The following is a 57,671-nucleotide window of genomic DNA, read 5'->3' as shown; positions in this document are numbered from 1 at the left end:
AGTTCTGCCAGATCCACATTATCAAGCAGTTTATCCCCATTCATACATTCTTTCAGACGGTTCATCTGGTCCAGTTTCTTTTCAATGCGGGCAAATCCCTCTACCATGGTTCCTATAAGTCTTTCGAGTATCTCATTATCTATATATGACATAAATCCAATATTATTAAGTGAATAAATCGATACTCCAGTTGTGCGCACTCAAGAGTATATACTCATAATAGTGAGAATAACATGCCAAACAGATAAAGAGAATAAAAACATTTTGTATACACCTGTTAATCAGATATATAAATTAGCATCTTGATTTTCTGCTGTAAACCGAAAGTGTAAACCATTTAAAGCATGGCTATTACCAAGTTTACATTTCTATAACGACTACTTATAATACTTTAGAACTAATCTTATAAAAGAGGTTTACTAATAGCTTTATATACCCCTCCTATTCATTTAGCTTTAATATACTTTACAAAATAGGCTTTATATTTCATGCATCAAACTATGAAATATAAAGCCTGACTTTTTACTGAAAACAGTTTAAGAATGGATTAGTAGTTAAATTTTCATCCTATTTCAATATATTTACCAGAATCAAATCCATTCTCTAAATGCTCGTTTTGAAAAATATATCCCATCTGATTGGACAGTAATTTAGTACCACCAATCTCTGAGTCAATATTTGTATGTGAATGTCCATATATCCATGCATCAATCCGGTTATCACAGATCAAGTTTCCATATTCACTTGCAAAGGCACTATTCAGTACAGAACCTTTATGATAAGGTGCTACAACCTGAAGGGTAGGCAAATGATGTGTTACAACAATAATATGCCTTGCCTTACTTTCCATGATACTTTTCCGGATAAAACTGATACAAACTTCGTGCATCTCATTATACTCTTCTGTCTGGAGCAATTTCCCATTATATTTTATCTGTCGGAAATCGTTCATGCCTTTCCACACGAAATACTCATCGCTCGGATTGATTCGCGACCATAGCGTACTTAAAACAAAATCGGTATCGTCTATACTTACGACCTGATTTTGATAATATCCCACGTTTTTACGTAGCATCCATTTCCATTGTAAGCCACGCTCCATTACATCCGAATAATTGTAATACTCATGGTTACCGGGAACAATCAAGACTTGCCTATAGTTCTCAGATGCCCATTTCCAAAACTTTGCCCGTGGGGCAATCTTATCCTTCAGATAGAATATATCACCGGCTAATACCAGAACCTCACCAGTTACTGGTATCTCATTTTGTTTCAGAAACATGCTATTCTCCGAAAATTCCAGGTGCAGATCACTCATGTATTGTATTCTCATTATACGTTGTTTTTGATTGTTCAACCTGATTATTAATGATACGAATGTAAGATTTAAGACGATAAAAAAGAGTGTATAATACCAGTTTTTCCACTGCGAAGAATTCATGGTTCATTACAAATCTCGCATTCTCTATTACCCCAAATACTGGCGTCTATCCACCAGCAACATCGTTATTCCGAGTCGAACATTTTTCTAAATTCTACTGAATAATCAGAAGCCCTGTCATAATCATACATCACTGCAGCATTCTCCTCATTCTTGTCTTCAGCATTCTTCGACCAATTGTAAGAACCTGTTATTACAACCTGATTATCAATAATACAATACTTATTGTGCATTATTCCCCCTCGTGAACCACGAACGGCCTTAAATGGTATTCCATCTATGTTAACTCCAAACTTTGAATTCGTATGATCATCATAGAAAATAACCTTCACATCAATCCCTTGCTTATGCTTTTCAACTAATTTGTCTGCTATACTTTGATTCGTAAACCATGCCATACATACATGAATTGACACCCGAGCCTTATCAAGATCCTTGATTATTTTATCCGCTATATCATTGAAATAAGCATCATTTCTTACAGGTTTCTTATCTGCAAGAATCCCCCGTGAAAAAAATCTATTCAAAGCTTCGACCATTTCTTTTTCACAATCTTCAGCTTCTACCATCGATTTTGGATAAACAGTCAGTGTATTTCCAGGATGATCCTTACTAGCACTTGGAGTTATATTAACTGTTTTTATAACATTCAATCTTTCAACAACCTCCTTTGCATCCTTAGCAATAGAATCATCTAAAAAGTACACCTTTACATATTGTTTACCAAATGTTTCTCGGATTTCAGTACTAAAATTCATTCTTTTATGCATATCAGTTCCTATTATAATTGTTCCATTATTATTCTCAACATATAGTGATTTATCACCGTTTTGAATAATTGTACGATTTTTACTATTTTTCTCATCAAATATTGCCCCCGGTTCAATCACCTTTTTTTGTATTTCTTTTTTACGGTTTGCTAAATATGTTTCATAATCCTTTTCAGCATTTTTTGCATATTCAAATAATACAGGATACTTAGTAAGTGGTGTAGATCTTTCCCATAACCCACGAATTATAACTTCATGCTCCGCTATAAAATCTAGTTCCTTTTGCTCCGTTGATAGTTTCGAGTATCTCAACCCATTGTGATTATCAAGATACATCTTCAGGTACTTACAGTAATAGTCTCTGATGAAAATATCTCTTTCTTTCAATTCAACATAATCATCTTGGGTTCGGTCATATCGAAGATTTATAAGATAAACAGCAGCAACCCCCCATGCTATCTTTGGACACTCTTTTTCTCTTTCCGTATCACTCTTTCTTGCAAAATTTCCATCTGTTGCAATTACAGAAAAGCCTCCACAAGGGAATTGACAATTTCCTCTTTTGGGAGATAACCTAATATAGGGATATTCTGCATTAACAACTAAGATAAACTGATCATAATCATCCCCAACAATATTAAGAAAATACTTGCTATAAACCAGCCTTTCTGATGGCCATCCATTATCTTTATAGAAATCCTCTTCCTTAAACAGTTGCTCCATATCGACTCAGTTTATATTTATTGTTCCTATATTTTTCTCCACATATACGGACTTCTCTCCGTTCTGAGTTATTTGACGGATTACAGTTGGCTGGTTTTCTCCCATAGAAACAATCCTCTCATCAAGTTCTGCGGTTTTTCTAGCCGTTACTCTCTGGATCTCCTCCATTAACAACGCAGCGTCATTATCTAACAAATCCTTAAAGCTACCAGTATTAATGTGAACTAAATAATCCCAAAATTCATCTAAAGCTTTAATGATAGCATTAATTTTCGAGAGTTCATTTATGACATAATCTGAGCAACCAAATTCTGTTTGCATTTGAACAGAGGCATTTACTTTCTGTTTCAACCAAAAATCTTTTATCTCTTTAAGGCCATTTCGATTTCTAGGTATAGGTTGCAGATCTACAACTGGAAAAACTCTATTCTTCACGTCTTCATTCTTAAATATTTCAGTCATCTCAAACATACAATCAATAGACTTCAGATAAGTAGCTGTAATGAACATAATGACCTTGTCCGCACTTCCTATCTCTTTCTCATATGCAACAATGTCATCTCTGTATTTAATATCCTGCACATCTATCGAATAATAAATACCGTTCTTTTCTAAACCTCTTTTAATGGCTTCCATTGCCCCATTATAATTCTCATCATGTTTATAAGAAATATATACCTTTTTCAATCGATTCTCCATAATCTTGTTATTATTATATCCTTTTAATGATTTGTTTATTACGTATTCAACCATTGGTTTCTCTCTGTTCTTATGTGTACATATTACGACAATCGTATCATCAATACAATTCAGAGCCGCATTTAATTTATCCAAATCTTCCAATTCTATGCTTGACAAATCAATTCTTCCTAACATATGTATTACGGCTTTTCCGCTTGTACTAAAGTGTTTCAATATTTGAATTGCCAAGCTATAGATGATAACATCTTTTCTTTGTTCATCGGCAGTCATTAACTGATCCCTCAAAGCCGTGATGTCTCCGTTCTGACATTGATGACACAATCCTACTAGGAACAATTCAAAGACATTTCCTTTAGAGGTCTGTATAAGATTTCCACTTATATACTTGAACGAGTTATTACTCCTAATATGTGTTTTAATCTCCTCGTCTGTTAAATCCGTATCTAATAGATACAACCCAGACTTCACCCCAGGATCCATCAACATTATGTTCAGTTGCTGCAGCTGAAAATCCTTATTCATTATCCAACTTATTGATAAAATTGGTTATTAAATACTTGTTGCTAGGATTCTGCATGATAGAATCTATCAAGTCCATTGCATGTTCCAACGTGTCTTGATATCTGCTATCATTGAAAGACTTTATTCCATTATACGATTGAATTAGCACATCCACGACATGATTCACTATGAAGTAGTCGTCAGGCAATTCATGGATTAGAATCTTCTCTAGCCATTTCAACGTCTGCAAAGGATCTTTAATGGCATATCCTGCTAAAAATTCTATAAAGACACTTACCTTGTGTTTACTTAAAGGAGACGTAACATAAGCATCTGCAACCCTTTTCTGGAGATTATCATTCCATTTGTCTGCATGATGAAATAAATTATCACATGCCTCTCCCATTTCTGATGAATCAAATTGCGGTTCCATAAAATGGAGAATATAGTAAATGGCTTCCTCGTTTATTCGTTGGCCAAGAGTACCCAAGAAGTGTAATAAAGAAATACGAGCCTCTTGGTTATTTTCACACATTTTGTCAAGAAACACCTTGATGCGCTCGTCTTTATCGTTGTGTGCCCAAGCTAGCCATAGTATAATGACTTGCTCACGATAACATTCAGTGCAATCTGCCGCATGGCTGAAAAATTCCAACAATTCATCAATGGCATAATTGACAAAATACACTAGTGGATTATAATTATGAACAGGCATAGCCATTAACCTAGGATTAAAGTCATGCATCAGTTTTTTGAATAGCTCAACATTCCTGTTTCTATCAAGAATATTTAGTGTTGCCATATTCAAAAGCACTGCAGCTCTTGTATAAACAGAAGCAGTTTCTGCAATGCTTTCTATGGTTCGGAATATATCTTCTTTATATTTGTTCTCTTTGGCACACTCCACCAGCATGTAACCAGCATTACCTCTCGCTTGGTTAATACCCACATTATAAACATCTTTCATATCTTGATGAATATCCTCATCTGGCTCCTTGGCATTGAGCAATACATTGCAAAACAATTTGAAGACAGGCTCAGGTACAAGGCTCATTTTAGATACATCATTTAAGGCAAATAAAAGCGAATGTATACAGAAACCTCTAAAAGTTGAATTGACGTCATAATGTACTATATCAAGGATTCGCTCCATAACATGTACAGCATCATCTAAGCGTCCTGCATCCAACAACCCTTGCATTCCTGCTTGGGGATAATCCAAAAGTACGCGATTGTCATCTAGTGCTGTATTAATCAAATCAATAAACTTGTTTGGTTCTTTCGCCACTACATTTCTAAATAGATGGCATTGCCCAGTCAAAGATGGTCTGTCCCAATCTATTATAGAGTTATCCGTATATGTTAGCATCGCTTTGTGCCATGTGTCAGGGTTCATCTTCATCCCTTGGTCTTCTCTCAATGATGTCCAGCCTGTATGAGTTGTCATTTGGGAAGGCATATCATTTTTTAATCTGGCTTCATTGAATTTCCTATCAATCCTTTGTCGCTCTTGATATGCTTGCCAGGACAATCTTCTGAGTTCTTCTTTATGTATAGCATGCAACGCTTTTCCCTTATGCAAATCAATATCAAGCAATGGATGACCGTATAAAAGTCTATTTTTAGCATAATCCTTAAACAAGACGTGTTCTCCCTTGTCATCTATAGAAAGGATTCTTCTTATTATTGTTAACTTTTGCTCATCATTCCATAACGGGAATGCAGCTTTTAATGCTTCCATAGTCTGATACTCCACCCAACTCGGAGCATTGCAAAGAACAGAGCGATTGATTATTAGATTAAAGATGTTATCCTTAAACTTCTCAGGAAACTTTGTATAGACATATAAAGCAATGAAAACGAATCCTTCGTGCTCACTCTGAGCAAACTCCGTCAAGTATAGTTCAACTCTTTCGTCATCAACTTCTTTCAAGAAATTATCTATAAGAATGTTTGCAGCATCTTCTATAAAATTTGAAACAAAATGTCCACCCGTCACTCTTTGAAAACTGTAGAATTCTGTAGAATTGCTTATTTCAGCACCATCTAAGCAAAATTTCGAATTATCATAAACAAGTTTCAGTATGTCCACTAATAGCTGAACTCCATGATTATGATGATCCCTAAGCAACTTCTCATACAGGAGCTTAACATCATGCCCTACTTCTATCCTATAAACAAGCTTTGACTCCTTCTCCAGCAATTGCAATCTGACATTTTCCTTCAACTCCTGACAAACAAATTCAGGATTATCCTTCATTATATTCTCCAGAAGACGTGTATGTTCAAGCGGCAGTCTACTCTTAACCAGCTTATTATAAAGTACTATCAATTTCTTTGTATCGCAATTCAAATCATAATGTTGAAGCAAATTACTAAAATACTCACAGTCCTCTTTGTTACTAAAATCAAATGTCGCCTCTAACTTGTCAAGAACAATCTCTGCACAAAGCAAAAGCGTCCTTTTGCTCATCAGCATGGTTTTCTCTTTATAATTTTTACTTAAACACTTCCACCCACCTTTACTTTCCATGATTTCCCAAATAGCCTTAAACCAATTAGGGGTATGCACAGACTCATATAACACGTCCATATAAATATTATCTTGAAAGACCTTTCTAGAGATAAAATTTATTTCATCATTCAAAGGTGTTTCAAAAAATGCCATATTGCTCAAGGCCAATGATTTCAAATGATACCGATATGTATCTTTTCCATCGTCATTTTGCGCATAAAGTAGTTGGTCAATAATATGAATATACTCCTTAGGACTCTGTTCTCGAAGAAAAGTTAATATGCTCTTAACTGCAGCCCTAGAAAATAACCCTTGGTGCTGCCTTTTAAGTACTTCCAATAAATTGTATCCTTTTTCAGTAAATCTGCGTGCATATACATAATCAAACAACGTTTGATGAAAAAATTGAATCTGATTGCTCTTTGTCTTTAATAACAGCTCATGAGAGAACAGATATTGCAACTCAAAGCTGAAGTCTGTTTCAAACTCCCTAAGGTGTACAGACAACTCTTGACGTTTATACATAGTTGTGACCAGAGCATCCATTAAGGCTAAAAGACGTTCTTTATCAACCGTACGCATGCTATCATCAAGTATGTATTTTCGCCATAATTGATGATAAAGTACGTCCGTTGACAATGGGTATGTCAGTTGTTCTCCTGACTTTATCTTTAAAAATAAGTATAAATGTAACGGATTACCCAAAAATCGTAGAAGATTGTCATTTAAATGTTCCTTACATTCATTCTTATCAAGAATATCTAGAACTTGTTCTTTAGTAAAATCTTTAAGTTCCCATTTGTTCTTTATACGTAAACTATCAAGTAATGGATCGTATTCTAAATCATATGGTCTACAAGAAATAACCACCCTAACATTTGAAATCAATTGTACCTGCCTTATCAATTTTAAAAGAGAACGCAATGGTGTACGATTAGAAGACAGTGATAACGACAATGCATCAATCTGATCTATCAGCAGTATGACCCGTTTATATTGATGGGTCATTTCCTCCATAACAATTTCTATAGGTTTTGCAAGATGCATATTCTTACCAAGTTCATCTGTATCTGCAAACTCAACCTGATCAGATTTAATGCCTAATACTAGATAATCCTTATTTCCCTTCAATTCTTCAAGCAAGTCATGCATAACTATAGACTTCCCAACACCAGCCTTACCATAAAGTAATGCCAATCTACAAGGATGTTCTGTAGATATCCTCCTTTCAATCCAATCTTTTATCTGATCAACCTCTTCTCTATGGATAGAAGGTTGTATAGTAGGCGCGTAGTCCTGCAACTCGTATGACCCTTTAACAAATGCAACAGAAGGCTCTTCTACATAGAGATTGCCTACATAAATTTGTCCGCTATTTTTCTCTATATAAATTGGTGTTTGACCATTTTGATTAATAGTTCTATCTTCCATAACAACTTATCTTTACCGCTTAATGTTTCACATAACATCCTCTGCTTCATATAAGATTATCCAATTCTTACCATCCCTGCCAACTGCACGAAATAATCATTTGACCAAATGTCAAGTTCTTTTGGATTGCGGAGGAAAGGTAATACATCTTCTTTCACTTGTTTTATATCAGCTGTAGAGAGACGCTCAATGAGTTTTTCTTTGAATAACTCTAGAGTAATATTCTCATTGTTAAACTGCTTGCACCGTTCTGCCAAATGAGTAAAATCTAACGGAACATTATGACGTACATACCATTCAAAATCGTACCAATCACGACCTTTGACTCTATTCTTCCACACACGATAGACCAGTGCGTGCATCTTACCTGCAAACAAGTCTGGAAGTGTAAAACAGCGGGTCATAAATGAATGTGGCTGAAGCAAAAGCTTTTGTTCCGTTTTGAAGTTCAACGGTGGACAAGTATCTACTTCAATCTTTATCTTTATTGACTTCTCTGTTTGGAAAGTCACATCATATACATCGGTATTATCTTTAAGAAATGCCGATTCGACCTTTCCAAAATTCTTCTTATCTTTTTTCTTTATTTCAACCTCACGGCCTACCATTGCAAAGGCATCAATGATAGCAGGAAAATATTTCGTAAAATCGAACTTGTCATCTTGCGCAAGCAGTGAGAAATCCATATCCTCACTGAAACGCTGCAAGCCATGAAAGATTCTCAGGCAAGTTCCGCCATAAAACGCAGCCGACTCAAAGAAGCCCCCAGCATACAGGCCTGCAAGTATCATTTGTTGGTTAACTTCAAATATAGCGTTTCGCTTATGTTGCTCCGTTGTTAAATCATAACGGGAGAGCATATTGTCGAATATTTCATTTTTCATCGTCTTAAAAATTTTAAAAGTGTCGAAATTGAATCAGCCTTTTTGCCTACATTAATATAATCTTCAAATATGGTTGCGTCCATATTATAGAACTCATCCATATCCATACGAATATCCTGCTCAAGATATATCTCTACATCCTTCATATAACGAAGAATGACTTTTGAGGAATTGGCGATCAAATCACACAAAGCCTTTTCCGGTGATGCAATAAGAAATGCATAGTCACCTTTATTTATACTCCTTACTCCTATCGGAAATGCCTTTCTTGAAATATATTTGTAGTCATAATTGCCGACTGGAGTTTGAAAGCTTCGGGGATGTTTTACTGTCATTGATTGATGAACATATACAGCCTCTGGGATAAGTCCATAATATCGTAGTGCAGTAGACATTGAAATATACGAAGGTATATAGAGATGATTGGCGATCAACTCACTCGATAGAGTCTTTCCTGAATATTCGGGGTTGATCACATAAAGTCCTCGCTTCAGTCTGATGATAACACCTTGTTTTTCGAGCCAGGTTACTTTCTTATTAGCAGACTTCAGTTCCGGATATAACGATTCAATGATTGAAGTCGTTACTGGAATGGTTCCTATTTCACTTAATTGTCTATCCATACTGCAAATATAGCAATAATTTGAACAATAAAAGAAATGAGAATTCTTTTTCTATTCAAAATATTACTGCTGAGACAATCTTAAAAAATAGCGACAGCTGTCACATAATGATTACCGGAAAGGTAGATTATTCTCTAAAATTTCTCATCATTCACCGATTGTAAAGACCTCATAGCACTTAAAATAGATTCTATTTTCATAGATAAGATAAGATACTAAAGACTCACAAACTTGTTCATCAATACAAACATCAAGTCCTGCTTCATCTTTAAGTCTAAAAGAATAAAAAGCATCCTTTTCTTCTTTTTCCGAACTGTGAAGTAAACGAAGCCCTCATTGTCCCCAATACAAGCTTATAAAACTTTCCACATTTAGTAGAAAGCCCATGGGCTAAACCATTTTTTGAGTTTGCAAGTATTTCATTGCCCCATTTATCTTTCCCAAGGAACGCTATATTTTTCTGGTTTTTCTCATAAAAGTACATGATTATAGATTAGGAACCGCACCGAATTTACCGAACTTATATGCCTTTTGGAGAGAACTGATCCTATTCAATCCTTTGAAATCTATTAGAGGATACAATATACTTGAACCATCCAGATTCTTTTCTGTAAACCAGACATTATCCTTTCTAAGCAAATATTCCTCTCCTAACAGTCCGTCATAATGCGTAGTAATCAACAACTGGGCTTGTTCTGATTCTTTCAGAAAACGTTCAATAATATGTTCTATCAATTTCGGATGAAGAGAAAATTCGATATCGTCAACAGCAAGAAAAGCATCATTTTCAAGAATCTTTTGTACTTGAGCAGCCAGGCCAAACGTACGGATAGTACCGTCCGATTCAAACAGTTCTGGGAATTCATAATAATCATTGTTACCATCATCAGATGAAACCTTATGCTGATACATAGTATAATTAATCGAACCCTTATGTGTTTCCTGTTCTTTGGAAGTAATATTTGAAATATTGAAATCAGCTTCTTGTAGATACCTCAAAATATAATCTTTTGCAGACTCATTCTTGATTGATTTTTCGGCATAACGACTTAAAGATGATGTAGGCACAACAGCCGGCATAACCTGATTGGTTAGATATTGAAGAACTGCCTCTAATTCTACAATATGTGTATTTACCTGCATATAAGCAGCAAAAACCGACATATTATGTAAACACTTCAAAGTTATTTCCTCTTTGACAGCTTGCGACATCTTGATTTTCTGCCCAAACCTAATAACAGATACGTTATTCTCAGTATTTCTCTCAAATAAAGTAGCAGGCTGTTGACTTGGATAATAGATTAGACTTTCCTTTGCTACGTGCCATCTGTCTAAAGCTACAGAATAGACATAACGAACTGCTTTTTCCTCATTCTTCAAGTAGAACGAAATCGAATATTCAGATAACTGCCTCGAACTTGTTTTATTCAGGAGAAACGGGACTATTTGAATTTGTTCTGCCTTATTAAGTGGGGTATAAGTAATGAATGACTTGATAAAATCACAAACTTTAATAATATTACTCTTACCCGAAGCATTTGCTCCATAAATGACAGTCACTTTCAATAGTCTCACATCACCCCCCAATTCTACAACATGATATGATTCCATATCCTTACTTCTATCAGCTTCAAAACTTAATATAGCCTCGTCTCTAAATGAGAACATGTTCTTAAATCTAATTTCTGCTATCATACAATCTGTTTTCCCACAAATCTATAACTAAATATCTATATTCACAAATTAGATTTGAATATTTGCATCATTTATGAAAAAACTAGAAACTAAACTCTTTTTATCGAATTTATTGTACACGTAGTTAATATAATCATTGAATCAAAACATCAGTCCATCCATTAATATAAAAAATCGATACAAACTAACATCAGTCTTCGTATTATCTCACTTCACAAAGATTTAAATATAACCACAAAATACTTATTCTATTTGCATGATATTGTACGCCATTGATAAAAATGCCATATCACTAAAAAAAGGGTAAAAAATACCTCGTTCTTGTAACTTATTTGCCGGAAAACTTTGAAATTCAACAAAATACAATTATCTTTGTCTTACAAAAAAGAATGTGACAATATATAACTCATTGATATTCAATGAGTTATAATGATTAAAAATGACAAAAAATTAGACTTCTGTACCTTTTAGAGCTCCAAATATTTGATAATCAAAAACTTGCAATTACTGCATCGGCAAGTAAAGCTAATCATATATACCCAGTTATCCCCAAAACGAAAACGATGAGAGATTTTCCTTTATAGATAGCTTAGGATGTTCAGTTCTCCTATCTCCCATTTCAAAACAAAGGCTGTCCATTATCTAATATGTGACAGCCTTTCTATGAAAGTTTTCTTCAGATAAATATCATACTTTTTTCATAAACTCCTTCGGTGTTTTTCCAAAATACTCCTTATACCTGCCTCTGAAGTTTTTCAGATTTCGCATACCCACCATTTCAGCAACCATAGTCACAGAAAATTTTCCGCTTTCCAAAAGTTCCCGTGCCTTCTCCATCCTGATTCTCGAAATCAAATATTTGGGTGCTTCTCCCGTCAACAACTTCCACTTATTATAAAAGGTTGTCCGGCTCATGCACATCCTGGAGGCAATATCATCTACTGTCAAATCCTCTTTATCCATATTCTCCATAATGTAAAGCTTCACTTCATTCAAAAATGCCAGATTGGCATCCTGCTGAGCCCGCTCCATAGGTTTCGTTAAAAAATCTTCTCCAAAAACTTTCTGAAGAAATGTCTTCCGAAGAAAACGGCTATTATTTATCAATATGGATATTTCCACTTTAAGGTCCTCCAGATTAAAGGGCTTACATACAAAGAGATCAGCCTGAGAAGAACAACGCTTTTCCCGCCGTTTCACATCAATGTGCGCCCCCATCAATATCACCGGAATAAAGGAGGTGTCCCTCGACGTCTTCAGTTTAGAAGAAAGTTCCTCACCGCTCATACCTTTCAACATGATATCACAAATCACCAAATCCGGATACTCTTCACATATTACCTCCAATGCTTCCTGACCGTCATCAAAGCTCCTCACTACAAAACATTCCGATAAACGTTTCTCAAGATAATCCTTGAATCCCTTGTCATTATCCGCAAGTATCACTAAAGGTCTATCCATATTTTTTTTCTTCGAGAAACCATGGAAAGCTATTTCCGACTCATTCACCTGAAAAGTGTCCGGAATATTTAAGGATGTATCCCCCCCCGAAACCGCACACGAACATCTTATGGGAAATCGAAGCAGAGCCTCCTTTTCCAAAGTCAGTATTTTCCCGTCACATATATTCATCAACTTGTCAAAAAACACACCGCCCATGCCATACTGCTTGCCATGCAGAGGTCGCAGAATAGGAAGCCGCGACGAGTACCATCTGCAACATTTCAGAAATCGCTTGTTGCCTGTATCCTTAATCCTGATTGCCCAGTAATCTCCCTTCAACGAAACCTGCATCGAGAGATGCGTTTCCGGCAGAGAACACTCGATGGCACTCAATACAAACCGGTCGATAACCGGAGATATCTTTCCCGGATCAAACCAAGCGCTTGCATAGTCAAAATCCGGAACCAAATCCAGCTTCATCTGTAACCCGGCCACATGAGACTGTAAAAAAGACACTTTCTTCCTCATAAATGCGCCGATTTCATGTTCTGCAACTACCAGGCTACCAGAATTGCCAAATAGTCGTTTCAACTCCATCAACGCTATCAAGTGCTGCTCCAGCCCGCCTATATGATGAAGTGCAACAGCCAGTTCCTTCTTTATGTCTTCCGGACAGTCTCCTTCGTAAACTGCCCCTAACGGTGTCTTAATCAAAGAAATGGGATTACGTATGTTTTGAAAGGTATCAATGAAATACTGATTTCCCTCTTTCAGTAAATCTCTTTCTTCACTGATACAGAGTAAATGGAACAAAAGCCAACATAATATACAGATTCCACTAGCCACTATTGGCAGAACAGACCAGGGAACCTTATGATATACGCCGATGGATAGCAGGAAAACGCATAATGACACTACTATTATTATTATCGATAAATGTTTCATACTATTATAAGTTTAAGTAATAATGATTCATACTAATATATACCCGAGTTTTCAGTCAATAGCAGGATAATCCCAAGTATGTCATCAGGAGGCGGTCTAATGGGGGAACGGTAGGTTCCTTGAGTCATCGAATTCACCTTACCAACCCTCGTTTGCTAGAAGAGCCTGCATTTCGTCCACCTGTATTTCATACCCAGCAACTCTCTAAACCATTCATTTCCCATGCCCAACGTATCTTTAAATATCAATACAACATTCCGCTTATCCAAGATAGCTCCAATCAATTATTCTCAAACAAAATAATAGTATAACAAACGGAAAGGCTAAAAAGATGATACCACTTCACACATATTCTTATCATACTCACATATCTTGCGCATGAAACAGAAAGACATTATCTTTGCAGCATGAAACAAGAACTGAAAGAAAACGGAGGATTACCGGCACATATACTCTGGACACTTGCTATCGTAGCTGGCGTGTCCGTAGCCAACTTGTATTACAATCAACCCCTGCTTAATATCATGCGGCATGAATTGGAAGTTTCTGAATTCAAAACGAACCTCATTGCCATGATTACACAAATCGGATATGCGCTGGGATTATTGTTCATCGTCCCATTAGGAGACCTCTATCGACGCAAGAATATCATCCTAACGAATTTCTTCCTACTCATATTTTCCCTTCTAGCCATTGCCATGGCACCGAACATCTACATCATCTGGGCAGCATCACTCATTACCGGCATCTGCTCCATGATACCCCAAATATTTGTACCGATTGCCTCGCAATTCTCACGCCCCGAAAACAAGGGACGGAATGTAGGTGTCGTCATCTCAGGATTACTGACTGGAATACTTGCATCACGTGTTGTCAGCGGATTTGTGGGTGAAGTGCTTGGCTGGCGTGAAATGTACTTCATCGCCGCTGGAATGATGTTACTATGCGCTATCGTTGTATTAAAGGTACTACCGGACATACAACCGACTTTCCAAGGCAAATATTCCGGGCTGATGAAGTCTCTTTTCTCATTAGTAAGAGAATACCCCTCTCTACGAATCTACTCGATACGTGCAGGACTGGCCTTTGGCTCATTCCTTGCCATGTGGTCCTGCCTTGCATTCAAAATGGGAGAAGCCCCGTTCCATGCATCCAGCGATGTCATCGGCATACTAGGGCTCTGCGGCATTGCCGGAGCCTTAACCGCATCTTTTGTAGGAAAATATGTAAAAAAGGTAGGCATACGCAATTTCAACTTTATCGGTTGCGGAATGATTCTGCTTGCATGGGCCTCGCTCTTTTTCTGCGGAAACAACTATGCAGGTATCATTACCGGTGTCATTCTTATAGACATAGGCATGCAATGTATCCAACTCAGCAACCAGACCAGTATTTTCGACATCTACCCGTCTGCCTCCAATCGGGTAAATACGATTTTCATGACCACTTACTTCATCGGCGGCTCTTTGGGTACCTTCCTTGCAGGAAGCAGTTGGCAGACTTGGGGATGGAGTGGCGTGGTCGGCACCGGCGTTATTTTAACAATAATATCGTTGTCCATCACCCTTTACAGCAAGAAATAACAAGGATACTATCATTTTTCCAAGCAAACGCAAAGATTTGATAATTTTTATTTGTCATGCAAAGGATAAGGAAGATATTGAACAGAATTGTTATACCTTTGTCGCATCAAACTATAAACGACAGATTGATAATAGATTCGTCAACCAAGCATAGTCAAAAACAACCCTATGAATTCAGCAAAGAAAATACCCTCTCCACTCGTTTCTCTATTTCCCATCGCTTTTCTCGTAGGAATGCTGTTCGCCACCATCCATACTTTCGGAAGTGACGCCTTGAGTGGAGGAAGCCAGATTTCCCTGCTTGCCACCACTGGTATGTGTGTCTTTATCGGCATGACTTTCTACCGCATCCCTTGGAAAGATTATGAACTTGCCATCACCAACAACATTTCAGGTGTTGCCACAGCTATCATTATTCTATTGATTATCGGTGCTTTGAGCGGCACATGGATGATAAGTGGGGTGGTACCTACCCTTATATATTATGGTATGCAGATTATCCATCCGAATTTTTTCCTTGCTTCTACCTGCATTATTTGTGCATTGGTATCAGTAATGACGGGAAGTTCATGGACCACTATCGCCACCATCGGTATCGCCCTTTTGGGCATAGGTAAGGCACAAGGTTTTGAAGAGGGATGGATAGCCGGTGCCATCATTTCGGGAGCCTATTTCGGAGACAAAATTTCACCGTTATCGGATACCACGGTCCTTGCCTCATCCGTAACGGAAACACCGTTATTCAGCCATATCCGCTATATGATGATCACCACCGTCCCCTCTCTCCTCATCACCCTTGTCATCTTTACAGTAATGGGACTCACACACGAAACGAACAATACACAACAGATCGCGGAATTTACGGCAGCATTGGACGCCAAATTCAACATTACTCCCTGGTTACTGGCTGTTCCCGTGATTACGGGAATACTGATTGCCCGGAGAGTGCCTTCCGTCATCACACTCTTTCTCTCCACTCTGCTGGCAGGGATATTCGCCTTCATCTTCCAACCGGGACTACTGAATGAGATAGCGGAAGGTGGGAATATGTTCAAAGGGATAATGATGACATTCTATGGCAGTACCAGTCTACAAACTGACAGTGACATGTTGACAGAACTGATTGCCACACGAGGTATGGCAGGAATGATGAATACCATCTGGCTCATCATCTGCGCCATGTGTTTCGGTGGAGCCATGACGGCAAGCGGCATGCTAGGAAGCATCACTTCCCTATTCGTCCGCTTCATGAAGAATACAGCCAGCATGGTAGCATCCACCGTATGTTCCGGATTGTTCCTGAACCTTGCCACGGCAGACCAGTACATCAGCATTATCCTCACCGGAAACATGTTCAGCAACGTTTACGCAAAGAAAGGCTACGAAAGCCGGCTACTTAGCCGTACCACGGAAGATGCCGTTACCGTCACCTCCCCGCTTATCCCATGGAACACCTGCGGCATGACGCAAGCCACCATTTTGAGTGTACCCACACTGACCTACCTTCCCTATTGCTTCTTCAACCTTATCAGTCCGGTAATGAGTATCTTTATTGCTGCTATCGGATATAAAATAATTAAAAAACCGGTGAACAATCCTGGATAGGCATTGTTCTTGCAATAAACTTATAACGAACAATTTATTTAAACCTAAACAAAAAAAGATTCGATTATGAAAAAGTTTATTGCATTAGCAGCAGTAGTATTGGTAAGCATGGCAACAACGACCATGTATGCACAAGAGAGTAGAGCTGAAAAGCGCGCAGACCGTAAAGCCCAAAGAGACGCAGAACGTGCACGCCTGAAAGCTGAAGAACAAGCACAGGATGCCATTTCGTACGATGACGCAATGGCGGCCTTGAAAGCTCACCAGTTCGTAATGGAGGCAGACCAAGTGATGTTCCGCAACGGACAGACCGCATTTGTAAACTCCAACACCAACTTCGTATTGGTCAACCAAGGACGTGGCACCGTGCAGGTAGCCTTCAACACCGTATACCCAGGTCCTAACGGCATTGGCGGTGTAACAGTAGACGGAACCGTATCGGACATCCAAATGACTACCGACAAACGGGGCAACGTGAATTGTAACTTCAGCATCCAGGGTATCGGCATTTCCGCCCAGATATTCCTTACGCTGACCGATGGCGGGAACAACGCAACCGTAACCATCAGCCCGAACTTCAACTCCAACACCATGACTTTGAGCGGGAACCTGGTTCCGCTGGAACAATCCAACATATTCAAGGGACGTTCCTGGTAAAACCCTTATATAAATATATATATTCCCACTCCGCCACAAATCACACTAAAAAGTGTACATTTGTAGCGGAGTTTTTTATATACCAATGTCATGAGAGAATTTATCATTGCAGACAATCAAGATATCACCAAAGCAGGCATGATGTTCCTATTGGGCAGACAGAAAGACACCTCCCTGCTGCTGGAAGCCGACAACAAGGCAGAACTGATACAGCAACTACGCCTGCATCCCACCGCCGTTGTCATTCTGGACTATACCCTTTTTGATTTTTCGGGAGCTGAAGAGCTAATGGTACTTCACGAACGCTTCAAGGAAGCCGATTGGCTACTCTTTTCCGACGAATTGAGCCTACCGTTCCTGCGCCAGGTATTGTTCAGCAGCATGGCATTCGGCGTAGCGCTGAAGGATAATTCCAAAGAAGAGATACTGACCGCACTACAATGCGCCTCACGCAAGGAGCGATTCATCTGTAATCACGTCAGTAACCTGCTGCTCGCAGGCAACGATTCCTCCTCCCCCACTCATCCTACCATCAAAGATGATTTACTGACTACTGCCGAACGGAGCATCCTAAAAGAGATAGCCCTGGGGAAAACAACCAAAGAAATAGCTGCCGAACGAAACCTCAGCTTCCATACGGTAAACAGCCACCGGAAGAATATCTTCCGGAAACTGGGTGTAAACAATGCGCACGAAGCCACCAAATATGCCATGAAGGCAGGCATCGTAGACTTGGTGGAATATTATATATAAATCTCCCCGCTCCCGACACACAGCCGGGCATCAGCATCATACACCACTCCGAACTGGCCCGGAGCAATGCCTTGCAGCTTTTCTTCCGAAACAATGCGGTAACCCTCCGCCTCCTTTTGCAACCTGCCTTTGACAAACTCCGGCGTATGGCGTATCTTGAAAGTCACCTCCACCTCTTCCTGCGCTCCCTTCCAGGGATTATCCGTAATGAAATGAAAATCGTACATACGGAATTCATAGCCGTATTGCAATGCCGTATCACATCCGCGGGACACGTAAATCACATTCTCCTCCACATCCTTGCGGACAACAAACCACGGTCCTCCACCCAACCCCAATCCTTTACGCTGGCCGATGGTATGAAACCAATAGCCCCGATGCTTGCCCAACTTTCTACCCGTTTCCAACTCCACAATATCCCCTTCCCTTTCGCCAAGGAAACGGCGCACAAAATCATTATAATCAATCTTTCCCAGAAAGCAGATGCCCTGACTGTCACGACGTCTGGCGCTGGGCAATCCGGCACGCAGGGCTATGTCACGAACCTCATTCTTCATCAGTCTGCCCAATGGAAACATCAGTTTGGAAACTTGCAGATAATCTATCTGTGCCAGAAAGTCGGTCTGGTCTTTCACGGAATCGGCAGCGGTACCGAGCCATGTCTTTCCATCCCTCAACACCGTAGTGGCGTAGTGCCCGGTTGCCGTGACATCGAAATCCTTCCCCACACGTTGCTCAAAGCACCCGAACTTTATCAGCTTGTTGCACATCACATCCGGATTGGGAGTCAAGCCACGTCTTATTTTATCAATGGCATAAGCCGCCACCTGGTCCCAATACTCCCGGTGCAGGTCCACTACTTCCAACGATAATCCATAACGCCGGGCAATGGCAGAAGCCATCTCCATATCCTCTTCCGCAGAGCAGTCCATATAATCGGCATCGTCCCTCCCTATTTTGATATAAAATAGAGAAGGACGGTAACCTTGTTCGCAAAGGAGATGTACCACCACGGAGCTGTCTACACCTCCCGACAATAATACAGCAATATTCATTCTATCGTATACTGTTATTCTTTTAAATTCTGTCAAATGCCTGGGACAAGTCGTCCAGCAAATCATCGATATGTTCTGTCCCGATGGAGAGGCGGACCGTGCCCGGTTTGATGCCTTGTTCTTCCAATTCCCGTGCACTCAATTGGGAATGGGTAGTGGTGGCAGGATGGATAACCAGGGATTTCACATCAGCCACATTGGCAAGCAACGAGAATATCTGTAAACTGTCAATAAACGTCTGCGCTTCCTTCACACCGCCCCGCACCTCAAACGTAAAGATAGAACCGCCTCCATTCGGAAAGTATTTCCCGTAAAGCGCGTGGTCAGGATGCTCGGGCAGGGACGGGTGGTTCACGGCAACCACTTTGGGATGCTTCTTCAAGAATTCAACCACTTTCAAGGCATTCTCCACATGACGTTCCACGCGAAGCGACAACGTCTCCAATCCTTGCAACAGAATGAAAGCATTGAAAGGACTGATTGTGGCACCGGTATCACGCAACAATACGGCACGGATACGGATGGCATAGGCAGCAGGACCGGCAGCGTCGACGAAACGTACTCCATGATAACTCGGGTCCGGTTCCGTCAGTTGGGGAAACTTCCCCGAGGCCACCCAGTCGAACTTGCCGCTATCTACAATAACACCACCCAAGGACGTACCATGCCCTCCTATGAACTTCGTTGCCGAATGGACTACCACATCTGCCCCATGCGCTATGGGACGAATCAGGTAAGGAGTACCGAAGGTGTTATCTATAATCAGAGGAATCCGGTGACGGTGTGCTATTTCAGCAACGGCATCAATGTCAATGATGTTGCAATTCGGATTTCCCAGCGTTTCAATGAATACTGCCTTGGTATTCTCCTGAATCGCTTTCTCGAAATTGTCCAGATTGCCCGGGTCCACAAAAGTAGTGGTAACCCCGTAGGCAGGCAATGTGTGGGCCAGCAGATTATACGTTCCACCGTAGATGGTCTTAGCTGCCACGATATGGTCGCCTGCACGGGTGATATTCTCAAAGGCATAAGTGATGGCTGCCGCACCCGAGGCTACGGCCAATCCGGCAACACCGCCTTCCAGAGCCGCCACACGTTTCTCGAACACATCCTGGGTGGAATTCGTCAACCGCCCGTAAATATTCCCCGGGTCCTGCAAGCCAAAGCGGGCTGCCGCATGGGCCGAATTACGGAATACATACGAAGTTGTCTGATAGATAGGTACGGCGCGGGCATCAGTTGCCGGGTCGGGTTGTTCTTGTCCAACGTGAAGTTGTAGAGTCTCAAAGTGCAATTTCTTTGTTTCCATTGTCGTTTGTATTTTAGGTGAATAAACCGTTTCTCATTCGGATGTTGCAAAGATAGAGCGATAAGCCGGGGCAGACAATGACACAGATTAGGGAATTTTATACCACAATTGTGGTAGATAAGCAAGCTATTTTCTATCTTTAGATAAGATAGACTGCATTTCGGCAAAACTTTTTCATGCAAGCATGAAAGTTCTGCACTCAATTTGCACTATCTTTGCCCCCATGAAAGCAAGAAATATACTGATACTCATATTGGGAACCCTGATTCTTCCCATTTATCTGACTTCCTGCGGGGTGGACCGCTGGAAAGAGTATGCCGGACAGACCCAGACAGACCGCTGGATTGACGATACCATGCGTGTGTGGTACTATTGGGTAGACGCTATCCCCCATACCAACGACTTGAACTATTTTCAAGCCCCTTTCACTTTCTTTGCCTCGCTCAAATCCGAAGAAGACAAATTCTCCACCATCGACAGTCTGGTCAGCATCACCACTACCCGCAGCATCCCCTATACGGATTACAGCTACGGATTCCAGTTCACTACCAACCAGATAGAAGTAGAAGGAGAAGAGAATGCCATTGTTGCACAGATTCTTTACGTTGCCGACGGAAGCCCGGCCTCGGAAATCGGGCTAAAACGGGGTGACTGGATTATGAAGATGGACGGGAACTTTATTACTGAACAGAATTATAAGAAACTGTATGGAAGTAGTGCCATGGAACTTACAGTAGGTTATTACGACGTGGAGAAAAATGCCATCGTTGCTTACGACAAACCCAGACAGATAGCATCGGCGCGTCCCGTCAACGACAACCCGGTGCACTATAAGAATGTATATACATCAGGCAGCAAGAAAATAGGTTATCTGGTCTACAACCACTTCAGTTCCGGCCCCACGGACAACAGTAATGAATATGACAACGACCTGCGCAGCGCATTCCAATATTTCGCATCACAGCAAGTCAACGAATTCATCCTTGACTTGCGCTACAACAACGGTGGATTACTGAGTTGCGCAGAATTGCTGTGTACCATGCTTGCACCTTCCTCCGCCTTGGGACAAGAGTTGGGGTACCTGGAATTCAACAACCGCTTCAATCCGCAGATAGTACCGTTCACCCTGAATTCCGGACTCATCGGAAACGGAGCAAACCTAAACCTGAATACTCTCTACGTACTTACCAGCAGCCAGACTGCCTCCGCCTCCGAAATGGTGATTAACTGCCTCGACCCGTATATGGATGTTGTCATAATCGGCGGTACTACCGTAGGCAAGAATGTAGGTTCCAGGAATTTCTCCAGCCCCGAACTGATGATAACGATGAATCCCATCGTCTGCAAGATATACAATTCGGAAGGGAAATCTGATTATGAATCCGGATTCCAACCGGCCTACTCGGGATATGTAGTGAATGAGATGAGCGACATGTCACGTTTCCTGCCCTTTGGAGATACCAACGAAGCCTTATTGAGCACTGCACTCGGCGCCATCGACGGAAGCATACAACCGCCCGCACAAGAAGATACCCGTTCTTTAAGAGTGACCACTCTCGCAAACTCCATTGAACGTCGGGCAAGCCATGCCGTACGCATCAAATAAAAAGACAAATAGGATGAAACTAAACAGAAGAGTTACAATCATCACCCGATTTTCGGGAATCATGTTCAGCCTGCTGTTGCTCGGCGGACTGGCAGCTTGCAGCGATGATAACAATGGCAGTGATACGCCAGAACCGGAGCCGTCAACCTACCCCACCACTCCTTTCTCCAAAATCGAACTCAAAGAAGTGATAGAGAGCGATGCGCAACCGGTTACTGCCACCCACACCTACCTTTACAACAGTGCAGGCAGGCTGACCAGCTACACCGGCAAACAGAGCTTTACAGCAGGAGACGAACTCTTCGAGATAGAGAATACCACTACTGTCGAATACAAGGACCATCAAGCCGTGATAACCGACGAAGCAGGTACAGTATCAACCTACACGCTGAATGACAAAGGTTATGCCACCACTTGTACCAGTCAGGATATGGCAGGAAATACCCGTACTTACACCTTCTCCTACCTCATCAACACCGAAGACAAATACTATCTGGAAAACATCACAGAAAAGCTGGACGACGGAAAAGAATACTCATTCATTACAATAGACTACAGCAACTTCCGGGCATTGCGCATACAGCAAAAGGTTGACACTTTTGAGCACAACAGTACGGCTACCACACCATCAGACAATGAAATTGCAAATATCTCCGAAATACCAAGCCTATTCATTACGGACATGTATCCGCTTTCCATGCATGCGGTTGCCATATACGGGAAGATATTGGGAGAACCTGCAAACTATCTGATTACCCAACTCATCCCGGACAGCAACGGAGAAAGTGAAGAGACCACCACCTATACTTATACGTTAGATAACCGGGGTATCGTCACTTCCTGCCATGCAGTCGTCAGGCATATAAGGAACGGCTACGAGCAGGACTACACACGCACCGTGAACTATACCATCGAATAATAAGTTACTTACTTCTTAAAGAACTTGTCGAAGAAAAGGACGTGATAGTCTATGGAGTTGTTCCAATACGTTCCGGTATGTCCACCGGGACGGGTGATGAAGTCATGGTCTATCTTCCTTGCCAGCAGCCGGTTGTGCAAGTCCTTGTTCACTTCAAGAAAGAAATCGGCCTCACCGCAGTCGATGATTAGCGCCAAGTCTCCATTTACAATCTTATCCAGCTGGTTGACCACCGTATGCGCATCCCAAGATGCCTTGTTGGCAGCAAACTCTCCCAACTGCTTGTTCATTTCCCAATTCTGGGGGAACGGCCGTATATCCACTCCTCCACTCATACTGCCCGCCGCACCGAACACATCCTTATGACGGATAGCACTCCACAAAGCACCGTGGCCGCCCATACTCAATCCACTGATGGCACGCGCCTTTCTATCGGGAATGGTAGCATAGTTCCCGTCTGTATACTTCACCAATTCCGAGGTGACAAAAGTCTCATAACGGTAGGCAGGATTCTCCGGACTGTCCCAATACCAACTGTTCTTGCCGTCCGGACATACAAATATGATTCCTTTCTCATCCGCCATCTGCGGCAATTCCGGCTTCAGCTGCACCCAGCTCCGCGCATTGCCGCCATAACCGTGCAACAGATAAACCACCGGACAAGCCTGCTTGCCGATAGCCTTATCAGGCAATACATACACAACTTTTACATCCTTATTCATGGCTGCACTTCTCACCAACACCGTGTCTACACGTGCCGCCTGCAACATTACGGCAGACAGACACCACAAAAGCCCCAAGGCAATAATTCTTTTTTTCATCTATTTATTGTTTATTTTTTCTAACGGATGGCAATATTAACAATAAATACTGAAAAATCATTATCTTTGCCTCACAAACTATTCAAAATCCACTATGGAGTTTATTATCATTCTACTTTTACTTATTCTGAACGGCATTTTTGCCATGTATGAAATCGCTTTAGTCTCCTCAAGTAAAGCACGCCTTGAAACTCTTGTCGGAAAAGGGAACAAAAGAGCCAAAGGAGTATTGAAACAACTGGAAGAACCCGAAAAATTCCTCTCCACCATCCAAATCGGTATTACTCTTATCGGTATCGTATCCGGTGCCTATGGTGGTGCCACCATCGCTGATGACGTAGAACCGCTGTTCGCCCTCATTCCGGGAGTAGCCGCCTATGCCAAGACTCTCGCCATGATTACCGTAGTAGCCATCATCACCTATCTGTCGCTCATCATAGGCGAACTGGTGCCCAAGTCCATCGCCTTGAACAACCCGGAACGATGGGCCACCATGCTCAGCCCCTTCATGATTGTGCTGACCAAGATTTCCTATCCGTTTGTATGCCTGCTGAGCGCTTCCACCAAACTGATGAACAAACTCATCGGACTGAACAGCGGCGAAGAACGCCAAATGACACAAGACGAACTGAAGATGATTCTGCACCAAAGCTCGGAACAAGGCGTCATCGACAAAGACGAAACGGAAATGTTGCGTGACGTGTTCCGCTTCTCGGACAAAAGAGCGAATGACCTGATGACCTATCGCCGCGACATCGTCGTGCTCCATCCCACAGACACACCGGAAGAGGTGCTGCGTATCATCCACGAAGAACACTTCAGCAAATATCTCCTGGTGGAGCGGGGAAAGGACGAGATTATCGGTGTGGTTTCCGTAAAGGACATCATCTTGATGATGGGCGGCGAACAACCCTTCAACTTACGTAGTATTGCACGCCCTGCTTTGTTTATTCCGGAAAGTTTGTATGCAAAGAAAGTTTTAGAGCTGTTTAAGAAGAACAAAAACAAGTTCGGAGTTGTTGTAGACGAGTATGGAAATACAGAAGGTATCATCACCCTGCACGATTTGACGGAAAGTATCTTCGGAGACATCCTCGAAGAGAATGAAACGGAAGAAGAGGAAATCGTTGTTCGTCAAGACGGTTCCATGCTGGTGGAAGCTTCCATGAATCTGGATGACTTTATGGAGGCGATGGGCATTATGAACTATGATGACCTGAAAGAAGAAGACTTCACCACCTTGAGCGGTCTTGCCATGTTCTTGATAGGACGGGTGCCGAAAGCCGGAGACTTGTTCAGCTACAAAAACCTGGACTTCGAAGTGGTGGATATGGACCGCGGACGGGTGGACAAGCTGCTCGTCATCAAGAAAGAAGAAGATGAATAACAAACGCTATTGCGTCTTTATAATTAACTTAAACCATTAAAGCAATGAAAAAAGTAATGATGATTGCAGCCCTTGCCGCTGCATTGGTATCCTGCCAATCAAAAGGAACTCAGAACAATGACGCCGTCGCCATGGACGAAAGTGTAATGGCTGTTACCGGCAATGACTCGTCTGCCGTAGCCGTATACGAAGGAATCCTTCCCGCCGCCGACGGTCCGGGCATCCAGTATGTATTGAGCGTAGACAGTGTAGGTCCCGACGGAGAAAGCGGCTACACGCTGGTAACAACTTATCTGGATGCCGAAGGCCCCGGAAAGAACAAGAGCTTTACTTCCAAAGGAAAGAAAGAAGTTATCCAGAAAGACGTCGACAACAAGAAGAAAACAGCCATCAAGCTGACCCCGAACGACGGGGACACTCCGGTGTACTTCGTAGTAGTGAACGACACAACCCTGCGCCTTGTCAACGACAGCCTGCAGGAAGCAGTGAGTGACTTGAATTATGACATCATCCAGGTGAAATAGTCCATCCATACTTATAAGAAAGAACGGTACAGCCGGAATTACTGAATTCAGTGGTTCCGGCTGCTGTTTTTTCAATGAGGGGGCATTTCAAACAAGAGAACAGAAGGCTATATCAAAAAGTTAGTGCTATCTTTGTCGCTTCATCAAAGTATATATAAACATGAAACATTCTTCCGAGAAACCTTTAGCACCTGCCAACTACTCACGCTGTTTCAACAACCAATGCCCGAAAGCCGACAACTGCCTGCATCGCTTAGCCGCCCTTCGCGATACCCCCGAGTACCCGTCCATCCGCATCATCAATCCACTGTGTATTCCAGAGGATAGCAGCCAATGCGCCTATTTTCAATCGACACAAAAGATACATGTCGCATGGGGAATCAGCCACTTGCTCGATGAAGTTCCCTACAAGAATCTCCAACCTCTGAAAAGCCAGTTGATAGCCCATTTCGGCCGCGGAAAATACTACCGCTTCTACCGGGAAGAATCTTACCTTTCCCCCGAAGACCAGAACTATATCCGCAGAACTTTCCACCAATACAACATTCCGGGAGAACCGGCTTTCGACTCTTACAGCGAGGAATACAAATGGTAGAAAGGTAATCTTCAGCCCCCTTTTCATGTCATTTTATCACTGAAAATATAGATAACACTTTAGTTCACAACGGTGAACACTTTGTTACAACAGTAAGAAACAAAGTGTTCACATACTATGAAACAAACTGTTCGCACTCAATAAAACAAACTGTTTTCTTTAACGGAACAAACTGTTTCCTACTAATGAAACAAACTGTTCTCCATATTGAAACAAACCGTTCTCCTTAGGGAAACAGACGGATTCCCTTTTGAAGCCCTACAAGGGGAATAATTATCGCCTGCGAAAATATAGGAGGAAATACAGCGACATAGTGCGATACCTATTCTCTGCAAAACGGGTGAACGTGTTCGGGAGGATATTGCAGCAACACGGGATGAGGTAAAGGAAAGAGAGGGGGAGATGGTATATTGTGTGGTAAAAGTGGAGAGGTAGAAAAGACGGAAAGGATTACAGTTGAAATAAATTCTTTTTCTTAACTTTGTGAAATAGAAACATCGAATATGACGATGAAGAAAATAAAAAGATGAAAACAGCACTATCTATAAATCAACCGTTCAAGGATTGGGTAAACCACCTAAAACAAGACATTCGTAGTGCACAGATTAAAGCGGCTGTACGCGTGAACAGCGAACTGCTTCACCTTTACTGGCAACTGGGGGCAGAAATTATAGAACGGCAGAAAGAAATGACTTGGGGAAGCGGATTTCTCGAAGAGTTGAGTCGTGAGCTGATGGCAGAATTTCCTGATATGAAAGGGTTCTCATATAGAAACATACGCAGTATAAAGCAGTGGTATCTATTTTATAATGAGCCATATACAATTTGGCAACAAGTTGTTTCCAAATTAGGTGAAGAGAAATTTTTCTCCATCCCTTGGGGGCATCATCTCTATATCATCTCCCAATGCAAGGAAGTGAACTTATTCGGAGAAAGACAGTTAAACAATAAAACCGGAAACATATATGGCCGATAATTATCTTGAAAATCAGTACGAGCAATACCGGGCACGCAAAGCAGCTTGGGAGAAAGCGAAAAAATCCGGTAAGGCACAAACGCTACATAAGCCGACACTTCCTCTCAAAAAAGGCGGAAAGAAAGTGTTCGTTACCGGAGGTGCAGGGGGTATTGGCAAAGCCATTGTAGAAGCTTTCTGCAAGCTTAATTACCAAGTAGCCTTTTGTGACAAGAATGAACTGAAAGGGCAGCAAACCGCCCAAGCCACCGGAGCACAATTCTATCCCGTCGACCTAAACAGCAAAGAAGCATTGGAACTTTGCCTGCAAAATATTTTCAAGGAATGGGGGGATATTGACATCATTATAAACAATGCCGGCATCAGTGAATTCTCTCCCATCACAGAAACGAGTGTGGAGACTTTCGATAAAATATTGTCTGTGAATTTACGTCCGGTGTTCATTACTTCACATGCGTTGGCAGTACACCGCAAAAGTCAAAACAACACGAATACCTACGGAAGAATCATTAATCTCTGTTCTACGCGCTATCTGATGAGTGAACCGGGGAGTGAAGGATATGCAGCTTCCAAAGGAGGCATCTATTCGTTGACGCATGCGTTGGCTTTATCGCTTGCAGAGTGGCACATCACGGTCAACTCCATCTCTCCGGGCTGGATTCAGACACACGATTATGAACAATTACGGGCAGAAGACCATTCGCAACACCCCTCCGGACGGGTTGGCAAACCGGAAGATATTGCCCGTATGTGCGTATTCCTATGCCAAGACGAAAACGACTTCATCAATGGCGAAAACATCACCATTGACGGAGGCATGACCAAAAAGATGATTTACTGGGAATAGCCCTTTTATAAAACAATCTGCCCAACATAATAATTATAGGATATGAACATGAAAAAGTCTTTTATAGGAATCCTGGCAGCAACCATCATCCTCAGCGGATGCGGCACAAGCCAGATGGCTGCAGGCGACCCTAACGCAGTGCTCGCAGGAGCTGCCATCGGAAGTAATGTAGGCGGTGCCATCGGCGGGCTGATAGGTGACAGTAACGGAGGCTGGCGAGGAGGATACCGGGGTTCCGCCATCGGCACCATCATAGGAACCATTGCGGGAGCTGCCATTGCCAATGCAGCCACAGCCCCCAAAAAGCAGGAGGAGTACAGCTACCGGATAGAAAGGACACAGCCCTATCCCCCGCAATCCGGAAGACAGCCGCAAGCATCGGCCATCGACCACTTGAGGATACGGAATATACGTTTCATTGACGACAGCCGCAACCACGTCATCAATTCGGGCGAAAACTGTAAAGTGATTTTTGAAATCATGAACGAAGGAAACAAAACAGCCTACAACGTAGTGCCGGTGGTGGTGGAAACCACGGGCATGAAGCGTATTTACATATCGCCGTCGGTCATGATAGAGCAAATAACTCCGCGCAACGGTGTGAAATACACCGCCAACATCAGTGCCGGAGAACGGATAAAGACGGGTAACGTCACCATACGCATAGCCATAGCCGACGAGTACGGAGACGAATATGACTGGCAGGAGTTTTCGTTGCCCACACAACGGTAGAACAATGTCTTAACAGTAGTTTTTAAAAAGAAATGGAACAACAGCAATCTTCTTTCAAAGAAAAAGAACGCATAGAATTACGGGAACCCCGACGCTTCAAAGTCACCATCTACAATGATGACTTCACCACCATGGAGTTTGTGATAAAGGTACTCACCACCGTCTTTTACAAATCATCGGTAGAAGCGGAAACACTGATGCTGCAGGTGCACAAGAGCAACTCCGCGGTAGTGGGCATCTACTCATACGACATCGCCCACTCCAAAGTACAGAAAGCCACCCGCATGGCACGCAATGAAGGTTTCCCCCTCCGGCTCACCGTCACCCCGGAGGAAGAAGAATAAGAAAGAAACAATATGGATATAAAAAATACGATATTCGTAAACCAAGCATTCGCTTCCGCACAAAGAAAAGCCGAGTCTTACCGGCACGAGTTCATCATGCCCGAACATCTGCTGAGCGCCATTCTGGAACAGGAACCCTTTATCAACACCCTGCAAGATACCTTCTACAATTATGTGGAGCTCAGCATCTCACTGGAAAACTATCTGACGGAAGAAGTGGAAACTATCCCCGACAATGTGGAATACGAGTTGGGACTTTCCGTCCAGCTCAGCTCACTCCTGCAACATGCCTATACGGTGACAGAGTATTCCAGCGCCGAAGAACTGGGTGTTCCCCATCTGATACAAGGCTTGCTGCAACTGGAAGATTCCTGGGCATGCCATTTCCTGAAGGAAGCAGTCGGCGGCGACCTGCCCGAATTCCTCAGCCTGCTCATTACCCACTACGAAGAAGCGGAGCTGGCAGAAGAAGCAGGCGGTGTACAATCCCCCGATGAACAAGAGAAAACAGAACCATGGCGTAACTACGTGACCTGCCTCAACGACCGCCTGGCAGACCACAACCCGCTTATCGGCAGGGAGATGGAGTTGGAGCGAACCATACAAGTGCTCTGCCGCAAAGAAAAGAACAACCCGTTGCATGTGGGCGAACCCGGCGTAGGCAAAACAGCCCTTGCCTATGGGCTTGCCGCCCGTATCGAAGCGGGCAACGTCCCCGAACGGCTTGCCGGCTTCCGCATTTATGAGCTGGACTTGGGCAGTCTACTGGCAGGCACACAATATCGCGGCGATTTCGAGAAGCGGCTGAAAAGTATCATGGAAGGCATCGGTCGTGAGGGAAATGCCATCGTCTACATCGACGAGATACACAACCTGATAGGCGCCGGACGCACGGGCGAAGGCTCTATGGATGCCTCCAACATGCTGAAACCCTATCTGGAAACCGGGGCAATACGTTTCATCGGCTCTACCACCTACGACGAGTACAACCGCTACTTCGCACGCAGCAAGGGACTGGTACGCCGCTTCCAGCAGATAGACATACTGGAACCGAACATTGAAGAAGCCATACATATCGTAGAAGGCCTGAAAGAGAAATACGAAACCTACCACGGCGTCACCTACGAGCCCGACGTCATCCCCTATGCCGTAAAGGCAAGCGCCCGCTACATCAGCGACCGTTTCCTGCCCGACAAAGCCATCGACCTGGTGGACGAAGCAGGAGCTTACCGGGAAATACACCCCACAGACTCCGAGGAACAGACCGTGGACAAGGCACTGATAACCGACATACTGGCACGTACCTGCAAAGTCAATGCCCTCGCCATGAAAGAGGACGACACCGTCGCCTTGGAAAGCCTGCACGAACGCATCAGCTCCCGCATCTACGGGCAGGAAGAAGCCGTCCGTCAGGTGGTGGAAGCTGTGCAAATGTCCAAAGCCGGACTGCTGGACGAAAACAAACCGCTGGCAAGCCTGCTCTTTGTAGGCCCCACCGGAGTAGGAAAGACCGAAGTTGCCAAAGTGCTCGCCGCCGAGCTGGGCATCGCCCTGCAACGTTTCGACATGAGCGAATATACCGAAAAGCATACCGTAGCCAAACTGATTGGCTCGCCTGCCGGCTACGTGGGTTACGAGGACGGCGGCCTGCTGACCGACGCCATACGCAAGACCCCAAACTGCGTGCTACTGCTCGACGAGATAGAGAAAGCCCATCCCGACGTATTCAACATCCTGCTGCAAGTAATGGATTACGCCGTACTGACCGACAACAAAGGACGGAAAGCCGACTGCCGACACGTGGTCCTCATCATGACCTCCAATGCCGGAGCACAATATGCCCGCCAAGCGTCCATCGGCTTCAACAGTCAGGTCACCGCCGGAGAAGCCATGCTGAAACAAGTCAAGAAAACCTTTAAGCCCGAATTCATCAACCGCCTCTCTGCCACGGTGGTCTTCCATGACATGGACCGCCCGATGGCATCACTTATCCTCGACAAGAAACTCGGAGAACTAGGCAGCAAGCTGTCTTCCCGCCAGGTGGAAATGGTATTGAGCCAGGAAGCACACGAATGGCTGCTCCAACGGGGTTTTATCCCCGAATACGGCGCCCGGGAGATGGACCGCGTGATAGCCGCCCACTTGAAACCCTTGCTGATGCGCGAAATTCTGTTCGGTACATTGAAGGCAGGAGGAAAAGTCCGCGTGCAAGTGGAAAACGGAGCATTGAAACTACAACCCGCAACCGAATAACGATATGGTCTTTCAACTGACGGATAAACTTGCTTTCCCCGACCCTCACTACGGCGACCCCGACGGGTTGCTCGCTGTGGGCGGTGACCTCTCTATCGACCGCCTCATCCTGGCGTACTCCAACGGTATATTCCCCTGGTACGCATTTCGGGAAGAACTGATACAATGGTGGTGCCCGATGGACCGTTTTGTCATCTTTCCGGACGAAATCCATATCTCCCACTCCATGCGTACGCTCATCAACAAAGGAAAGTACGAAATCACCTTCAACGAAGCTTTCCAAGACATCATACAAACCTGCGGAGAATTGCGGATAGAACAAGAAGGCGCCTGGCTCGGAACGAAGATGATGGAAGCCTATACGCACCTGCACGAACAAGGATTCGCCGCCAGCGTGGAAGTATGGGAAGAAGAGCAATTGGTAGGTGGGCTGTACGGAGTGACCCTGGGACGTTGTTTCTTTGGAGAGAGCATGTTCTCACTCGTTCCCAGCGCCTCGAAGCTGGCCCTCATCCATCTGGCCCAATTCTTCAGGGAACATGGAGGCGTCATGATAGATTGCCAGTTCGAAACCCCTCACCTCAAAACAATGGGAGGCAGGCACATCAGTTACGACGAATATATGACATACATCGAACAAGACTGCCGCTTCTAAAAGTAAAAAGGAATAACGAGGGGCTCAGAACTATCCGCGCCTAAATATAGCATAATGAAAGTACTCATATACTTTTGACACTCTCCCATTCTATTTGAAGGCCGGAGCAGGAAGATGCATACCTGCCATCGTCAATTGGTTGTCCTTGGCATATTGGAGGAAATACTTGCGTGCTTTCACGGCAGCTTCCTTATCCATATCATAGGAAGCGCAGTATTCCGGATGCTCCAACTGAAGGGCCGCACCATGGATGAGGTCACCAATCACCAGTAACTTGCCACTCTGGAAAACCGTATGACCGGGAGTATGACCGACTGCCTCCATGGCAACCACATTGCCCGGCAAGGTATCGCCAAACTCAAACAGATGCAGCCGTTCCTTATAGGCATCCATCGTCTTTACGACCTGCGCCTTCCTTTCGGCAGGCATTGCCATCCAGGCATCATATTCCACTTTTGATGCGTACACTTCGGCATTCGGGAAGACTACACTGTCTCCCTTCATCATTCCACCGATATGGTCGCCATGGAAATGGGTAAGATACAGATATCCAATATCTGCCGGAGAGATACCCAAAGATTGTAATCCGGGCAACAGACGACTGCCGGGAGCTCCCATTCCCGTATCAAAAAGGATACGGATACCATTCGTATCTACCAGGAAGGTGCTCATGGAAGAAGGAATACCGCCTTGAAGCGACAAACTTTCCATCAATTCATCGCTTGCATCCGGGAAAATCGTTCTCGGCATCAAATGCTCACCAGCATTATCCTGAATCCAAGTGGCCTGCACTCCCTCCAGTTGCAAGGTCTTTACGCCACTGCATGTTACACCGACACTATCCATACTTACATCTTCATTTGTTTGTTTCTTTGTCCTGCTGCCGCAACCCGCCATCAGCAATGCTGCTGACACAACAACCAGGCACGTCCATGTCTTGTTTTTCATCGGTACAGAGTTTTTTATCCATAAATATTGAAGTTCGCACAAATATAGGCAAATAAAATCATTCGGCACACGGATGCCTGAACCAAAAACGGCTGCCGACTCCCAATTCCGACTCAGCACCGATAGTCCCGCCAAGATGCTCAATGATACTTTTACAGATGGACAAGCCTAAACCCGTGCCCTTCGCAAAGGTATTAAGCTTTACAAAGCGGTCGAACACAGTAACCACGGCATCCGGAGCAATACCCATACCGGTGTCCGTCACAGAAAACTCTATCTGACCGGTACCTTCCACCGGATGATATTCCAAAAGGATCTGCCCTTCACTGGTGAACTTCAAAGCGTTGTTTATAAAATTGGTGACCACCTGCATCAGACGTTTCTTGTCGGTATAGATACGGTAATCGGGCAAGTCGGGAGCCAACAGAACCGGTACAGCCTTGTCTTCCTTTATATCATAGTTGCGCATCACGTCCTTACAGAAGTCACTGACATCCACATACCCCATATTATAATCAAGTGTTCCCGCTTCTATCTTTGCCAAATCCAGAATGTCGGATATCAGTTGCAAGAGCAGTTCCGTATTCTCCTGCATGATGGCAAGGTATTCCTGGCGTTCTTCCCTATCGTCCAGTTCGGCAATGATGCTTGCAAAACCGACAATGGAATTGAGCGGAGTACGGATTTCATGACTCATATTGGCCAGGAAAGCAGACTTCAAGCGGTCCAGATGTTCTGCCTTATCCTTGGCGACCCGCAATTCCTCCTCTATCTTTTTCTGATGGTCGATATCCACACTGGTAATGACATGCGCCATCTGCCCGTCCACCCAAGCAAAGGCTGCACTGAACACGCGAAACCAACACTTGTCAAATGGCCGTTGATAATCCCACGAATAGACTTTGGTGGGGTGTCCGTTTTCATCTATCAAATGCCTCTTTGGGCAGAACTCACACTCCCCCGTCTTGTCCGAGTAGAGGGCCTCCCAGCATTTTTTCCCCCAGAAATGCTCGATACCGCCATATGGTTCCACCATAGACCTATTGGCATACAACATATCGTGGGAATCGAAAGAGTTGACGTAAATATCAACGCCCATATTATTCATGATACTGCCTAATGTATTGCTGGCCCTCACTTCCCTTTCCTTATATTCCCTGACCGCAATTTCCTTAGAGAACGAGCCCAGCAAGAGATGAATGATTTGCAACTCCTCTTCCGTGAGATAGGTCTCTTCCTCCCTGCCTGCAAAACCTATGAATCCGATGATTTTACCCTCAGTATCTTCAAAATGCCTGATTAACAAAGAATCCTCACCGTAGAAATCAAGAATGTCAATATCATCCCATGAAGCATCCGCATTTCTGTTTCCATAGAAAGGTTTATCCCGAGCTTTCATGGCATCGACATGCTCCTTTTTCAACTCTCCCATATCGAAACGGGGTTTCATAGTCCCACCTTCATTTCCAATCGTTTCTTTCAATAAGAAATAACGGAATCCGTCAGTCTGATAGATAAACCCTTTCGTAAAGTCATAGTAGTTGCAGAAATCGGTCAACGATTCAATAACTTTCCTTTCATTGGGTTCATTGCTATTCAACCGTTCTAAAAAATGAAGCAAGAATATGTTTAAGTTCTCTTTGTTTTTGCCCATATAATCTTTTGAAAAACTTTAAGGTGCTAATATACAACTTTTTAAAGAGAAATAAGTTTCTTTTATATATCTAGGAAGTTTAAAAAACAACCATTCCCCAATAAAACAAAAAAGGCAATAACTTAATTTATTTTACAAGTATCACTAAGGCAAAAGCTCTTCATCCGTATTCATACGACGGCATAACATCTAAAGTATACAAAAAGAAGTCTATGGAAGAAGAAAATATCCGAGACAGATTAATAGTCATTTTTTAAGGATAACAGAGTTGCTAATTTATCAAAAACAAAGTTAATTCACACATATATACATATTTGTATAAACGGAGAATAAGTAAAACTTTCCCAAAGATGTTTTTTTCTTCATAAGCGATACAACCTATATACAACGAAATAAAGATTTGCAGTACAAACGGTCTGTTATGAGAGAAATATAGTATCTTTGCAACATCATGTTGCACCGTTTTACTACTTCCATAACCGACATTCCGCTTCCGGAAAGGTTTACCTATCCTTTCTGCTATACTCCGCACCCATTATGTATATTGGCAGCCAAAGAAGTACAAAGCTATCTTACCCGACAAACTGCATGGAAGGACGAACTGCGCCAAGGCAAAATGTTCGGGGTACTGATTGTACAAACCGAGCATGGAGAAACCGGATATTTAGCTGCATTCTCAGGCATATTGGCCGGAAAGAACCTACATCCCTTTTTTGTTCCTCCCGTATATGACTTGCTACAGCCACAAGGCTTTTTCAAGATAGAAGAAGAGAACATCTCTTCCATCAACCGCAACATCCGGCAACTGGAAAATGACAAAGCATATGCCGCCTTATCAGCAGAGCTTGCCCGGACCATTCAGTCAGCAGAAAACATACTGGCAACAGCCAAAGCACAGTTGAAAGAAGCCAAAACAGCCAGAGAACAGCGCAGAAAAGAAAAAGAACTCAATGCGCAGGAAGAAGCCGAACTGATACGGGAAAGCCAGTTCCAAAAGGCAGAATATAAACGCCTGGAACGTTCATGGAAAGCAAGGATTACCACACTGCAAACGCAGACAGAAGACTGGGAAAGACGGATTTCAGCATTGAAGTCTGAACGTAAAACCCGCTCTGCAGCATTGCAGCAAAAGCTATTCGAACAGTTCGGGATGCTGAATTACCGGGGAGAAGTCAAGAATCTCTGTGAGATATTCGGGCAGACCGTGCACAAGACACCTCCTGCCGGTGCGGGTGAATGTGCGGCCCCCAAACTGCTGCAACAAGCTTATCTGCACGGATGGAAACCTATTGCCATGGCCGAGTTCTGGTGGGGTGATTCCCCCAAGACAGAGATACGCCATCACGGCCACTATTATCCGGCTTGCAAAGGAAAGTGCGAACCTATACTGCAACACATGCTGCAAGGTCTACAAGTAGAGGAAAACCCCATGTTGAAAAGAATGCAGGTACCCTCCCAAAATTTGGAGATTGTTTATGAGGACCCATGGCTTTCGGTCATCAACAAACCGGCAGGAATGCTGTCTGTTCCCGGCAAGGAAGATGCAGTCTCCGTCTATAGCCTGATGCGTGAGCAATATCCCGAAGCTGACGGTCCCCTGACGGTGCATCGTCTCGACATGGCCACTTCCGGTTTAATGCTCATTGCCAAGACCAAGCGTGTACACCAGAACCTGCAGGCCCAGTTCAAGAACCGCCTGGTCAGGAAACGTTATGTCGCATTGCTCGAGGGTATTGTCCCAAAGGACAAAGGTACGGTCGACCTCCCGCTTTGCCTGAATCCACTTGACCGCCCACGGCAAATGGTACACACCGAACACGGAAAGCCCGCCATCACCGATTATCAAGTTCTGGAACGTCTGGACGGGAAACGGACCCGTATCGCTTTCTATCCGCGCACGGGAAGAACCCATCAGCTACGTATACATGCAGCACACCCGCTTGGCTTGCACTGCCCCATCATCGGTGATGAACTTTACGGGGAGAAAGCAGACCGGCTTTATCTGCATGCCGAATACTTAGAATTTACCCACCCTATAACGGGAGAAACCGTAAGGATTACCAAAGAAGCTGAATTCTGACTGCCTACTGATTAATAACCAGCAAAGTAATGCAATAAATGATGATACTCCGACCTACCCCACAAGATTATGACGAACTGTTGACCGTCTGGGAAGCCTCTGTCCGCAGCACACACCACTTCCTGGCAGAAAAGGATATACAGTTTTACAAACCACTGATAAGAGAGCAGTACTTTCTTGCCGTAGAGCTTTACATCATCCGCAACGAAAAAGAAGAAATTGCCGCCTTTATGGGACTGAGCGATGAACTCATCGAGATGTTGTTTGTCCGTCCTGACCAACAAGGTAAGGGATACGGAAAACGGCTCATGGAGTACGCCGTCCACCAAAAACACATCCACAAAGTGGATGTAAACGAGCAGAACGGACAAGCTTGCCGATTTTACCAACATATGGGATTCCAAGTGGCCGGCCGGGACGAAACCGACCCGACGGGAAAGCCTTTCCCTATTCTGCACCTGCAATTACCAACCCCACCACAGATTACTCAGATTGAACACAGATTATAATTTAGCAAACTTATGAAGATACATCACATCGCCATCTGGACCTTCCAACTGGAAGAGATGAAAGAGTTCTACACACGTTACTTCAACGGGAGCAGCAATGAAAAGTACATCAACCCCAAAAAAGGATTCGAATCTTATTTCCTTCACTTCGATGAAGGAACGGATTTGGAACTGATGAGCCGTACGGACATACAGAATACCCCTATTGAGGAAAACAGACTGGGACTGACCCACTTTGCCTTTGCCTTCGACAGCCAGGAAGCTGTCCTCCGACAGACAGAACGGCTACGTACAGCGGGATATACCATCGCAGGAGAGCCCCGTACCTCCGGCGACGGATATTTTGAAAGTGTCGTCCTCGACCCGGACGGTAACCGTATAGAATGTGTATTCAGGGCATAGTCTCTCAATCAGAGGAGACAAAGCTTCTCAACAGTTTTATCTCCTCTGCCCAAAGCGATTCATCGGGCGTCTCCAAAATAATAGGTATACCGTCAAAACGCACATCTTGCATAAAGCGCCGGAAGAAATCCATACCTATCAGCCCCTTGCCGATGCTGTCGTGACGGTCTACTCTGGAGCCGAGTGCTTTCTTGGAGTCATTCAGGTGTATACCACGCAGATAGCCGAAACCTACCGCTGTGTCAAACTCCTCAAACACCTTGTCATACTCATTCACTATATCATAGCCTGCTGTATACGTGTGGCAGGTATCAAGGCAAACTCCAACGCGAGACTTGTCATCCACCCGGTCAATGATATGTCCCAGCTGCCAGAACTCATTTCCCACATTGCTACCCTGCCCGGCTGTGTTCTCTATGACAGCCACCACATCGTGCGTCTTGCCCAATATAAGATTAATGGATTCAGCGACCTTGTCCAGACACTCTTCCACGGAAATCTTATTCAGATGGCTGCCCGGATGAAAATTCAGTAACTTCAGCCCTAATTGTTCGCAGCGCTGCATCTCATCCAGAAAAGCGGCACGGCTTTTCTGTAACCCTTCTTCTTCGGGATGCCCTAAATTTATCAGATAACTGTCGTGAGGCAGGATATAGCGGGAATCGAAGCCAAGCTTCCCACAATTTTCCTTAAACACCCTGATACTCTCCTCCGTCAGCGGCCTTGCCACCCACTGACGCTGGTTCTTGGTAAACAAGGCAAAAGCATTTGCCCCTATCTCACTGGCATTGACGGGAGCCGCTTCCACTCCCCCACTGGCCGATACATGTGCACCTATAAATTTCATAATCTTATTGTATTTGCTCTTTCATGAATTCCCACTGGCATTTTTTCATGTCCACACACCCATTCTTTCTGAACGTCACGCCCTCTGCCTCCAGCAAAGCCCGCTGTTCCGCCCAGCACGGTGCCAGCCTGCCCTGGCTGTTCACTACCCGATGGCAGGGCAGACACATGCCGTCGGGCACATCGTGCATAGCATGTCCCACCATGCGCGAACATTGAGGTCTTCCGACAAGATAGGCTATCTGTCCGTACGTCACCACCCGCCCCGGAGGGATTGCGGCCACTACATTATAAACCTCCTGCTGAAAAGTGTCTTTGTCCATAAAAGTCTGGTTTGGGAAGGCAAAGATATGATAAATTCAGCAGGTATGCGAACAGACGTTACAAGAAAGTGGCTGCGCCGAGCGGATTGTATGTATAGGTGACATTACGGGCACGGATGATTTCGCCCGTCGGGGTAAACAATATCTGATATTTCGTCTGGAGATTTGCCATCCCTACCTCTACCGCCACGATGGACTGCCATTTGGGAAACTGTACCCAAGTGACATTCTGCACCATCCCTCCGGAATATTCACTGGCGGCAAAAGCATTGTAAACGGCAGGGGGCACTTCGTCCATTGTCTCCCAGTCCGTCTGTTGCATTACCCATTGCGCCTGCCCGTCAAACCAGACTTTCGTATCAAAACCGTTCATCAGGAAATCTGCCACATAATAAGACTCATCATGCGACCAGGCAACATCATCTGCCGTAGGATACATTTTCTTCAGTGCAGCCTGTACATCAGCAGGTGCCCAATCGGCAGAAGCCGAGACTGATACCATCAGCATCAAAATCAGAAAAGAGAATTTCAACTTACTCATAACTTCATCAGATTATCATGTTATGAGAAGAACGGCGTATGGCAGATTTTGTTCACCGGCAACTCTCAACCATTCAACAGTTAAAAAGAGATATCCATTGTAATTCAATAGAAAATGACTAACTTCACACCAGAAATTCAGAAATATGATAAGAATACATCCCATATCCGGCAACAAAAAGCAATATCTTGACCTGCTGCTGCTTGCCGACGAACAAGAGTCCATGATTGACCGTTATCTGGAACGGGGAGAGATGTTCATCCTATCCGATAATGATACAGTCAAAGCGTCTTGTGTAATCACCTGCGAGGATAAAGGAATCTACGAAATAAAGAGCATAGCTGTCTATCCGGAATACCAGCGCCAGGGATATGGAAGACAACTGATAGCATTCGTTCTTGAACATTATAAAGACCGGTGCCATACTATGCTTGTCGGCACTGGAGACAGTCCGCTAACCATCCCCTTCTATGAAAGCTGCGGATTTGCATACTCACACCGGGTACCCGATTTCTTTATCGATAATTACGACCACCCCATATTTGAAGGAGGCAAGCAACTGAAAGACATGATTTATCTGAAAAGGACGCTTCAACCAAAATAATATTCTATATTTGCATATCACTTAACTCCACACATTATGGAAGCTAAACTTTGCCAAAGCTGCGGAATGCCCTTGTCATCTGCAGAAGTACTCGGAACCAATGCCGACGGTAGCCTCAACGAGGAATATTGCACCTATTGCTACCAGCACGGCAATTTTGCACAAGACTGCACTATGGACGAAATGATAGAACATTGTGCACAGTTCACCGACGAATTCAACAAGGATTCCGGAATGAATTTCACTAAAGAGGAAGCCATTGCCGGTATGAAAGAATTCTTCCCGACCTTGAAACGCTGGCAGTCCAAACAATAAACATGCCATCCCGTATCGAGCAGGAAAAACAGACAGTAGAACGGATGGTCCGCCTCTACTGCCGGAAAAAGGAAGGTAACAAGCAATTGTGTCCCCGATGCGAGGAATTGCTGGGATATGCCCGCATTCGTCTTTCACGCTGTCCTTTCGGTGAGAATAAATCCACCTGCAGGCAATGCAGCATTCACTGCTACAAGCCCGAAATGAAAGAACGGATGCGTGAAGTCATGCGGTATGCCGGACCACGGATGCTGTTGTACCATCCCGTGGCGGCACTCCGCCATTTGTGGCAGGAATATGTCCATCAGTATCTCACCAAACGTTTCGGAGTTCCGCGCCAGGAACAGCACAAACAATAAACCGTATCCAGGTCGTATCCTTCCAATGAAGAGGTGCTGTCTTTAGGCACAATCTCGCCTTTGTCAGAGATGTAGACCGGCAGGCGCTCACCTTGTCCGTTCATCACAAAAAATGCCCCCACCTTGCATTGGGGGCATACCATCTTACGCATAATCAATTGAAATAATACAAAAATATAGCCACCCCTTCCAATGCCTTCTTCTTTTCACCTTGTATTTCGATGGCAAACTTTATTTCTGCCTTTGCTACGCCGCGCAGATTCGACAGAGATTGTAAATGGGCAACCAGTCGGATGCTCTGTCCGGACAATACCGCCTGACCGAACTTCATCTTGTCCATACCATAATTAATCATCATCTTCAGGTTGTTCACTTCAATAATCTGGTTCCACAGATATGGCAACATGGACAAGGTGAGATACCCATGTGCAATAGTGCTCTTAAAAGGGCTTTCCACTTTGGCGCGTTCCGTATCGACGTGTATCCACTGATGGTCCAATGTCGCATCAGCAAACAGATTGATACGCTCCTGAGGGAGCTCTACATATTCCGAAACACCGATTTGCTGGCCTACCAGCTTTTCAAAATCCTCGTACGAGTTGATAATCACTTTTTCCATTACTCTCTATTTTATTGATAAATTATAAATTCACACGCTTTATCCACATATCCGCCATTCGTTTATGCCCTGCAGGAGTGGGGTGGATACCGTCCCAAATCCAATAGGTGTCTTGAGAAGCCGGAGCAGTGCCGAGAATTTCATCGAACATCGCATTATAAGGAAGAAATACCGTCTGATAGTCCTTCGCTATCCTCTCTACGATGGCGGCACAGCGACGCACCAGACTATCACGTTCTGCAAAGTCCTCACTCTTACGCATATTGCCGACATTGGCAACAAAAGGAATGCCCAGCACTATCTTCAATTCCGGATTGGCCTGCAAAGAACGGTCAAGCAAGGAACGGTAACACTTCTCCCATCCTTCAAAATCAAAAGGCTCTTTTTTGTCACCCTGTAGATAGTAATGTACATCGTTTGTCCCCACCAAGACGGAAAGCACATCCGGTTTCATTCCAATGACATCCTCTTCCCAGCGTTTCTCCAAATCCCGGAGAGTGTTTCCACTGATGCCACGGTTAAAAAAAGCATATTCCTTTTCCGGAAAATCTCCTTGATAATGACTTGCACACAAATACATATAGCCGCTACCGTAAATATGGTTCATATCCCAAAGGCTTCGCTCCGCAGTCGGTTTGGGCATCCCGCAGGCATTTCCCCAGTTACCGTCCGTGATAGAATCTCCGATAAACAAGACACGCGGGCCGCTTGCATGGAGTAAGAGTGATATGCAGAAAAAAACTATTACAAAGAGTCCAATACGCTTCATGGCATTTTCTTGTTAGAATGTAAAAATTGCAACAAATATACGTCTTATTCCGGCAAGTACAAAAACTCGGGTACCTTTTTCCCATTTCCCAAAAACACATATAACCCTTATTTTTATTTCCGTTCATCACAGATTAATTTGGAAATAATGTATCTTTGTCAATATCTTAATTGTTGTGACAGAACAAAAACATCACTATTAAAGATTCCGGTATGAATTCTAAATTTGATTATGACTTACTGTCAGCAATGATGACCAATGCCAATATGGGATGGTGGGAAGCTGATTTAAAGACCGAAAGCTACATTTGCTCCGAATATATCTCCCGGTTGCTGGGACTGGATGAGGATGGAACCATCAGCTTTAAAGATTTCAACAAACGTATCCTGAAAGAGGAACAACGGCATACTACCACACATTCCTTCGACAATATCCGGCAGACACAAGAGACTGTATATCTGCTCAACACAGTAGAGGGTCCAACGTGGATAAGAAGCAAGATATGCCTGCAGAGAACCGATGAAAACGGTAATGTCAAAGTCTACGGCATTGCCGAAACACAAGACGGTCCCGACATGTCATCGGCATCCCAAGCCTTACAAGAGCGTAACCGTCTCCTCCATAATATTTATAAATATCTTCCGGTAGGAATTGAGCTCTATAACCGAGAGGGAATATTGATAGATATGAATGACAAAGAGCAGGAAATGTTCCATCTCAAACAGAAAGAAGATCTACTTGGAATTAATATTTTCGAGAATCCGATTTTCCCGGAAGAGATGAAAAGCAAGTTAAGAAAACATGAAAATGCAGACTTCACTTTCCGGTATGACTTCTCTAAAATAGACAATTACTACAAGACACAGAAGAAGACGGGCACCATAGACCTTGTAACCAAAGTCACAAGCCTTTACGACGATAATCACAACCTGACCAACTATCTGCTAATCAACGCAGACAAAACGGAAACGACCGTCGCTTACAACAAAATACAAGAGTTCGAGAGCCACTTTGAGCTTATAGATGACTATGCCAAAGTGGGATATGCCAATTATGACCTTCTTAATGAGCAAGGCTATGCCCAACGCAGCTGGTACAAGAACTTGGGTGAGAAAACAGAAACACCGTTGTCCGAAATCATCGGAACCTACAATCATCTCCACCCAGACGACCGTACTATCATGCTTGACTTCCTACAGAACGTAAAGAGAGGACTGGCACACAAGCTCAGCCGGGAAGTACGTGTTCTTAAAGAAGACGGTTCTTTCATGTGGACCCACGTCAACATCATTGTAGAACGCTACATGCCTGAACAGAACATCATAGAGATTATCTGCATCAATTATGACATCACCCAATTAAAGAAGACGGAAGCAATGCTGATACAAGCCAAGGAAAAGGCCGAAGAGGCAGACCGGCTGAAATCCGCTTTCCTTGCCAATATGAGCCATGAAATCCGCACGCCGCTAAATGCGATTATCGGTTTCTCCAGCCTGCTGCACTACGTGGAAAACGAGCAGGAAAGGGAACAGTACATCTCTTTGATAAACCACAACAACCAACTGTTGCTCAAACTAATCAACGACGTTCTGGACCTTTCCAAGATAGAGGCCGGACACATAAAGCTCCATTCCGAATGGTTCAATCCGGCAGAACTCATCGAGGAAAGTATTACCGAGTACGAACGGAACGTTCCGGCAGGAGTGAAACTCTTTGCCAGGTATCCGGCAGCCCCCGGCCAGATAGAGCACGACCCGATGCGCATCAAACAGATACTGAACAACTTCATATCGAATGCACTGAAAAACACCGTGCAGGGACATATCGAAGTGTACTACGAAACGGACACAGACGGAATAAGAATCAGTGTTTCCGATACTGGATGCGGTATTCCCCCCGACAAACTGGGAATGATATTCGAACGGTTTGAAAAGGTGGACTCTTTTGCCCAAGGTGCCGGATTAGGACTCTCCATCTGCAAATCCATCGTTGAGAAAATGAATGGAGTGATTACCGTAGATTCGACAATGGGAGTGGGAAGCACATTCACCGTGGAACTGCCCTGCCGGACAAGACCATCCTGACAACAAACGAAAAACAATGATTTATGACCGCACAGAAAGAATTTACCCTAACCCCTCGCCGGCGTGGCTTTCACCTGGTGACAGAGGAGATTATACGCAACCTTCCACCGCTTCCGTCTGCCGGAATCCTGCATCTGTTCATCAAGCATACAAGCGCAGGCCTCACCATCAACGAGAATGCAGACCCTGACGTACAGACAGATATGGAAGCCATCTTCAACCGCCTCGTAAAAGAACGGGAACCTTATTACCAACATACATGCGAAGGCGATGACGATATGCCCGCCCATGCCAAGGCAACCCTCAGCGGAACCAGCCTCACCATCCCCATCACCAATGGGCGTCTGAACATAGGTATCTGGCAAGGCATCTATCTCTGCGAGTTCCGCAACCGGGGCGGAGGAAGAAGAATTGTAGCAACCGTCATCGGATAATCCCCTATCATCATGCAGAAAGCCATCATCATCGGTGCCACTTCAGGCATCGGACAAGAAGTAGCCAGGATACTTGTACAACAAGGCTGGCATATAGGTATTGCCGGCAGAAGAGAGGAAGCATTGCATGCCCTACAAGCCACCGCACCCGACCGGATAATCACGGAACAGCTGGACGTTACGGAAGAGACAGCGACTCTACACCTCCATAACCTGATAAAAAAGCTGGGAGGCATAGACCTGTTTTTCCTCAGTTCCGGCGTGGGACATCAAAACCGGGACTTACAACCGGACATCGAACTGAACACGGCACGTACCAATGTAGAGGGATTTACCCGCATGGTGACTGCCGCCTTCAACTATTTCAAGGAAAAAGGCTCCGGACATATTGCTGTCATCAGTTCCATTGCAGGCACTAAAGGACTGGGCGTTGCACCGGCCTACTCTGCCACCAAACGCTTCCAGAATACCTATATCGAAGCGCTGGCACAACTTGCCCGGATGCAGCATCTTGATATACACTTCACCGACATCCGTCCGGGATTTGTTGCCACCGATTTATTGAAAAGCGGGAAATACCCGATGCTGATGAAAGCAGACCGTGTAGCACAGCACATAATCAAGGCTTTAAGAGAAAAGAGACGGGTAGTTGTCATTGACGGACGCTACCGGGTACTGGTATTTTTTTGGCGTATGATTCCACGATGGCTATGGGAAAGGTTGCCTATAACGAATTGATTTCGTATCTTCACGTCTCCAAACAGAAATAGACATACAGACATGAAGAAAAATTCAAAATATATCGTGCTTACCGCTGCCATTGCACTGTGCGCAGGTTCCAGCCTCCCCTTCCTCGCAGGCAGCAGTACGCTGAATCCCGAACGCGATTCCGTGAAATCCGAAGTTCCCTACTGCGTGACCTCCCCCAGCGTACCGGACAAGATCACTTTTGCCGGACAAGCTATTGACCTGCTTCGCTACGACCACCGCGAACGTATGGACCGCGAACTGATGTCCTTCACCTACATGCACTCCACCACCATGCTCATGGTGAAGCGTGCCAACCGCTACTTCCCCGTCATAGAGCCTATACTAAAAGCCAACGGCCTTCCCGATGACTTCAAGTACCTCGCTGTGATAGAAAGCAACCTGAACCTGCTTGCCAAATCGCCTGCGGGTGCCGCCGGCCTATGGCAGTTCATGCCTGCCACCGGACGCGAATTCGGACTGGAGGTGAACAGCAACATCGACGAACGATACCATATCGAGAAAGAGACCAAAGCAGCCTGCAAGTACCTGAAAGATGCTTATCAGAAATACGGGAACTGGCTGTGCGTAGCCGCCGCCTACAATGCCGGGCAAGGACGCATCTCCACACAGCTGCAGAAGCAAATGGTGGACCAGGCTGTCGACTTATGGCTGGTAGAAGAGACTTCGCGCTACATGTTCCGCCTGCTGGCAGCCAAAGCAGTCATCAGCAATCCACAGCAGTACGGCTTTCTGTTGAAACGGGAACATCTTTATCCGCCCATCCCCTACACGGAAGTGACCGTCACAACGGGCATCGGCAACCTGGCACAGTTTGCCAAAGATAAAGGCATCACCTATGCCCAACTGAAAGATGCCAATCCGTGGCTGCGGGATACCTCGCTGATGAATAAAAGCGGACGTACATACATACTAAAAATACCGACACAAGCCGGAATGCATTACAACCCCAAGAAAACAGTGCCCCACAATAAGAATTGGGTCATCAATTAATAAAAAAGAAAGAGAGGATACGATGATGATGTTAAACTTTGATTTTGTGCTCAGGTTGCTGGTAGCCGGAATATTGGGTGCCATTATCGGACTGGACCGGGAATACCGTGCCAAAGAAGCAGGCTACCGCACCCATTTCCTGGTATCATTGGGAAGCGCGCTCATCATGATTGTATCCCAATATGGTTTTCAGGAAATCATCAAGGAAAGTAGTGTGACGCTGGACCCCAGCCGTGTTGCCGCACAAGTAGTCAGCGGTATCGGATTCATCGGTGCGGGTACCATCATTTTCCAGAAACAGATAGTCAGGGGACTGACAACAGCCGCAGGAATATGGGCTACTGCAGGCATCGGATTGGCAGTAGGTGCAGGAATGTACACCATCAGCATTGCCGCCACCCTGCTGACTCTGGCAGGGCTCGAACTGTTGAGCCTTATTTTCAAAAGCATTGGCATGAAAAGTTCCGTGATAACCTTTTCCACTTCCAGCAAAGAGATACTGCCGCAAGTGTCCCGGCGATTCAACTCCAAAGACTATCTGGTGGTGTCCTACAACCTGGACCGGCAAGTGCAGGGAGAGTACACCAACTATCAAGTGACCATGGTCATCAAATCCAAGAAAAGCTATGATGAGGGATATTTGCTGCAACTGATGCAGGAATTTCCCGAAGTGACAGTGGAGAAAATCGAATAAAGGGAATCACTGCTGTTTTTCCGTCAGATATTTCCAATAGCGCACGGGCATGTCCTGCTTGTGCTTCCGGGGATTGAGGCGTTCCTTGATGCAGATTGCCTTGAAATAGGTTTTCCAGAGAGACTGGAAAAGCTGTTCGTCTCCGTCCATCAGACTTTCGTCGAGCATGCCGGTGACAAGATGTCCTTCGCGACTGTCCTCACCAAAAGTCACCTGGCGCACCTCCTTCAAGTCGTAATAGTACCCATAGGCTCGCCTGATGTCATAAATCAACCAACGCTGGTCGGCAAAACGGTCCTTGAAATGCCCCGTCACCAAAGGAAGGGCATTCTTTTCGGGCTCGATGGCAGCAAAGAAAGTACCGTCCGCAGCCTTCTGGAAGCGGACAAACTGAAGCAGGCGTATACGCTCCCAATCCACCCGCTTCCACATACGGGAGAACTCCAGCACATCAGGGTCGGCAAAGTTCGTTTCAATGGAGCGAGGAGCATCTATCGCCTTGCGGATATAGCGGAACAGCAGCATGGGAGTTTCCGGTTCCTCTGCCAGCCAGCATTGGGCGAGGCAGGCAAGTGCCGCAGACGACAGCTTCTTCTGCAATCCGCGCCAGACGCGACCGGACTTCTCCTCATCGGTTATCACTGTAAATATTTCATCGTAGAACAATGGTAGAGGCTCTCCCTCCAACAACAGTGCATCGGGGAAAATGCGGCGGGAATAGGCTTCAAAAACAGAAGTCAGCAATCCCTCAAAAGTCTTATCGTATAAAAAGATATTCATTCGCCAAAATCAAGCATCAACTGCCTCTCATCCACTTTTTTCTTGTTCGGTTTGGGCAACAGCAGACTGCGTACCCCTTGCGGAGTCAGCTCATTGACCGTGCGCATCGGCAACTCGCAGCAGGTAATGAAATACTGCGCCTTCTTCATCACCACCCCTATCTTCTTCAACTGGTAGAAACCTATCTTGGAGAAACGTCGGGAAGCCACTATCAGCCGTGCCGACTTCACGCCGATGCCCGGCACGCGGAGCAACATCTCATAATCCACCTTGTTCACATCGATTGGAAACTGCTCGGGATGGCGCAAAGCCCAGGACAGCTTGGGGTCAACCTCCAAATCAAGGTCTGGGTAGGCATCATCCACTATTTCCTCCACCTTGAACTGATAGAAGCGCATCAGCCAGTCGGCTTGGTAAAGGCGGTTTTCGCGCACCAAAGGGGGCTGTTTCAATGCCGGCAGGCGCTTATCGTAGGTATTGACGGAAATATAGCCCGAATAGTAGACACGCCGCATCGTAGGTCCCTTATAGAGGGCCGACGAAAGATACAGAATATCCTTGTCCGTCTCGGCGGTAGCGCCTACTATCATCTGTGTGCTTTGTCCTGCAGGAGCGAAACGAGGAGCGTGGCGGTGTTTCTTGCGTTCTTCCGAACTTTCAAGGACTCCCTGCTGGATGTAGCGCATAGGCGCATATACACTCTTATGGTCTTTCTCCGGGGCAAGCAGTTTCAGGTTCTCCTCCTTCGGTATCTCGACATTGACGCTGAGACGGTCGGCATAAAGCCCTGCCTCATTCACCAGTTCGCGGCTGGCACCGGGAATGCTCTTCAGATGGATATATCCGTTGAAACGATGGATAGTGCGGAGGTCCTTGGCAACGCGCACCAGGCGTTCCATCGTGTAATCGGGATTACGCACCACCCCACTGCTCAGGAAAAGCCCTTCGATATAGTTGCGGCGATAGAACTCCATGGTGAGGTCTACAAGCTCGGCCACCGACAGCGTGGCACGCGGCAGGTCGTTGCTGCGGCGGTTGATGCAGTAGGCGCAGTCGTAGATGCAATAATTGGTAAGCATCACTTTGAGCAGGGAGATACAACGGCCGTCCTCGGCAAAACTATGGCAGATGCCCCAGCCACCCACAGTGTTCCCCAGCATGCCTGCCTTGCCGGAGCGCACCGTACCACTGGAGGAGCAAGAGACGTCATACTTTGCCGACTCTGCCAGTATCTTCAGTTTATTGAGAACGTTTTCATCCATAATACCTGCGTCAAAAGTAGCAATAATACTTTTCAAAAACAAAAAAGACCGCCAGTAGTGGCAGTCTTTCGCAGCATCAAATATGCTTTTTTTCTTACTTCTTAGAAGCTTCCAAAGATGCTTTGCGGAATTCCTTCATAGCTTTTTCGATTTCCAAAGAAGCCTTACGAGCGCGAGTTCCTGCTGCCTTGTTACCGTTTTCCAACTGAGCGTTTGCATCTTTTGAGAAGTCTGCATACAATGCAGCTACTTTTTCAACTAATTCTTTCATAATCCTTTTTAAATTACTTCGTTAATAATGTCTGGCAAAAATACATTCTTTCTTGAAATAAATGCAGAAAAACGATATTTTTTTTGAAATATTCGGTAAAATCGCCGCAAAAAGGGGCTCTTACGCGTTTTTTATCTACTTTTGCAAGCATGAAAACGCTTACTGACACCGAATATATACACGCTCTCATAGCCGAAGGAGAGCACCAACAGCAGGATTTCAAGTTCGAAATATCCGACGCCCGCAAGATAGCCAAAACCCTTTCAGCCTTTGCCAATACAGACGGTGGAAAACTGCTCATCGGAGTGAAAGATAACGGGAAAATTGCCGGTGTTCGTTCGGACGAAGAACAATATATGATAGAAGCGGCTGCCGAACTTTATTGCAGCCCCGAAGTGAACTACATCATGCAGACCTATCTGGTGGAAGGCCGCAGTGTGCTGGTGGTACAAATCGAGGAAAGTGACCGGAAGCCGGTATATGCCAAGGACGAAACAGGAAAATACTTGGCCTATCTCCGCATCAAGGATGAAAACATCCTGGCTACTCCCGTCCATCTGCGCGTCTGGCAGCAAAGCGGAAGTCCGAAAGGAGAACTGATAGAATATACCGAACGGGAACAACTGTTGCTCAATCTGCTGGAAGAAAACGACCGCCTTTCACTGAACCGTTACTGCCGCCTGGCGCATCTTTCCCGACGCGCCGCCGAACATCTGCTGGCAAAGTTTGTTCGTTATGACATAGTGGAACCGGTGTTTGAAGGACACAAATTTCACTTCAAGCTGAAATAGGCAAGGAGATTCCGTCAGGTTTGTCCAGATTTGTCCATGGTACAAATCGCAGCACACGAGCTCATATCACGTTGATTATCACCGACTTGCAAGAAATCTATCTCAGTTAACGACAGAGGTAGCCTTGAATAACGACAGAAGCAGCCTAAAGTAACGACAGAGGGTAGCACTTGTTTTGTGTGAGTTTTTTTTACTACAAATAGATAACTGTACATATACATTATGGGAATAATAAATCTGATAAACGACCTGCTCTGGACCTACATCCTCGTTGCCCTGCTGTTGGGATGCGCCGTATGGTTTACGCTGAGAACCCGCTTTATACAGTTCCGGATGATAAAGGAAATGGTACGTCTGCTGGGCGACTCGGGCGGGAAAGGCGATGCCAAGGAAAAGCATATCTCATCGTTCCAGGCATTTGCCATCTCCATTGCCAGCCGTGTAGGTACGGGCAATCTTGCAGGGGTTGCCACCGCCATTGCAGTAGGCGGTCCGGGCGCTGTATTCTGGATGTGGGTGATTGCCCTCCTGGGTGCTTCCAGCTCGTTTGTAGAATCTACACTGGCCCAATTGTATAAGATAAAGGGCAAAGACTCCTTTATCGGCGGCCCGGCCTACTATATGCGTAAGGGACTGAAACAGCCGTGGATGGGGGCACTGTTTGCCGTACTTATCACCATTACCTTCGGATTTGCATTCAACTCGGTACAGAGCAATACACTGTGTGCCGCTTTCGAAGGCGCTTTCGGGTTCGACCATGCCGTTGTGGGAGGGATCATCACCGCACTCACGCTGACAATCATCTTTGGAGGCGTACAGCGCATAGCCAAAGTCAGCAGCATCATCGTCCCCATCATGGCGTTGGGATACATTGCACTGGCACTTATCATCGTTCTGTTGAACATCAAAGAGCTGCCGGGAGTCCTGGCACTCATTGTCGACCACGCCTTCGGATGGGAGCAGGCTTTGGGAGGGGGTGTCGGCATGGCGCTGATGCAGGGCATCAAACGCGGGCTGTTCAGCAACGAGGCCGGTATGGGGTCCGCCCCCAATGTGGCGGCAACCGCACACGTCAGCCACCCCGTGAAGCAAGGCTTGATTCAGACGCTGGGAGTATTTACCGATACGCTGATTATATGTACCTGCACCGCTTTCATCATTCTGTTCAGCGGTGCTCCACTGGATGGTTCCACAAACGGCGTACAGCTTACCCAGCATGCACTGACCAACGAGATAGGACCTTCGGGAGCCATCTTCGTTGCGGTAGCCTTGTTCTTCTTCGCATTCAGCAGCATTCTGGGAAATTATTATTACGGAGAAGCCAATGTGCGCTACCTTACCCACCGTAAATGGGTGCTCAACATCTACCGTATACTGGTGGGCGGCATGGTCATGTTCGGTGCTGTTGCCACCTTCGACCTGGCATGGAGCCTTGCCGACGTCACTATGGGACTCATGGTGCTCTGCAATCTTATCGCCATCAGCCTGCTCGGAAAATACGCTTTCAGGCTGCTTGAAGACTACCGCGCACAGAAAAGCGCCGGTATCAAAGACCCCGTTTTCACCAAGAACCGCCTGAAAGAGGTAGAAAAAGACATAGAGTGCTGGTGATAACCAACTTATTTCGTACTTTTGCAGCCGGAACCGCCGGATGACCTGCGGTCTTGTAATTTGTAATCAGTAATTCGTAATTTGATATGAGTTTATTTGCCAAACTATTCAACAAGAATACCGGAGAAGTATCTTCGAAGAATGTGGAAGACTTCGTGTCACTGACACGCGTCTACTTCCAGTCTGTAATAGCCGCCAACCTGGGCATCACCAATATCCGCTTTGTGCCGGATGTAGCCAACTTCAAGCGTCTGTTCAAAATCCCCACGCAGGGAGGCCGTCTGGGACAAGCGGAAAAGGCCGCTTCGCGCAAGATGCTGATGCAGGACTACGGCATCAGTGAAAACTTCTTCAAGGAAATTGATACTTCCGTCAAGAAGCACTGCCGTACGCAGAACGACGTACAAGGTTATCTCTTTATGTATCAAGGATTCTCCAATGACTTGATGATGCTGATGGGAAACCTGATGCAGTGGAAATTCCGCATGCCTTCCATCTTCAAGGGAGCACTGCGCAGCATGACCGAAAAAACCGTACACGACGTCTGTACAAAAACCGTATGGAAAAAGGACGATGTACACAAGACGGCAGCGGCAGTACGCCAGTACAAAGAGCGTCTGGGATATTCGGAACAATGGATGACCGAGTACGTTTACAACGTAGTGATGCTGGCCAAAAAGGAACCGAAACAGAAAGCCAACGAAGAGAAATAAAAGAAAAAGAATTCTAAAGAACTTTAGAAACAAGAAGGCGGGAAAGAAATTTCCCGCTTTTTTTTGTTATTTTTAGCAAATGAAATCATTTTCCCCTCACGGAACACAAGGACGCACCCCGCGTCAACCATCATAAATATTAACTTCAAAAAAACAATCGCTTATGAAACAAAAGAAAATGCTTGCACTCACTCTATCACAACTGGAACAACTTTATCGGCACGAACTCCCTGAATTGGTCAGCATCGCCGTTCAAAGCGACGATGCGGAAGCCTTCAAGGCCAACCTGACGGAGTACATTGCCGGACATCCGGAAGTGGACAACGAGGCCGGTAAGCAAATTCGACTCTTGATTGAATTTGACGGGCAGGAAGTACACGAGCTCTCCATCGGAGAACAGCTGCCCATATCAACTTTATCAATGCTGCATTCCTTCCTCACGGGACAATGGGAAGAGGAAACGGAAACGGACCTGTTCATCGACTTGTTCCAGCAGTTCAAACGCCTCCACCAGCCAGCCCCCACCCTGCCCTCCGCACAGAAAATCAAAACCCTGACCGAACGCTGGCCCAGCGGACTGGATGAAGACGTGCAGCATATCCGTGCAAAGAACAAGGAACGCATCCTGCATGCACTGGTGCAGAAGATTGAGCACCGCAAGAACCCGGCTTCCCGCTTCCATTTCGAAGAGGGACTCAGCTACGAGGAGAAGTTCAACCTCGTCAGCGAATGGTGGAATGACTTCCGTTTCCATCTTGCCATGGCCGTCAAAAGCCCTACGGAGCTAAACCGTCTTCTCGGCAACTCCCTTTCTGCCGAAACCATGTACCTGCTCTCAAAAGCCCGCAAGAAGGGAATGCCTTTCTTCGCCACCCCCTATTATCTGTCACTGCTGAACTGCACCGGCAGCGGATACGACGACGAGGCCCTGCGCAGCTATATACTCTATTCACCCCAACTGGTGGAAACCTACGGACAGATACGTGCCTGGGAACGGGAGGATATCGTAGAACCAGGTAAACCCAACGCCGCCGGCTGGCTGCTGCCCGACGGGCATAACATCCACCGCCGTTATCCGGAAGTGGCCATCCTCATCCCCGACACCATGGGACGCGCCTGCGGAGGACTCTGCGCATCTTGTCAGCGTATGTACGACTTTCAAAGCAAACGGCTCAATTTTGAGTTTGACACCCTGCGTCCCAAGGAGACATGGGAAAAGAAGCTGCGCCGGCTGATGGCCTATTTTGAGGAAGACACGCAACTGCGGGACATTCTCATCACCGGCGGTGACGCACTGATGAGCCAAAACAAGACGCTGGGCAACATATTAGACGCCGTCTACCGCATGGCAGTCCGCAAGCGGAAAGCCAATCAGGAACGGCCCGAAGGAGAAAAGTATGCAGAGCTGCAACGTGTACGCCTCGGCTCACGCCTCCCCGCCTACCTGCCCATGCGCATCAATGACGGGCTGGTGGAGATTCTAAGGGAATTCAAGGAAAAGGCGTCTACCATCGGCATCCACCAGTTCATTATCCAGACACATTTCCAAACCCCGCTCGAAGTCACTCCGGAAGCTGCCGAAGGAATACGCAAACTGCTGGCGGCAGGCTGGCTCATTGACAACCAACTGGTATACAACGTAGCTGCATCCCGCCGGGGGCATACTACCCGCCTGCGGCAAGTGCTCAATCAGTTGGGAGTGGTTTGCTACTACACCTTCTCCGTGAAAGGTTTTGAAGAAAACAATGCCGTGTTTACCCCCAACAGCCGTTCCGTACAAGAGCAACGGGAAGAAAAGCGCTTCGGGAAGCTGACCAAGGAAGATGCCCATAATCTGTCCGTACTGCTTGGAACCGTCCATGACCCGGCAGCCTGCATCCGGCGTTTCCTGAAAACGCACCACCTGCCTTTCCTCGCCACCGACCGCAATGTGCTCAACCTGCCCGCCATCGGCAAGAGCATGACCTTCAACATGGTAGGCATCACTCCCGAAGGCAAGCGCATCCTGCGTTTCGACCATGACAGCACCCGGCGCCACAGCCCTATAATAGACCGGCTGGGACAAATATATATCGTAGAGAACAAGTCCATAGCCTCCTACCTCCGCCAACTGCAGGCCATGGGAGAAGACGCCGAAGAATATGCCACCATCTGGAACTATACGGAAGGCAAGACAGAATCCCGGTTCAGCCTCTACGAATATCCTGATTTCCCCTTCCAAATCACCGACAGAATGAGCAATCAGGACATTGCAGGATAGCATATCCAAGATATATTCCGTACTTTTGCAGGCAGAACAATGAAATTGGAAAGTATGGAAATAGAACAACACCCTTTAGAACCCTTCCTTCCCGGCAACGCCCGTCTGCTGATGCTGGGAAGCTTTCCTCCGCAGAAAAAGCGGTGGTCCATGGAGTTTTACTACCCCAACTGGAACAATGACATGTGGAGGATTACCGGGTTCCTTTTCTTCAATGACAAGGATTATTTTGTAGACAAGACGAAGAAGGCTTTCTGCAAAGAACGCCTCATCAGTTTCCTGCAGGAAAAGGGTATTGCCTTGTTCGACACAGCCTCTGCCATACGGCGCCTGCAGGACAACGCCTCGGATAAGTTTCTGGAAGTGGTGCAACCCACGGACGTCCCTGCCCTGCTACACCGGATACCGCAATGCAAGGCTATCGTCACCACCGGTGAGAAGGCAACGGACACGCTGTGCACGCAGTTCTCCATCGACAAGCCCAAAGTAGGTGACTTCACGGAGTTTCTTTTCGAAAACCATCCGATGCGCCTCTACCGGATGCCTTCTTCCTCAAGAGCCTACCCGCTGGCACTGGAAAAAAAAGCAGCAGCGTATCGCATTATGTATCAGGACTTACAGATGTTGTAAGCAACTTTCTTTATAAAATAAGTACGTCTGTTACTTGCATATTTGAAAGTTTGCATTACCTTTGCAGCCGCAAACACGGGAGTAGCTCAGTTGGTAGAGCACCGGTCTCCAAAACCGGGTGTCGGGAGTTCGAGCCTCTCCTCCCGTGCATGAACGAATAATGGCTGTAAGCATTGCTTACAGCCATTATTCGTTTTATAAATGCCTACCGGATATCTATCAGCTTATGTGTCTGCAAACTAAGTCTCCACTTAGGATGCTTCATCACGCAATCCACCGTTTCGGCCGTATTGCTGCAAGAGCAAGGCTGAAGAAAGAAATGCCCGGCGGGCAACTGCTCATAAACAGTAATATCCTGCCCTTCATACACCACCTTCACTTCATTCATACGCGTAATTTCCAGCTTTACCCCCTGCTTGGGAGAGCAGGTCACCCAATCTATATTATCCGGCAGCGGATGGGTACCGTTTGTTTCAATGCAGACATACTTTCCCGCCTGGTGCAGACAATCCACAAATTCACGGTCAATCCAAAGGGAGGGTTCTCCACCGGTCAGTATCACGGTAGCGGCAGGGTATCTACTAACTTCTGTTACGATATCTTCATCGGACATCAGTATGCCGTCCTCATGCTGCGTATCACAGAAGGGGCACTTCAGGTTACAACCGGAAAAACGGATAAAGACAGCCGGGGTACCCGTATGGTATCCTTCTCCCTGCAAACTGTAGAATATCTCATTAATCTTCCTCATAGACGGCAATGTTTGATTCCGACTCCTGCACCTCTACCTTGAAGCAAGTGGGTATCTGGTCGCATATCCAACGGGCTATGTTCTCGGCTGTGGGATTGAAGGACAGCACTTCATTAAGATTATGATGATCCAGCTGTTCCTTTACCACCTGCTTGATGTGACTGAAGTCTACCACCATTCCGTCCGCATTCAGCTCTTTGGAACGGCAATAGACAGTGATAATCCAGTTGTGACCGTGCAGATTCTCACACTTACTGCGATAAGAAAGTTTCAGGCTATGGGCAGCCGACACTTCCATACGTTTGATGACTGTGTACATATTGTTAATACGCTAATTAATATAATAAGTTGCCGCATCTAATGTCACCTCGATGCGACGGCAAAATTACAAAAAACTTAAGATTTATCCATTTACTTCCCTAACTTATTCGTACACACAAAGAGAATTGGCAACCTTACGCTCTGCACTGCCACTCGGGGTATTGGCTATTCCCTTATCCGGCAACGCCCCACTCCACAGCGTAGAAGAACCGCCGCCGTCCAGATTCAACGCATCCTCCCCGCCCAATATACGAATCATATGGGCAAGCTCGGGTATATTGATACCTTCCGCTTTTCCCTTCCGACGTCCGTCAACAACAATAAGCAGGATTTTTCCTTCTCTTGTCAGCGCCACAGCACTGCGGGGATGCTTGGTATTTACAAAATTCCGATTAGTCCCGGACAAGTCGCACACTTGCCCGTCCTTCAGCATCAAAGGGCCGGAAGCCAGCACAGTGCCTTTTTTCAAAGTACATGCCTTTTCTTCCTGCTTGCTCCAGGGAATCAGTTCCAGCCTGCCCTTCTTTATAAGTACAGCTCCATTGGACACTGTTGCCAGAACCCCAGTAGAGGTAGTATCTATCACCACCCCGTCCTTACGCAGATAGCAGACGGAATTTCCGGCTTTCATATCAAAATAGGAGCCATTGATGGCCGCCACCGCACCTGCATGCCGGGCGGCTATACTGGTCTCCTCCTTGGGATTGTGGACGAGCACATCGAAACGGTAGCGCTTCGGGGATATTTCAAAAATAGACACTTCCTGAGGAACTCCATACAAAGAACTGAATACTGCCTTTTTATAAAGCATCCCTTTCTGCAGGGGCTCAGTCTGCCAATCGGCAGAAACGATGGCAAGAGAGTCGGCAGCAGTCTGCGCCATTGCTGCAAACATGCCGCAACAGAGAAACACTGCCAGGAATATTTTCTTTTTCATATAGATGGGATTGGTTTAAATTAATTCATAGCTGCAGATTTGAATCGGCATGTCGAGATTATGCAACACCTTTTCAAGCTGTATACCTTCACGGTTGTCGTACTCGTA

Annotated in this window: 58 protein-coding genes and 1 tRNA gene (2 of these 59 running past the window's edge); 32 read left to right on the top strand and 27 right to left on the bottom strand. The window is 45.2% G+C overall.

From position 1 onward, the window contains the following. The 9 genes from DXD65_RS06660 to DXD65_RS06615 form a co-directional block, all read right to left on the bottom strand. Positions 1–152 carry the 5' end (the start) of a helix-turn-helix domain-containing protein gene (locus tag DXD65_RS06660; protein ID WP_004326370.1) on the bottom strand. It extends 154 nt beyond the left edge of the window, so only the first 152 of its 306 coding nucleotides appear in the window; the start codon lies at positions 150–152; its stop codon lies off the left edge, out of view. Positions 153–562: 410 nt separating this feature from the next. After that, complete coding sequence (locus DXD65_RS06655) at positions 563–1,333, bottom strand: metallophosphoesterase (RefSeq protein WP_117887447.1); 771 nt, start codon at positions 1,331–1,333, stop codon at positions 563–565. Between the two features lie 173 nt (positions 1,334–1,506). Then, complete coding sequence (locus DXD65_RS06650; RefSeq protein WP_117887446.1) at positions 1,507–2,934, bottom strand: phospholipase D-like domain-containing protein; 1,428 nt, start codon at positions 2,932–2,934, stop codon at positions 1,507–1,509. 6 nt (positions 2,935–2,940) lie between these two features. Continuing rightward, on the bottom strand, positions 2,941–4,158 hold the full coding sequence (locus DXD65_RS06645; RefSeq protein WP_117887445.1) for a toll/interleukin-1 receptor domain-containing protein: 1,218 nt from the start codon (positions 4,156–4,158) through the stop codon (positions 2,941–2,943). After that, entirely contained in the window at positions 4,151–8,083 is a 3,933-nt protein-coding gene (locus tag DXD65_RS06640; RefSeq protein WP_117887444.1) for an NACHT domain-containing protein, read from the bottom strand. The genes DXD65_RS06645 and DXD65_RS06640 overlap by 8 nt, the downstream gene beginning before the upstream one ends. 56 nt (positions 8,084–8,139) lie before the next feature. Continuing rightward, positions 8,140–8,967, bottom strand: coding sequence for a nucleotidyl transferase AbiEii/AbiGii toxin family protein (locus DXD65_RS06635; protein WP_117887443.1), 828 nt, complete (start codon positions 8,965–8,967; stop codon positions 8,140–8,142). Next, positions 8,964–9,590 carry a hypothetical protein gene (locus tag DXD65_RS06630; RefSeq protein WP_117887442.1) on the bottom strand — a complete coding sequence of 209 codons (627 nt, stop codon included), beginning with the start codon at positions 9,588–9,590 and terminating at the stop codon, positions 8,964–8,966. Before DXD65_RS06630 ends, DXD65_RS06635 begins: the two co-directional genes overlap by 4 nt. Before the next feature lie 486 nt (positions 9,591–10,076). Continuing rightward, on the bottom strand, positions 10,077–11,285 hold the full coding sequence (locus tag DXD65_RS06620) for an AAA family ATPase (RefSeq protein WP_117887440.1): 1,209 nt from the start codon (positions 11,283–11,285) through the stop codon (positions 10,077–10,079). Between the two features lie 687 nt (positions 11,286–11,972). Further along, positions 11,973–13,442: a response regulator gene (locus DXD65_RS06615; RefSeq protein WP_229116677.1), complete on the bottom strand. Its 1,470-nt coding sequence runs from the start codon at positions 13,440–13,442 to the stop codon at positions 11,973–11,975. 638 nt (positions 13,443–14,080) lie between these two features. Here DXD65_RS06615 and DXD65_RS06610 point away from each other — a divergent pair. The 4 genes from DXD65_RS06610 to DXD65_RS06595 all read left to right on the top strand — a co-directional run bounded on the left by DXD65_RS06610 (position 14,081) and on the right by DXD65_RS06595 (position 18,271). Then, entirely contained in the window at positions 14,081–15,256 is a 1,176-nt protein-coding gene (locus DXD65_RS06610; protein ID WP_005826523.1) for an MFS transporter, read from the top strand. 168 nt (positions 15,257–15,424) lie between these two features. Further along, positions 15,425–16,861, top strand: a complete 1,437-nt coding sequence (gene nhaC / locus DXD65_RS06605) for a Na+/H+ antiporter NhaC (protein ID WP_005835906.1) — start codon at positions 15,425–15,427, stop codon at positions 16,859–16,861. Positions 16,862–16,927: 66 nt separating this feature from the next. Continuing rightward, positions 16,928–17,518: a DUF4251 domain-containing protein gene (locus DXD65_RS06600; protein ID WP_005826513.1), complete on the top strand. Its 591-nt coding sequence runs from the start codon at positions 16,928–16,930 to the stop codon at positions 17,516–17,518. 90 nt (positions 17,519–17,608) lie between these two features. Next, entirely contained in the window at positions 17,609–18,271 is a 663-nt protein-coding gene (locus tag DXD65_RS06595; protein ID WP_117887439.1) for a response regulator transcription factor, read from the top strand. Here the strand turns inward: DXD65_RS06595 and mnmA are convergent. Both mnmA and DXD65_RS06585 read right to left on the bottom strand, forming a co-directional pair. After that, complete coding sequence (gene mnmA / locus DXD65_RS06590) at positions 18,262–19,326, bottom strand: tRNA 2-thiouridine(34) synthase MnmA (protein ID WP_005826509.1); 1,065 nt, start codon at positions 19,324–19,326, stop codon at positions 18,262–18,264. The genes DXD65_RS06595 and mnmA overlap by 10 nt on opposite strands. A 22-nt stretch (positions 19,327–19,348) precedes the next feature. Then, on the bottom strand, positions 19,349–20,635 hold the full coding sequence (locus DXD65_RS06585; RefSeq protein WP_057259153.1) for an O-acetylhomoserine aminocarboxypropyltransferase/cysteine synthase family protein: 1,287 nt from the start codon (positions 20,633–20,635) through the stop codon (positions 19,349–19,351). A gap of 184 nt (positions 20,636–20,819) precedes the next feature. Between DXD65_RS06585 and DXD65_RS06580 the strand changes: the two genes are divergently transcribed. Then, positions 20,820–22,241: a S41 family peptidase gene (locus DXD65_RS06580; RefSeq protein ID WP_050756838.1), complete on the top strand. Its 1,422-nt coding sequence runs from the start codon at positions 20,820–20,822 to the stop codon at positions 22,239–22,241. A gap of 13 nt (positions 22,242–22,254) precedes the next feature. Continuing rightward, positions 22,255–23,160 carry a DUF4595 domain-containing protein gene (locus DXD65_RS06575; RefSeq protein WP_009036641.1) on the top strand — a complete coding sequence of 302 codons (906 nt, stop codon included), beginning with the start codon at positions 22,255–22,257 and terminating at the stop codon, positions 23,158–23,160. Between the two features lie 8 nt (positions 23,161–23,168). Here DXD65_RS06575 and DXD65_RS06570 read toward each other — a convergent pair whose 3' ends face one another. Then, a complete protein-coding gene (locus DXD65_RS06570; protein ID WP_005826503.1) occupies positions 23,169–23,981 on the bottom strand; it encodes an alpha/beta hydrolase in 813 nt (270 codons plus the stop codon). A gap of 94 nt (positions 23,982–24,075) precedes the next feature. On the opposite strand from DXD65_RS06570, the gene DXD65_RS06565 reads away from it, so the two are divergent. The 9 genes from DXD65_RS06565 to aat all read left to right on the top strand — a co-directional run bounded on the left by DXD65_RS06565 (position 24,076) and on the right by aat (position 32,294). After that, positions 24,076–25,368: a hemolysin family protein gene (locus DXD65_RS06565; RefSeq protein ID WP_005826501.1), complete on the top strand. Its 1,293-nt coding sequence runs from the start codon at positions 24,076–24,078 to the stop codon at positions 25,366–25,368. A gap of 44 nt (positions 25,369–25,412) precedes the next feature. Next, positions 25,413–25,892 carry a copper resistance protein NlpE N-terminal domain-containing protein gene (locus DXD65_RS06560; RefSeq protein WP_005826499.1) on the top strand — a complete coding sequence of 160 codons (480 nt, stop codon included), beginning with the start codon at positions 25,413–25,415 and terminating at the stop codon, positions 25,890–25,892. A 160-nt stretch (positions 25,893–26,052) separates the two neighbouring features. Continuing rightward, positions 26,053–26,487 carry a DUF6078 family protein gene (locus DXD65_RS06555; protein ID WP_008663796.1) on the top strand — a complete coding sequence of 145 codons (435 nt, stop codon included), beginning with the start codon at positions 26,053–26,055 and terminating at the stop codon, positions 26,485–26,487. A gap of 526 nt (positions 26,488–27,013) precedes the next feature. Further along, the gene (locus DXD65_RS06545; protein ID WP_227239025.1) at positions 27,014–27,463 is read left to right on the top strand and encodes a DUF1016 N-terminal domain-containing protein; all 450 of its coding nucleotides are present in this window, start codon (positions 27,014–27,016) and stop codon (positions 27,461–27,463) included. Next, complete coding sequence (locus DXD65_RS06540) at positions 27,453–28,310, top strand: SDR family NAD(P)-dependent oxidoreductase (protein WP_057252729.1); 858 nt, start codon at positions 27,453–27,455, stop codon at positions 28,308–28,310. Before DXD65_RS06545 ends, DXD65_RS06540 begins: the two co-directional genes overlap by 11 nt. A gap of 42 nt (positions 28,311–28,352) precedes the next feature. Beyond that, on the top strand, positions 28,353–29,042 hold the full coding sequence (locus DXD65_RS06535; protein ID WP_034528603.1) for a hypothetical protein: 690 nt from the start codon (positions 28,353–28,355) through the stop codon (positions 29,040–29,042). A 32-nt stretch (positions 29,043–29,074) separates the two neighbouring features. Beyond that, positions 29,075–29,386: an ATP-dependent Clp protease adaptor ClpS gene (locus DXD65_RS06530; RefSeq protein ID WP_057259149.1), complete on the top strand. Its 312-nt coding sequence runs from the start codon at positions 29,075–29,077 to the stop codon at positions 29,384–29,386. A gap of 12 nt (positions 29,387–29,398) precedes the next feature. Further along, positions 29,399–31,639, top strand: coding sequence for an AAA family ATPase (locus DXD65_RS06525; protein WP_117680520.1), 2,241 nt, complete (start codon positions 29,399–29,401; stop codon positions 31,637–31,639). Positions 31,640–31,643: 4 nt separating this feature from the next. After that, the gene (gene aat, locus DXD65_RS06520) at positions 31,644–32,294 is read left to right on the top strand and encodes a leucyl/phenylalanyl-tRNA--protein transferase (protein WP_005826481.1); all 651 of its coding nucleotides are present in this window, start codon (positions 31,644–31,646) and stop codon (positions 32,292–32,294) included. A gap of 90 nt (positions 32,295–32,384) precedes the next feature. Here the strand turns inward: aat and DXD65_RS06515 are convergent, their stop codons facing one another. Together DXD65_RS06515 and DXD65_RS06510 are read right to left on the bottom strand one after the other, a co-directional pair. Beyond that, entirely contained in the window at positions 32,385–33,242 is an 858-nt protein-coding gene (locus DXD65_RS06515) for an MBL fold metallo-hydrolase (RefSeq protein ID WP_005826480.1), read from the bottom strand. A gap of 58 nt (positions 33,243–33,300) precedes the next feature. Continuing rightward, positions 33,301–34,896 carry a sensor histidine kinase gene (locus DXD65_RS06510; RefSeq protein WP_117887438.1) on the bottom strand — a complete coding sequence of 532 codons (1,596 nt, stop codon included), beginning with the start codon at positions 34,894–34,896 and terminating at the stop codon, positions 33,301–33,303. A 451-nt stretch (positions 34,897–35,347) separates the two neighbouring features. Here DXD65_RS06510 and DXD65_RS06500 point away from each other — a divergent pair, with 451 nt between their 5' ends. Genes DXD65_RS06500 through DXD65_RS06490 form a run of 3 tightly spaced genes read left to right on the top strand, consistent with a single transcriptional unit; the run spans position 35,348 to position 37,887 of the window. After that, positions 35,348–36,976: an RluA family pseudouridine synthase gene (locus tag DXD65_RS06500; protein ID WP_165852961.1), complete on the top strand. Its 1,629-nt coding sequence runs from the start codon at positions 35,348–35,350 to the stop codon at positions 36,974–36,976. Between the two features lie 38 nt (positions 36,977–37,014). Further along, positions 37,015–37,485, top strand: coding sequence for a GNAT family N-acetyltransferase (locus DXD65_RS06495; RefSeq protein ID WP_008663809.1), 471 nt, complete (start codon positions 37,015–37,017; stop codon positions 37,483–37,485). Between the two features lie 12 nt (positions 37,486–37,497). Continuing rightward, positions 37,498–37,887 carry a VOC family protein gene (locus DXD65_RS06490; protein ID WP_005826473.1) on the top strand — a complete coding sequence of 130 codons (390 nt, stop codon included), beginning with the start codon at positions 37,498–37,500 and terminating at the stop codon, positions 37,885–37,887. Positions 37,888–37,891: 4 nt separating this feature from the next. Here DXD65_RS06490 and nfo read toward each other — a convergent pair whose 3' ends face one another. The 3 genes from nfo to DXD65_RS06475 are packed head-to-tail and all read right to left on the bottom strand — an operon-like array spanning position 37,892 to position 39,597. Continuing rightward, entirely contained in the window at positions 37,892–38,734 is an 843-nt protein-coding gene (nfo, locus tag DXD65_RS06485; protein WP_005835868.1) for a deoxyribonuclease IV, read from the bottom strand. A 4-nt stretch (positions 38,735–38,738) separates the two neighbouring features. Next, positions 38,739–39,056 (bottom strand): MGMT family protein, encoded by a 318-nt coding sequence (locus tag DXD65_RS06480; RefSeq protein WP_005826471.1) that lies wholly within the window; start codon positions 39,054–39,056, stop codon positions 38,739–38,741. 58 nt (positions 39,057–39,114) lie between these two features. After that, a complete protein-coding gene (locus DXD65_RS06475; RefSeq protein WP_117887436.1) occupies positions 39,115–39,597 on the bottom strand; it encodes a PepSY-like domain-containing protein in 483 nt (160 codons plus the stop codon). Between the two features lie 145 nt (positions 39,598–39,742). On the opposite strand from DXD65_RS06475, the gene DXD65_RS06465 reads away from it, so the two are divergent. Genes DXD65_RS06465 through DXD65_RS06455 form a run of 3 tightly spaced genes read left to right on the top strand, consistent with a single transcriptional unit; the run spans position 39,743 to position 40,875 of the window. After that, complete coding sequence (locus DXD65_RS06465) at positions 39,743–40,201, top strand: GNAT family N-acetyltransferase (protein ID WP_005835863.1); 459 nt, start codon at positions 39,743–39,745, stop codon at positions 40,199–40,201. Between the two features lie 36 nt (positions 40,202–40,237). Further along, positions 40,238–40,516: a zinc ribbon domain-containing protein gene (locus tag DXD65_RS06460; protein WP_005835861.1), complete on the top strand. Its 279-nt coding sequence runs from the start codon at positions 40,238–40,240 to the stop codon at positions 40,514–40,516. A 2-nt stretch (positions 40,517–40,518) separates the two neighbouring features. After that, entirely contained in the window at positions 40,519–40,875 is a 357-nt protein-coding gene (locus tag DXD65_RS06455; protein ID WP_117887435.1) for a nitrous oxide-stimulated promoter family protein, read from the top strand. Here DXD65_RS06455 and DXD65_RS06450 read toward each other — a convergent pair. From DXD65_RS06450 to DXD65_RS06440, 3 genes are read right to left on the bottom strand one after another with little or no spacing between them, the layout of a single operon-like run. Then, a complete protein-coding gene (locus DXD65_RS06450) occupies positions 40,821–41,027 on the bottom strand; it encodes a hypothetical protein (protein WP_009036627.1) in 207 nt (68 codons plus the stop codon). The two genes, DXD65_RS06455 and DXD65_RS06450, sit on opposite strands and share 55 nt — an antisense overlap. A gap of 2 nt (positions 41,028–41,029) precedes the next feature. After that, positions 41,030–41,494 carry a MaoC family dehydratase gene (locus tag DXD65_RS06445; RefSeq protein ID WP_005826461.1) on the bottom strand — a complete coding sequence of 155 codons (465 nt, stop codon included), beginning with the start codon at positions 41,492–41,494 and terminating at the stop codon, positions 41,030–41,032. Positions 41,495–41,516: 22 nt separating this feature from the next. Next, entirely contained in the window at positions 41,517–42,263 is a 747-nt protein-coding gene (locus DXD65_RS06440; RefSeq protein ID WP_117887434.1) for an SGNH/GDSL hydrolase family protein, read from the bottom strand. Positions 42,264–42,475: 212 nt separating this feature from the next. Here DXD65_RS06440 and DXD65_RS06430 point away from each other — a divergent pair, with 212 nt between their 5' ends. The 5 genes from DXD65_RS06430 to DXD65_RS06410 are packed head-to-tail and all read left to right on the top strand — an operon-like array spanning position 42,476 to position 47,236. Then, a complete protein-coding gene (locus DXD65_RS06430; RefSeq protein WP_117887433.1) occupies positions 42,476–44,347 on the top strand; it encodes a PAS domain-containing sensor histidine kinase in 1,872 nt (623 codons plus the stop codon). Between the two features lie 23 nt (positions 44,348–44,370). Further along, a complete protein-coding gene (locus tag DXD65_RS06425; RefSeq protein ID WP_005826454.1) occupies positions 44,371–44,781 on the top strand; it encodes a secondary thiamine-phosphate synthase enzyme YjbQ in 411 nt (136 codons plus the stop codon). Positions 44,782–44,793: 12 nt separating this feature from the next. Beyond that, positions 44,794–45,519 (top strand): SDR family NAD(P)-dependent oxidoreductase, encoded by a 726-nt coding sequence (locus tag DXD65_RS06420; protein ID WP_005835848.1) that lies wholly within the window; start codon positions 44,794–44,796, stop codon positions 45,517–45,519. A 42-nt stretch (positions 45,520–45,561) separates the two neighbouring features. Next, positions 45,562–46,542: a lytic transglycosylase domain-containing protein gene (locus DXD65_RS06415; RefSeq protein WP_117887432.1), complete on the top strand. Its 981-nt coding sequence runs from the start codon at positions 45,562–45,564 to the stop codon at positions 46,540–46,542. A gap of 25 nt (positions 46,543–46,567) precedes the next feature. After that, positions 46,568–47,236 (top strand): MgtC/SapB family protein, encoded by a 669-nt coding sequence (locus DXD65_RS06410; RefSeq protein ID WP_009036622.1) that lies wholly within the window; start codon positions 46,568–46,570, stop codon positions 47,234–47,236. A gap of 6 nt (positions 47,237–47,242) precedes the next feature. Here DXD65_RS06410 and DXD65_RS06405 read toward each other — a convergent pair whose 3' ends face one another. From DXD65_RS06405 to DXD65_RS06395, 3 genes are all read right to left on the bottom strand, one after another. Beyond that, a complete protein-coding gene (locus DXD65_RS06405; protein ID WP_009036621.1) occupies positions 47,243–48,016 on the bottom strand; it encodes a TIGR03915 family putative DNA repair protein in 774 nt (257 codons plus the stop codon). Further along, positions 48,013–49,278: a putative DNA modification/repair radical SAM protein gene (locus tag DXD65_RS06400; protein WP_008663816.1), complete on the bottom strand. Its 1,266-nt coding sequence runs from the start codon at positions 49,276–49,278 to the stop codon at positions 48,013–48,015. The genes DXD65_RS06405 and DXD65_RS06400 overlap by 4 nt, the downstream gene beginning before the upstream one ends. 94 nt (positions 49,279–49,372) lie before the next feature. Beyond that, positions 49,373–49,549, bottom strand: coding sequence for a histone H1 (locus DXD65_RS06395; protein WP_005826447.1), 177 nt, complete (start codon positions 49,547–49,549; stop codon positions 49,373–49,375). Positions 49,550–49,698: 149 nt separating this feature from the next. Here DXD65_RS06395 and DXD65_RS06390 point away from each other — a divergent pair, with 149 nt between their 5' ends. The 6 genes from DXD65_RS06390 to DXD65_RS06365 all read left to right on the top strand — a co-directional run bounded on the left by DXD65_RS06390 (position 49,699) and on the right by DXD65_RS06365 (position 55,702). Then, a complete protein-coding gene (locus DXD65_RS06390) occupies positions 49,699–50,340 on the top strand; it encodes a helix-turn-helix domain-containing protein (RefSeq protein WP_035449670.1) in 642 nt (213 codons plus the stop codon). A 222-nt stretch (positions 50,341–50,562) separates the two neighbouring features. Further along, positions 50,563–51,951 (top strand): alanine/glycine:cation symporter family protein, encoded by a 1,389-nt coding sequence (locus tag DXD65_RS06385; protein WP_117887431.1) that lies wholly within the window; start codon positions 50,563–50,565, stop codon positions 51,949–51,951. Between the two features lie 86 nt (positions 51,952–52,037). Next, positions 52,038–52,664, top strand: a complete 627-nt coding sequence (locus tag DXD65_RS06380; protein WP_005826441.1) for a hypothetical protein — start codon at positions 52,038–52,040, stop codon at positions 52,662–52,664. 163 nt (positions 52,665–52,827) lie between these two features. Next, positions 52,828–54,924, top strand: a complete 2,097-nt coding sequence (locus DXD65_RS06375; RefSeq protein ID WP_005835841.1) for a KamA family radical SAM protein — start codon at positions 52,828–52,830, stop codon at positions 54,922–54,924. A 54-nt stretch (positions 54,925–54,978) separates the two neighbouring features. Beyond that, the gene (locus DXD65_RS06370) at positions 54,979–55,554 is read left to right on the top strand and encodes a uracil-DNA glycosylase family protein (protein ID WP_016273281.1); all 576 of its coding nucleotides are present in this window, start codon (positions 54,979–54,981) and stop codon (positions 55,552–55,554) included. Positions 55,555–55,629: 75 nt separating this feature from the next. Beyond that, a tRNA-Trp gene (locus DXD65_RS06365) sits at positions 55,630–55,702 on the top strand. A gap of 57 nt (positions 55,703–55,759) precedes the next feature. On the opposite strand, the gene DXD65_RS06360 is transcribed toward DXD65_RS06365, so the two are convergent. From DXD65_RS06360 to DXD65_RS06345, 4 genes are all read right to left on the bottom strand, one after another. Then, positions 55,760–56,305: a 7-carboxy-7-deazaguanine synthase QueE gene (locus DXD65_RS06360; RefSeq protein WP_005826427.1), complete on the bottom strand. Its 546-nt coding sequence runs from the start codon at positions 56,303–56,305 to the stop codon at positions 55,760–55,762. Beyond that, positions 56,292–56,624, bottom strand: coding sequence for a 6-carboxytetrahydropterin synthase QueD (queD, locus tag DXD65_RS06355; protein WP_005826426.1), 333 nt, complete (start codon positions 56,622–56,624; stop codon positions 56,292–56,294). The genes DXD65_RS06360 and queD overlap by 14 nt, the downstream gene beginning before the upstream one ends. A gap of 105 nt (positions 56,625–56,729) precedes the next feature. Next, positions 56,730–57,563 (bottom strand): phosphodiester glycosidase family protein, encoded by an 834-nt coding sequence (locus tag DXD65_RS06350; RefSeq protein WP_117719936.1) that lies wholly within the window; start codon positions 57,561–57,563, stop codon positions 56,730–56,732. 15 nt (positions 57,564–57,578) lie between these two features. Continuing rightward, a protein-coding gene (locus tag DXD65_RS06345; RefSeq protein WP_005826422.1) for a pyridoxamine kinase crosses the window boundary here: on the bottom strand, positions 57,579–57,671 show its end. 780 nt of this gene lie beyond the right edge of the window; the window shows 93 of its 873 coding nt (coding positions 781–873); its start codon lies off the right edge, out of view; it ends in the stop codon at positions 57,579–57,581.

The sequence above is a fragment of the Bacteroides sp. 4_1_36 genome, from assembly GCF_003466325.1.
GTDB classification, from domain to species: Bacteria; Bacteroidota; Bacteroidia; order Bacteroidales; family Bacteroidaceae; genus Bacteroides; species Bacteroides uniformis.
Note: the sequence above shows the minus strand (reverse complement) of the source record. Positions and strands in the feature narration are given on the sequence as shown.

Excerpts from the sequence above, each read along its gene's own strand:
- DXD65_RS06385 (WP_117887431.1), top strand. The coding sequence starts at position 50,563 with ATGGGAATAATAAATCTGATAAACGACCTGCTCTGGACCTACATCCTC.
- DXD65_RS06650 (WP_117887446.1), bottom strand. The coding sequence starts at position 2,934 with ATGGAGCAACTGTTTAAGGAAGAGGATTTCTATAAAGATAATGGATGG.
- DXD65_RS06525 (WP_117680520.1), top strand. The coding sequence starts at position 29,399 with ATGGATATAAAAAATACGATATTCGTAAACCAAGCATTCGCTTCCGCA.
- DXD65_RS06460 (WP_005835861.1), top strand. The coding sequence starts at position 40,238 with ATGGAAGCTAAACTTTGCCAAAGCTGCGGAATGCCCTTGTCATCTGCA.
- DXD65_RS06560 (WP_005826499.1), top strand. The coding sequence starts at position 25,413 with ATGAAAAAAGTAATGATGATTGCAGCCCTTGCCGCTGCATTGGTATCC.
- queD (WP_005826426.1), bottom strand. The coding sequence starts at position 56,624 with ATGTACACAGTCATCAAACGTATGGAAGTGTCGGCTGCCCATAGCCTG.
- DXD65_RS06635 (WP_117887443.1), bottom strand. The coding sequence starts at position 8,967 with ATGAAAAATGAAATATTCGACAATATGCTCTCCCGTTATGATTTAACA.
- DXD65_RS06380 (WP_005826441.1), top strand. The coding sequence starts at position 52,038 with ATGAGTTTATTTGCCAAACTATTCAACAAGAATACCGGAGAAGTATCT.
- DXD65_RS06575 (WP_009036641.1), top strand. The coding sequence starts at position 22,255 with ATGAAACTAAACAGAAGAGTTACAATCATCACCCGATTTTCGGGAATC.
- DXD65_RS06640 (WP_117887444.1), bottom strand. The coding sequence starts at position 8,083 with ATGGAAGATAGAACTATTAATCAAAATGGTCAAACACCAATTTATATA.
- DXD65_RS06430 (WP_117887433.1), top strand. The coding sequence starts at position 42,476 with ATGAATTCTAAATTTGATTATGACTTACTGTCAGCAATGATGACCAAT.
- DXD65_RS06415 (WP_117887432.1), top strand. The coding sequence starts at position 45,562 with ATGAAGAAAAATTCAAAATATATCGTGCTTACCGCTGCCATTGCACTG.
- DXD65_RS06490 (WP_005826473.1), top strand. The coding sequence starts at position 37,498 with ATGAAGATACATCACATCGCCATCTGGACCTTCCAACTGGAAGAGATG.
- DXD65_RS06495 (WP_008663809.1), top strand. The coding sequence starts at position 37,015 with ATGATGATACTCCGACCTACCCCACAAGATTATGACGAACTGTTGACC.
- aat (WP_005826481.1), top strand. The coding sequence starts at position 31,644 with ATGGTCTTTCAACTGACGGATAAACTTGCTTTCCCCGACCCTCACTAC.
- DXD65_RS06580 (WP_050756838.1), top strand. The coding sequence starts at position 20,820 with ATGAAAGTTCTGCACTCAATTTGCACTATCTTTGCCCCCATGAAAGCA.
- DXD65_RS06375 (WP_005835841.1), top strand. The coding sequence starts at position 52,828 with ATGAAACAAAAGAAAATGCTTGCACTCACTCTATCACAACTGGAACAA.
- DXD65_RS06420 (WP_005835848.1), top strand. The coding sequence starts at position 44,794 with ATGCAGAAAGCCATCATCATCGGTGCCACTTCAGGCATCGGACAAGAA.
- nhaC (WP_005835906.1), top strand. The coding sequence starts at position 15,425 with ATGAATTCAGCAAAGAAAATACCCTCTCCACTCGTTTCTCTATTTCCC.
- DXD65_RS06565 (WP_005826501.1), top strand. The coding sequence starts at position 24,076 with ATGGAGTTTATTATCATTCTACTTTTACTTATTCTGAACGGCATTTTT.
- DXD65_RS06455 (WP_117887435.1), top strand. The coding sequence starts at position 40,519 with ATGCCATCCCGTATCGAGCAGGAAAAACAGACAGTAGAACGGATGGTC.
- DXD65_RS06450 (WP_009036627.1), bottom strand. The coding sequence starts at position 41,027 with ATGCGTAAGATGGTATGCCCCCAATGCAAGGTGGGGGCATTTTTTGTG.
- nfo (WP_005835868.1), bottom strand. The coding sequence starts at position 38,734 with ATGAAATTTATAGGTGCACATGTATCGGCCAGTGGGGGAGTGGAAGCG.
- DXD65_RS06610 (WP_005826523.1), top strand. The coding sequence starts at position 14,081 with ATGAAACAAGAACTGAAAGAAAACGGAGGATTACCGGCACATATACTC.
- DXD65_RS06620 (WP_117887440.1), bottom strand. The coding sequence starts at position 11,285 with ATGATAGCAGAAATTAGATTTAAGAACATGTTCTCATTTAGAGACGAG.
- DXD65_RS06595 (WP_117887439.1), top strand. The coding sequence starts at position 17,609 with ATGAGAGAATTTATCATTGCAGACAATCAAGATATCACCAAAGCAGGC.
- DXD65_RS06410 (WP_009036622.1), top strand. The coding sequence starts at position 46,568 with ATGATGTTAAACTTTGATTTTGTGCTCAGGTTGCTGGTAGCCGGAATA.
- DXD65_RS06515 (WP_005826480.1), bottom strand. The coding sequence starts at position 33,242 with ATGAAAAACAAGACATGGACGTGCCTGGTTGTTGTGTCAGCAGCATTG.
- DXD65_RS06500 (WP_165852961.1), top strand. The coding sequence starts at position 35,348 with ATGTTGCACCGTTTTACTACTTCCATAACCGACATTCCGCTTCCGGAA.
- DXD65_RS06400 (WP_008663816.1), bottom strand. The coding sequence starts at position 49,278 with ATGGATGAAAACGTTCTCAATAAACTGAAGATACTGGCAGAGTCGGCA.
- DXD65_RS06440 (WP_117887434.1), bottom strand. The coding sequence starts at position 42,263 with ATGAAGCGTATTGGACTCTTTGTAATAGTTTTTTTCTGCATATCACTC.
- DXD65_RS06645 (WP_117887445.1), bottom strand. The coding sequence starts at position 4,158 with ATGAATAAGGATTTTCAGCTGCAGCAACTGAACATAATGTTGATGGAT.
- DXD65_RS06530 (WP_057259149.1), top strand. The coding sequence starts at position 29,075 with ATGGAACAACAGCAATCTTCTTTCAAAGAAAAAGAACGCATAGAATTA.
- DXD65_RS06370 (WP_016273281.1), top strand. The coding sequence starts at position 54,979 with ATGGAAATAGAACAACACCCTTTAGAACCCTTCCTTCCCGGCAACGCC.
- DXD65_RS06480 (WP_005826471.1), bottom strand. The coding sequence starts at position 39,056 with ATGGACAAAGACACTTTTCAGCAGGAGGTTTATAATGTAGTGGCCGCA.
- mnmA (WP_005826509.1), bottom strand. The coding sequence starts at position 19,326 with ATGAATATTGCTGTATTATTGTCGGGAGGTGTAGACAGCTCCGTGGTG.
- DXD65_RS06630 (WP_117887442.1), bottom strand. The coding sequence starts at position 9,590 with ATGGATAGACAATTAAGTGAAATAGGAACCATTCCAGTAACGACTTCA.
- DXD65_RS06465 (WP_005835863.1), top strand. The coding sequence starts at position 39,743 with ATGATAAGAATACATCCCATATCCGGCAACAAAAAGCAATATCTTGAC.
- DXD65_RS06390 (WP_035449670.1), top strand. The coding sequence starts at position 49,699 with ATGAAAACGCTTACTGACACCGAATATATACACGCTCTCATAGCCGAA.
- DXD65_RS06510 (WP_117887438.1), bottom strand. The coding sequence starts at position 34,896 with ATGGGCAAAAACAAAGAGAACTTAAACATATTCTTGCTTCATTTTTTA.
- DXD65_RS06475 (WP_117887436.1), bottom strand. The coding sequence starts at position 39,597 with ATGAGTAAGTTGAAATTCTCTTTTCTGATTTTGATGCTGATGGTATCA.
- DXD65_RS06405 (WP_009036621.1), bottom strand. The coding sequence starts at position 48,016 with ATGAATATCTTTTTATACGATAAGACTTTTGAGGGATTGCTGACTTCT.
- DXD65_RS06585 (WP_057259153.1), bottom strand. The coding sequence starts at position 20,635 with ATGGAAACAAAGAAATTGCACTTTGAGACTCTACAACTTCACGTTGGA.
- DXD65_RS06360 (WP_005826427.1), bottom strand. The coding sequence starts at position 56,305 with ATGAGGAAGATTAATGAGATATTCTACAGTTTGCAGGGAGAAGGATAC.
- DXD65_RS06555 (WP_008663796.1), top strand. The coding sequence starts at position 26,053 with ATGAAACATTCTTCCGAGAAACCTTTAGCACCTGCCAACTACTCACGC.
- DXD65_RS06425 (WP_005826454.1), top strand. The coding sequence starts at position 44,371 with ATGACCGCACAGAAAGAATTTACCCTAACCCCTCGCCGGCGTGGCTTT.
- DXD65_RS06445 (WP_005826461.1), bottom strand. The coding sequence starts at position 41,494 with ATGGAAAAAGTGATTATCAACTCGTACGAGGATTTTGAAAAGCTGGTA.
- DXD65_RS06395 (WP_005826447.1), bottom strand. The coding sequence starts at position 49,549 with ATGAAAGAATTAGTTGAAAAAGTAGCTGCATTGTATGCAGACTTCTCA.
- DXD65_RS06655 (WP_117887447.1), bottom strand. The coding sequence starts at position 1,333 with ATGAGAATACAATACATGAGTGATCTGCACCTGGAATTTTCGGAGAAT.
- DXD65_RS06570 (WP_005826503.1), bottom strand. The coding sequence starts at position 23,981 with ATGAAAAAAAGAATTATTGCCTTGGGGCTTTTGTGGTGTCTGTCTGCC.
- DXD65_RS06545 (WP_227239025.1), top strand. The coding sequence starts at position 27,014 with ATGAAAACAGCACTATCTATAAATCAACCGTTCAAGGATTGGGTAAAC.
- DXD65_RS06535 (WP_034528603.1), top strand. The coding sequence starts at position 28,353 with ATGAACATGAAAAAGTCTTTTATAGGAATCCTGGCAGCAACCATCATC.
- DXD65_RS06540 (WP_057252729.1), top strand. The coding sequence starts at position 27,453 with ATGGCCGATAATTATCTTGAAAATCAGTACGAGCAATACCGGGCACGC.
- DXD65_RS06600 (WP_005826513.1), top strand. The coding sequence starts at position 16,928 with ATGAAAAAGTTTATTGCATTAGCAGCAGTAGTATTGGTAAGCATGGCA.
- DXD65_RS06350 (WP_117719936.1), bottom strand. The coding sequence starts at position 57,563 with ATGAAAAAGAAAATATTCCTGGCAGTGTTTCTCTGTTGCGGCATGTTT.